Source organism: Streptomyces sp. NPDC006259 (assembly GCF_042870975.1).
In the GTDB taxonomy this organism is placed as follows: Bacteria; Actinomycetota; Actinomycetes; order Streptomycetales; family Streptomycetaceae; genus Streptomyces.
In genome coordinates this window covers 1,038,733-1,096,201 of the sequence record NZ_JBIAHY010000001.1, presented here as the reverse complement: position 1 = coordinate 1,096,201, position 57,469 = coordinate 1,038,733, and the positions used below count along the sequence as shown (strand labels likewise).

Below are 57,469 nucleotides of genomic sequence, written 5' to 3'. Positions count from 1 at the left end.
CGGGCCGCCGAGTCCTAGCACGCCCCGCACCTCCGCCCCGGTCATGGTGAGCGTCGGAGTGTCGTCCGGGCGTGCCGGCACGGCGGACAGGTCGTATCCGCACGCACCGCAGAACCGGTCACCCTCATCGAGCGGTTCCGTGCAGCTCGGACACGCGGGCAGGGCGGCCTGCCTGGGGATCTGGGACATCAACTACACCCACGTCCGGGGGCGGTAACGATTGGCACGTTCCACCAGGTCGATCCTCTCCTCGGCACCGGTCGCCAGCCGGGCCAGCGTGCGGTACGAACGCTCCAGTCCGAAGCGCAGCCCCCGCTCGTCCAGTTCGCTGCCGAGCAGCAGCCGCGGGGCACCGGGGCCGGTGCTGCCCCGGCCACCGGAGAGTACCCAGTCCAGCGCGCAGCCGAGGACTTCGGCGGACAGCTGCTCGCGGCGCGTCGGATCGAGCCCGTACGCGTCCAGCGCCTCGACCTGTGCCGCGGCCGCGGCGAGGTCCTCCTGGAAGGGTACGTCGGCGGCGGCCGCCGTCCGCTGCCGCAGCCGGGCGCGGACGGCCGCGACGCGGGCGGCGGTGTAGTGGATGGAGGACTCCGGCACCGACTCCAGCGTCCGTACGGCGCTGGTGCGGTCGCCCGCCGCGAGCTGGACGCGCGCCAGGCCGAACGCGGCGCTCACGAAGCTCGGGTCGGTCGACCACACCAGGCGGTAGTACTCGGCGGCGTTGTCCAACTGGCCCAGCACCTCCGCGCACAGGCCGAGCGCCAGCTTCGGCGTGGGCTCCCCGGGGAAGGCGTCGTAGATCGCGTCGAAGGCGAGGGCCGCGCCCTCCTGGTCCCCGGTGACCAGCGAGGTCACGCCCCGGTACCAGACGACCCGCCAGTCGTCGGGCCGTTCGCCCTCCAGCTTGGCCAGGGACATCAGGGCGGCATCGAAGTCGCCGTTCTCCAGCCAGGCGCGGATCTGCCGCAGCCGGGTCTCCACCGACGGGGCCGGGGCGGCCGCGAGGGCGGTGATCAGCTCGCTGGGCGCGGACGCCAGCAGACCGGCGAGGAAACCGGCATTGGGGTCGGACGGGTCGACGTGCGGGACCGGCAGGGCGAGCCCGGCGGCGGGCGCGGGGACGGGCTCGACCAGCCCCGCCGGAGGAACACCCGCACCGGCTCCCGCTCCGGCAGCGGTCGGCACGGCACCGGTCGGCACGGCACCGGGTACGCGGGGCGAGGGCACGAGGCCGGTCGAACCGGCCGCCCCCGGCAGGGCGTTGCCCGAGGGCGCCGCCGGGGACGAGGTCGCCGTCGCACCCGAGGCGCGCCGGGACGCGGTCACCCGGGACCCCAGCCGTGACACCTCCCCGTGCGCTCTGGGGAACAACGTCGTGTCCGTGACCCTCACTTCGGGTCCGAACAGGGTCGACAGCGCGGGCCGGGCGCGCCCGGACTGGAGGGAGACGACCTCGCGCAGCACACCGGTCAGCTGCTCGGCCATCTCCTGTGCGGAGGCGAACCGGCGGGCCGGGTCGGGGTCGGTGGCACGGACCAGCAGCCGGTAGAAGGACTCGTACCGGTGGAAGACGGCGATGGAGTCGGGGTCGGGCAGGGAGTCCGCGAAGACCGTGGTGTAACCCTGGAAGTCGAAGGTGAGCACGGCGAGGGTGCGGCCGACCGTGTAGAGGTCGCTCGCCACCGACGGGCCGACCTCCGCCACCTCCGGCGCCTGGTAGCCGACCGTGCCGTAGATGGCCGACTCGTCGTCGTCCATCCTGCGCACCGCGCCCATGTCGATGAGTTTGAGCTGGTCCTCGGTCTGGATGGCGTTGTCGACCTTGAAGTCGCAGTACAGCAGGTTGCGGCTGTGCAGATGACCGAGGGCTTCGAGGGCCTCGATGCCGAACGCGCAGGCCTGCTCCACCGGCAGCGGGTCGCGCTTGCCCTCGGGGGTGCGGCGGGCGTTGGCGATCTCCTTGAGGGACTTGCCGCCGACGTACTCCATGACGATGTACCCGTCCAGCGAACCGGTGCGCTGGTCGAGGTGCTCGACGAAGTTGTAGATCCGCACGATGTTGGCGTGCTCGATCTCGGCCAGGAAACGCCGCTCCGAGATCGCCGCCGCCATCGCGTCCTGGTCGCCGGTGTCCAGCAGGCCCTTGAGGACCACCCAGCGGTCGGAGACCGCCCGGTCGACGGCGAGGTAGACCCAGCCGAGACCGCCGTGCGCGAGGCAGCCCACGACCTCGTACTGGCCGTGCACGACGTCGCCGGTCTTCAGCTTGGGGACGAAGGAGTACGGGTGGCCGCACTTCGTGCAGAAGCCCTCGGTACGGCCCTCCCGCTCACCGCGGGCCCGGCCCACCGGCGCCCCGCAGTCGGAGCGCGAGCAGAACCGCTTGCGCTCGGGCACCTCCGGGTTGTCGAGGACCATCGCGCGCGGGTCCGGACGCGGCACCTGCGGCACCGTGACCAGGCCCACCCCGAGCCGGGCCCGCCCGGAGGAGGCGGCCGTGGAGCCGGAGCTGCGGACCGACACCGAGCGGCCGGTGGAGTTGCCCGACAGCGACCGCGAGAGCCGCCCGGACACCGAGCGGCGCGACTTCGACGACTGCGAGGAGGTGCGCGAGCTGCGCGCGCTGGAGGCCGAACCACGGCTGCCCGTGGACCCCCTGCCACCGCGGGTCACCCCGGTCGGGGGCGACCCGACCAGGCCTCCGCCGGAGGAGGGACCCCCCGACGCGACGACGGGGGCCAGGCCGCAGGTGTCGCAGTACAGCTCGCCGCCGCCCACGTCCTCGTACGAGCCCTCACAGCCCGGTCGCTGGCACGTCTGACCTGCCTGACTCATGACCTCTGCTCCCCCCTGTGGTCCTGAGGTCCGCCCTGCTCGGGCACGCGGGGCGCGGCGAGCAGTTCGGCGGCCGCCTGCTGGTAGCGCAGGACGGCCTGTTCGGCGACGCGCAGATCGCAGGGCGCGCTCCACAGCATCCGCCGGGCCGCGTCGTAGCGCTCGATGAGGAACGGGTCCTCGGCGAGCCCGTGCCGGGCGACCTTCGCCTTGTAGGCGTCGAGACGTCCGCGCAGTTCGGCGCGGACCGCGAGCGGCGCGGTGACCTCGGTCAACGACTCGCGGGCGCGCAGCAGTTCGTCCTCCGCCTTGCGCTCCAGCGACTCCAGGAGCGGGGACAGGCGGTGCCACTGGGCGTGCCGGCGGTACTCGGCGGCCGTCGCCAACTGCTCCTGGAGTGCGGTCGGCGGGCCGCTGACGACCGGCACCTCCGTGGCGGCGATCTTGGCGAGCACCTCGCCGCGCGCGGTGCGCGCCTCGGCGAGGGTCCGGTCGGCGCGGCCGAGTATGTCCCGCAGCCGCACCAGGCGCTGCTCCGCGTCCTGGCGGACGGTCAGCACGGCGTCGATCTCCCGGCGCACGTCCTCCAGGGCGCGCGCCTCACGGTCGTACACCGTGGTGTCGGGGCGGCCGCCGCCCGGTGCCGAACTGCCCTGCGCGGGCACCCAGAACGCCAGCGGGTCGGAGATCACCTGCTCGCGCAGCGAGGTCAGGGTGCGGGTGATCCGCTCCAGGTCGTCGCCGGACGGATGCTCGCCGGGGCGTACGCCCACGGAGTGCGCGAGCTGCCGGGTGCGCTGGAGTTCCGCGGCCAGCAGGTCGATCCGGGCGGGCAGCGCGGACCACACCGCGTCGGCGGCGACGACCATGTCCAGCGAGGACGCGTACAGCTCGTTCATCCGGTCGACGAGGGCGGTCAGCGAGAAGCTCTCGCTGAGCTTGCCGGTGCCGGTCAGGGTCGGCGCGTGCGCGGCGGCCGAGCCCGCGACCGTGACGGACTCGCCGCGCAGCAGCTCCGTCAGCTCCGTCAGGTCCTCACGGCTGGACCAGCGGCGCCGCGAGCGGATGTCCCGCGCGCGGCGCAACGTGTCGGTGTACGCGTCGAAGTACGTCCACAGCAGCGTGATCGACGCCTCCGCGGACGCCCAGCGCTCCTTGGTGACCCCGGTCAGCCCGGCGCCTTCGAGGAGTCTGCGGCCCGCGTGGTCCTGGAGGGCGAGGAGCGAGGTCTCGATCGCCTCGTGCTCCGCGCCGAGCCGCGCCAGCGCACGGTCGACCTCGTCCCGGTCCATCACCGGCCCGGGGGGTCCCGTGACGCCCATCGATCACCTCTCGTCGCTGTGTACGTCTCCTGCTCGGTCCGCCGTCCGCCGGCCGTCCCGTCAACTCGTGCGCAGATACTGCGGCGCGGGCGGCATCGACGTCGCCGAGTCCGCACCCAGTGTCGCCGACAGCCAGCCGGCGTACGACCGTTGCCAGCCGTCCGCCCGGTACGCCACCAGGATCTGGTTGACCCGGCGTACCAGGTCGTCCGCGTCCTGCTTCATCGCCACGCCGTAGTACTCGGCCGTGAACGCGGCGCCCTTCAGCTCCACCGTGGGGTCCTGCGCGGCCTGGCTCGCCGCCAGGGCGCCGTCGGTGACCACGGCGTCGACCTCGCCGAGCTGCAACCGCACCAGGCAGTCCAGCTGGTTGGGGACGGTGGTGGAGATGTCGGCGGTCGCGGGCAGCTTCCCGGCCTTCAGGTCCTCGGTCAGCTGGGTGTTGGCGGTCGAACCGGCCGCCGTGCAGATCCGCTTCTTCGCCAGCGTGTCGTCGTAGCCCGTGATCGTCGACGACTTGGGGGCCAGGACCTGCTGGCCCGTCTTGAAGTACGGCGCGGAGAACGCGACGTTTTTGATCCGGTCGCAGGTGATCGTCATCGTGCGGACCACCATGTCGACCCGGCCCTCCTCGATGGCCGGGATGCGCTGGTTGGTCGGGATCGCCTTGAACTGGACGGCGTCGCGGTCGCCCAGGATGTCCTCGGCGATCCGCCGCACCAGGTCGATGTCGAAACCCTCCAGCACGGCGCCCGTGTTGTTGGGGTCGCGGTAGCCCCACCGGTAGCTGTTCTGGTCGACGCCGACGATCAGCTTGCGCTTCTCACCCGTACGGGCCTTGATCGCGGCGATCGTCGGACCGTCGGCGGCCGACGGCGCCAGCGTCTGCTTCTCGGGGGACCGGCATGTCGTGTCGACCGCCTGAACGCCCTCGGCGGCGCCGGGCCCGCCGGTGCCGGTGCTGCCGTCGCCCTGCGACTGGGTCCACGGCAGCAGCAGCGCGAACCCGAGGGCGAGGACGCAGACGAGCGCCATCGCGCCCACCCCGCCCCAGCCCCGCAGACCGGCCCGCATCCGTCGAACTCGCATTGTCACGCCCCCTTTCACCGGTACTCCGACAGCCTGCGGCCGATGCCGAGGACCGCGCCCGCCGCCGCCAGGACGGCGAGGACGGCCGCGCCCAGCGGCAGCCCGCCCATCGCGTCCAGGCCGTCACCGGCCGCCTGCTTGAACTCGTACTGCTCGTGGTCGAGCGCGCTCGCCAGGCTGGCGTCGACGCCGTCGAAACACGCGCCGGTCGCACCCTTGGCGCCGATCACCAGGGCCAGTGCCTGCTCGTAGTTGCCGTTGTCGTCCTGGGCGCGGGCCGCGGTGTGGCGCTTCTTCCACTCCGCCATGTTGCCCTGCGCCGTCGCGACCGGCTTCCCGCCCGCCTGGTCGTCGGCGAGCCGCGCCGCCGCCGCGAGGCCCTTGCCGAGGGTCGCCATCTCCTCGGTGAAGTCGTGGTCGTACGCGTCGAGCGTCGTGTCGCCGACCTTCACGGTCTCGGCGCCGCGCGCGACCAGCGTGAGGTTCTCGTTGCCGCGTGCCTTCAGCGAGGCGATGCGCGCGTCGTGCAGGACGTTGAGGGAGCGGACGCCGTGGTCGTAGGAGTCGTCGAGCCCGGCCCGGGCCAGGCTGTGACCGACGACCAGCCACAGCAGGACGACGGCGGAGGCCGCGGACGCCGCGACCAACCCGTGGTTCAGGACCCGGTTCGTACGGCGGTAGTTGCGGTGCTGCGCCCAGCCGAGGGCGGCCAGCGCGAGGACACCGAGGGCGATCGCCGCCCACGGGTACGGTTTCGCGGCCGCGTAGTCGTCCTGGAGGCGCTGGTTCTCCTTCTTGTAGAGATCCTCGGCGGCCGGGAGCATCTCGTCCTGCATCTTCTGGTTGGCGTAGCGCAGGTACGCGCCGCCGACCGGGAAGCCCTGCCGGTTGTAGGTGCGGGCGCGCTCCACCAGGCCCTTGTACTCCGGGAGCAGCTTGTTCAGCTTCGTGATCGCCGCGGTGGAGGGGGAGCCGGCGTCGGAGTTGTTCGCCGCGGTGACGAGCTTCGCGGCGGCCGTGTCGATGTCGTCCTCGTAGCGGTTGCGCGACTCGGCCGTCTCCTGGCCGCCCGCCAGGAAGCCGCTGGACGCGGCGGTGTTGGCGTCGGCGAGCGAACGGTAGATGTCCGCGGCGGCCGTGCTGAGCGGCTGGCTCTTGTGCAGCACGTCGTCGGCGGCGGCCGTGCGGTCGCTCATCTGCCAGGCGGTGACGGCGCCGAACGCGACGACGAGGAGGGCGAGGACGGCGCCGATGATCCGGAGCCTGCCCGGCTCGGTGGTCGCGGCGGAGCGCAACTGGTCGACGCCCTCGGCGAATGCCGTCCGGCGGCCGGGCGGTGACGCCGTGATGGTTGTCGGCGGGTTTGCCACGTCTGTCTGACCTCCCCCATGGTCAACTGTCGCGCCAGTATCGCGGCTCGGCGCGATGTTGCGCACCGGGCTTAGCTGGATCTTGATCAGATCGCAGCAGGGCCCTGCGGGTGAACACGTCGCAGGCGCGGGTTCGGTTCCACCGGGGGAGGGGCCGTGGTCGCGCCGCGGGCGCGTCGTGGCTGATCACCCCCAGGCGGCGGAGCCGCGTGTCGGTACGGTCCCGCGTCCCCTCGGGCCGGTGCGGTCAGGGGCGGGCGGGAGCGGGGGGCTGCGCCCGGTGCGGGGTGCAGGCGTGGTGGGCGGCCCGGCCGTCCGGGGAGGCGCGCGGCAGGCAGGTCTGTTGAGCCGCGGGTGGGGCCCGGTGGCCATGTGCGGTCAGCCGTGCGCGCGTCGTGGCTGGGCACCCACGCGGCGGAGCCGCATGTCGTACGGTCCCCGCGCCCCTCGGGCCGGTGCGGTCAGGGGGGAGCGGCGGTGTCGCCCGGTGCGGGGTGCAGGCGTGGCGGGCGGCCCGGCCGTTCGGGGGCGCGCGGCAGGGATCACGCGATACGCGCGGCCCTGCCACCCGCAGACGCGTGCGGCAGGCAGGTCCGCCGGGCCGCGGGTGGGCCCGGTGGCCAGGTGCGGTCGGCGGGGGAGGGGCGGTCCGGTGGCCGGGTGTGTGGTCGGGGGACCTGCCTGCCGGCGGAAGGGACGGGTGGGCGGCGGTCCGTCGGCGCGGGGGTGTGTGGTGCGCCTGCGGTGGCACCCGTGCCGGTCACGCCCGGAAGTGGGAGCGGGCCTTCTCCTGTGCCTCCGGGCTCGCTCGCACCCGGTCCAGGCCCAGGAGCGCCGCTCCCAGGACGGGGGGTTGGCGTACCACCCTCGGGGTCGCCTTCGGGGCCCTCGCCGCGAGCGACTCGCCGATGGCGTCGTCCAGTTGGCGGTGGCCCGCCGTCAGGACCCCGCCGCCCAGGAGTACCGGGGTCTCCTCCGCCAGCAGGTCGAGGCGGGTCAGGGCGACCGTGGCCATGCCGACGACCTCCGCCGCCAGGCGGTCGACGACCGTGCGGGCCACCGTGTCGCCGGCGGAGGCCGTGGCGAAGAGGACCGGGGTCAGCTCGTGGCGGCGGGACGGGGGGACGCGCTCCAGGTGCAGGGACTCGATGAGGGCGTACATGGTGGGGAGACCGAAGTGGGCCGGGAGGGTGTGCGTCAGGGCGGTGGCGGGGCCCCGGCCGTCCTCGGCCCGTGCCGCGTGCCACATGGCCTCCTCGGCGAGGGCCCAGCCGCCGCCCCAGTCCCCGGAGATCCGCCCGAGCGCGGGGAAGCGGGCGGTGCGGCCGTCGGGGCGCATGCCGACGCAGTTGATGCCGGCGCCGCAGACGACGGCCACGCCCCGCGGCTCGGCGACGCCCGCCCGCAGGATTGCGAAGGTGTCGTTGCGGACCTCGACGGACTCGCCCCACGCGCGCGCGTGCAGCGCAGCCGCCAGCCGTTCCTCCTCCACGGGCAGGTCGGCATTGGCGAGGCAGGCCGAGACATGGGTCACCGAGGTGACCCCCGCGGCGGCGTACGCGCGCGTGACGGCGTCCGCGAGGGCGTCCACGGCCGGGCCCACGCCCACCGCGGGCGGCCGGAAGCCGCCGCCGCGGGCCGTGGCGAGAACCTCCCCGTCGGCCGCCACGACGGCGACGTCCGTCTTGCTGTTGCCCGCGTCGATGGCGAGGACACGTGCGGTCAGGCCCACGCGAGATGCTCCCGGTTGTGTGCGATCAGTTCGTCGGTCAGCGTCTCGGCGTACGCGTACTGGCCGATCAGGGGATGGGCGAGGAGCGCGCGGAGGACGCGGTCGCGGCCGCCGCGCAGGGCCGCGTCCAGGGCGAGGGCCTCGTAGGCGGTGACGTTCGCCGTCAGGCCCGCGTACAGCGGGTCCACCGCGGTGACCGGCAGGGGGGAGGGGCCCTTGGGGCCGACCGCGGCCTGCACCTCGATCACCGCGTCGTCGGGCAGGAAGGGCAGCGTGCCGTTGTTGTGGGTGTTCACCACCTGGTAGGGGCTGCCGGATCCGGTGAGCAGCGCGGCCGCCAGGTCAACGGCCGCCTCGGAGTAGTAGGCGCCGCCCCGCTTCGCCAGCAGCGCCGGCTTCTCGTCCAGGGCCGGGTCGCCGTACATCTCCAGCAGCTCCCGCTCCATGGCGGCCACTTCGGCGGCGCGCGAGGGTTTCGTGCGCAGTTCGCGCACGACCTCGTCGTGGGCGTAGTAGTAGCGCAGGTAGTAGGAGGGGACGACGCCCAGCCGGTTCAGCAGGGGACGCGGCAGGTGCAGGTCGGCGGCGATCGCGTCGCCGTGGTCGGCCAGCAGCGCGGGCAGGACGTCCGCTCCCTCGGGACCGCCGAGGCGCACCCCCGTCTCCCAGGTGAGGTGGTTGAGGCCCACGTGGTCGAGGTGGATCTCGGACGGGGAGGTCCCCAGCAGCGCGGCGAACCTGCGCTGGAAGCCGATGGCCACGTTGCACAGTCCGACCGCCTTGTGCCCGGCCTGGAGCAGGGCGCGGGTGACGATGCCGACCGGGTTGGTGAAGTCGATGATCCAGGCCTGGGGGTTGGCGCGGCGGACCCGGTCGGCGATGTCGAGGACCACGGGGACGGTGCGCAGTGCCTTGGCGAGGCCGCCGGCGCCGGTGGTCTCCTGGCCGACGCAGCCGCACTCCAGGGGCCAGGTCTCGTCCTGCTGCCGGGCGGCCTGGCCGCCGACGCGGAGCTGGAGCAGGACGGCGTCGGCGCCGTCGACCCCGGCGTCGAGGTCGGCGGTGGTGACGATCCGGCCGGGGTGGCCCTGCCGGGCGAAGATGCGCCGGGCGAGTCCGCCGACGAGTGCGAGCCGGTCGGCGGCCGGGTCGACGAGGACGAGTTCCTCGATCGGCAGGGTGTCCCGCAGACGGGCGAAGCCGTCGATCAGTTCGGGTGTGTAGGTCGAGCCTCCGCCGACCACGGTGAGTTTCATATCCGGGCTAACCCTTCACTCCGGTCAGGGTGACGCCCTCGACGAACGCCTTCTGCGCGAAGAAGAACACGAGGATCACGGGGGCCATGACCAGCAGGGTGGCGGCCATGGTGAGGTTCCAGTCGGTGTGGTGCGCTCCCTTGAAGGACTCCAGGCCGTAACTCAGTGTCCAGGCGCCGGGGTTCTCGGAGGCGTAGATCTGGGGGCCGAAGTAGTCGTTCCAGGCGTAGAAGAACTGGAAGAGGGCGACGGCCGCGATGCCCGGCTTGGCCATCGGGACCACCACCCGCAGCAGGGTGCGCAGTTCGCCGCAGCCGTCGACCTTGGCCGCGTCGACGTACTCGTTCGGGATGGTCGTCAGGAACTGGCGCAGCAGGAAGATGGAGAACGCGTCGCCGAACGCCATGGGGACGATCAGCGGCCACAGGGTGCCGGACAGGTCCAGCTGCCTGGCCCAGAACAGGTACATGGGGATCACGACGACCTGTGGCGGCAGCATCATCATCGAGACGACGAGCATCAGCGTGAGATGGCGGCCCCGGAAGCGGAACTTGGCGAGCGCGTACGCCACCGGGAGCGAGGACACGACCGTCAGCACGGTGCCGAGGCCGGCGTACAGGAGGGTGTTCCGCCACCAGGTGAGGAAGCCGGGGGTGTCGAACACGCGCCGGTAGTTGTCCCACTGCCAGGTGTCGGGGATCAGGTCCCGGCTGAGGGCCTGCGAGTCGCTCATCAGGGAGGTCAGCAGCACGAAGACGAAGGGCAGGGTGAAGAAGAGGGCGGCGGCCACGCCGAGGGAGTGGACGGCGATCCACTCCAGCAGGGCCCGGCGGCGGGCGGTGCGTTCCGCCGGGGTGGCGGCGGGCGACTCCACCGGTTCGTCGAGTACGCGGGACACGTGGGTCATGGGTCAGTCACCTGCCTGGATGAGCCCGCCCCGGCGCCGCATCAGCAACGCGGTGAACGCCATCGACAGGGCGAAGAGGACCAGGGCGACCACGCAGGCCGAGCCGTAGTCGAAGCGCTGGAAGCCGAGGTTGTAGACGAGCTGGGGGAGGGTGAGCGTCGACTTGTCCGGGTAGCCGGGCTCGAACAGGGTGCCGGCGCCCTGGATGACGCCCGAGGCGACCTTCCCGGCGACCAGCGGCTGTGTGTAGTACTGCATCGTCTGGATGACTCCGGTGACGACGGCGAACAGGAGGATCGGCGAGATGTTCGGCAGCGTCACGTACCGGAACCGCTGCCACGCCGACGCGCCGTCCAGCTCCGCCGCCTCGTACTGTTCCTTGGGCACGTCGAGCAGCGCGGCCATGAAGACGACCATCAGGTCGCCGACGCCCCAGAGGGCGAGCAGGGTGAGGGCGGGCTTGGACCAGGCGGGGTCGTTGAACCAGCCGGGCGCCGGGATGCCGACGCTCTCCAGGAGCGAGTTGACCGGGCCGGTGCCGGGGTTGAGCAGGAACGCGAAGGCCATGGTGGCCGCGACCGGCGGGGCGAGGTAGGGCAGGTAGAAGAGGGTGCGGAAGACGCCCGTGCCGGTCCTGATCCGGGTGATGAGCAGGCCGACGCCGAGTCCGAAGAGGACCCGGAGGGTGACCATCACCAGGACCAGCCAGAGGGTGTTGCGCAGGGCGGGCCAGAAGTAGGGGTAGTGCTCGAAGACGTACGTCCAGTTCCTCGTTCCGGCCCAGGTCGGCGGCTTGAAGCCGTCGTAGTGCATGAACGAGAAGTAGACCGTGGACAGCAGCGGGTAGGCGAAGAACACCGCGAAGCCGATCAGCCACGGCGACAGGAAGGCGGTGGTGCGAAGCGCCGCCCGGCGGCGCTTCGACCTCAGCGTGTGGGGCCTCGGCGTGTGGGGCCTCGGTGCGGGGGTGCTCACGGTCACTTCGCCTGCGCGATGTCCGTGTCGATCTGCGCGGCCGTCTTCTCGAGGCCCGCCTTCAGGTCCTTCAGCTTGCCGCTCTCGTAGTCGAAGCCGAGCTGCTGGAGCGTCGAGAGGTACACCCCGCCGTTGACCGAGGCGGGGGAGGTCGTCGAGTGGGGGTTGCCGGCGATGTCGAGGAAGGTCTTGAAGCGCGGGTCGTACGTCAGCTTCGGCGACTTGAGGGCGGCGAGCGTCGAGGGCACGTTGTGGATGGCGTTGGAGAAGGTCACGACGGCGTCCGTGTCGGTCGTCATGTACTTCACCAGTTCCCAGGCCGCGTTCTGCTTCTCGCTGGTGGCGGCGATGCCGGCGATGGTGCCGGTGATGTAGCCCTTGCCGTACTGGTCCGCCTGGTCGTCGGGGACGGGCAGCGGGGCGACGCCGATCTCGAACCCGGGCTTGGCCTCCAGGGCCATGCCGAGGCGCCATTCGCCGTCGAGCTGCATGGCGACCTGCCCGGTGTGGAAGGGGTGCTTGGGTCCCCACTCGTCGCCGAGGCCGGCCCGGTACCTCTCCAGCTTCCGGTAGCCGCCGAGGGAGTCGACGAGCTTCTTCTGGAGGACGAATCCGGCTTCCACGGCCGGGTCGGTGGCCACGGTGGACCTGCCGTCCCGGTCGAAGTAGGTGGGCGAGAACTGGCCGAGGTAGTGCTCGGTGGTGCTCTCCCAGCCGTGGTAGTTCGGCATGAACCCGAGCTGCCGGTAGCCGTCGCCCTCGGGGATCGTCAGCTTCTTCGCGACGGTCCCGAACTCGGACCAGGTCTTCGGCGGCCCGCTGATGCCGGCCTTCTCGAAGGCGGTCTTGTTGTAGTAGAGGCCGTACGCGTCACCGAGCAGGGGGACGGCGCAGCGGTCGCCCTCGAACTGGGTGTACTGGTTCATGGCCTTGGGGAACGTGGTCTCCGGGTCGATGCGCGCCTTCTCGAAGAAGGGGTTGAGGTCGACCAGGGCGCCCGACGAGCAGAACTTGCCGACGTTGTTGGTGGTGAACGACGAGATCACGTCGGGAGCCTTCGAACCGCCCGCCCGCAGCGCCTGGTTGATCTTGTCGTCGGTCATGTTGCCGACGACGTTCACGTGGATGGCGGGGTGCGTCTTCTCGAACCCGGCGACCAGGTCCCGCACCGCCTTCACCTCGCCGGGCGCGCTCCAGGCGTGCCAGAAGGTGAGGGTGGTCTCCTTCGAGGCGTCGTCGTCGGCGCCGGAGGAGGCCTGGCCGGTACAGGCGGTGCTGAGCAGGGCCAGGGACGCGGTCAGGGCGAAAGCCGCTTTCCGGGCCACTTCGGGAATGCGTGCGGGCATGACGGGGCCTCCCAGGGACGGGCGTGGCGATGAGGGGTGACGGCGTGGGTGCGGGGGTGGGTCAGCGCGAGGTGTCGAAGACCTCGTCGCGGGTGGCCGCGAGCGCGCTCTCCAGCGCGCCGCGCAGCACGGGCTGTTCGGTGACGCCCCCGACGACGAGCTTCGGCCGGGACGCGGCCAGCTCCGCCAGTTCGGCCTGGACGAGGGCGCGCAGCACCTCGCCGCCGGCGGTCAGGGAGGCCCCGCTGAGGACGACGAGTTCGGGGTCGAGGACGGAGACGAGGGAGGCGAGACCGGTCGCGAGCCGGGTGGCGTAGGTGGCGAGCAGCTCGCGCAGCGGGCCGTCCTCCTCGGCGGCGGCCCGCGCGACGAGGGCGGCGGCGGTCTCGGCGTACGGTCCCGAGGGGATGCCGGTGACGCCCAGTTCGCGGGCCAGTCTCGGCAGGGCCTGCGAACCGGCCAGTTCCTGGTAGCCGCCGCTGTTGGCCTTGGTGACCTGCCGGACCAGGGGGGCGCCCGGCACGGGCAGGAAGCCGACCTCGCCCGCGCCGCCGGTCCAGCCGCGGTGCAGCCGGCCGCCGAGGACGAGGGCGGCGCCGAGGCCCCCCTCGTTCCACAGCAGCACGAAGTCCTCGTGGCCGCGGGCCGCGCCGAGCCGTTGCTCGGCCACGGCCACGAGGTTGACGTCGTTCTCGTACTCGACCGGCATCGGCAGGACCGCCGCGAGGTCGTCGAGCAGTGCGGGGGAGTGCCAGCCGGGCAGGTGGGAGGCGTAGCGCAGCCGGCCGGTGGTGGGGTCGAAGGCGCCCGGCGTGGCGACGACCAGCCGCCGCACGTCGTCCCGGGCGAGCCCGGCGGCCTTGACGGCACCGTCCAGTGCCTCGGTGACCTGCCGTACGACGGTTCCCGCGCCCTTCCGGCCGGGTGTGGGCACCTCGTACGCGCCGATCGTGCGGCCCGTGATGTCGGCGACGGCGGCGAGGACGCGTTCGGGGGTGACGTCGAGGCCCGCGGCGTGACCGGCGGCCGGGTTCACCTCGTACAGCTGGGCGTTGGGTCCGGGCCGTCCCTCGGTGGTGCCGGTGGCCAGGACCAGTCCCGCCGCCTCCAGCCGGGACAGGAGCTGGGAGGCGGTCGGCTTGGACAGGCCGGTGAGCTTGCCGATCCGGGTGCGGGACAGGGGTCCGTGCGTTAGCAGCAGGTCCAGGGCGGCGCGGTCGTTCATGGCGCGCAGGACGCGCGGGGTGCCCGGCGTACCGGCGGTTCCTGCCATGGGTGTGCACCTGCCCTTCTCAGCCGCCCAGCTTCTCAGCGATCACGCGGGGAAGTCCATCAAGGGGGCGTCACCCCTCGCCGCCGATCATTGTTAGGAAAGTTTCCTATCCGGTGGAGGGAAGGTAAGCCCGGCGGCCCGGAGGCGTCAAGGGAGGCGCGGGAGCACGGAGGGGGGTGTGCGTGGCTCCGCCCGGACCCCCTCCTCCGCCTGGCGGCGCACGGCGCCGGACCCCGCTACCTGATCCGGCCTGATCCGACCTGATCCGAATTGGACCCGGGGCCCGGCTCCGCTACTTCCCGTCCCCGGCGGGGCCCGGCTCCGCTGCTTCGCCGTCCCCGGGGTGATCCGAACGGAAGACCCCGGGCCCGGCTCCCTACTTCGCCGCCCCCGGCGGGGTCACGGGGGTCAGCGGGGACGCCGCCGCCACCTGCGGGGAGGCCGCGTTGGAGTACACCGACGGGGCGGCGACGGCGGCCGTCGGGTCGTTGTCCGGGTCCTGCTCCGGCGGGACCGTGGCACCGCCGACGATGCGGATGTGCGCCGCGTCGAAGGCGCGCTTGATCCGCCAGCGCAGCTCACGCTCGACGGTCAGGGACTTGCCGGGCATCGTCTTCGCGGAGACGCGGACCACCATCGAGTCGATCAGGACGCTGTCCAGGCCGAGCACCTCGATCGGGCTCCAGAGAAGCTCGTTCCAGGGCTCCTCCTTGTTCATCTTCTCGGCGACGTCGACGAGGATGGCCTTGACGCGGTCCAGGTCCTCGGACACCTTGACCGTGACGTCCACCCCGGCCGTCGCCCAGCCCTGCGACAGGTTGCCGATCCGCTTGACCTCGCCGTTGCGGACGTACCAGATCTCGCCGTTGTCGCCGCGCAGCTTGGTCACGCGCAGGCCGACCTCGATGACCTCGCCGGAGGCGACGCCCGCGTCGATCTGGTCGCCGACGCCGTACTGGTCCTCAAGGATCATGAACACGCCGGACAGGAAGTCCGTGACCAGGTTGCGGGCGCCGAAACCGATGGCGACACCCGCGACACCCGCGGACGCCAGCAGCGGGGCCAGGTTGATCTCGAAGGTGCCGAGGATCATCAGTGCGGCGGTGCCGAGGATGAGGAAGCTCGCCACCGAGCGCAACACCGAGCCGATCGCCTGGGAGCGCTGGCGGCGCCGCTCGACGTTGACCAGCAGACCGCCCAGCGCCGTGCCGTCGACGGCCTGGACCGTGCGGTTCATCCGGTCGATGAGCTTGGTGATGGACCGGCGTACCACCACGCGCAGGATCGCCGCGATCACCAGGATCAGCAGGACGCGCAGGCCGATCGCGAGCCACGTCGACCAGTTCTCCTCGACCCAGCTGGCGGCGTTCGTCGCGCTCTCCTGGGCGTCCTGGAGGGTCGGGACGGTCACGGCGGTCGGCGACTCCGAGGGGGTCGGCGTCGGCGACGAACCGGCGGCCGTCAGGACGGCGGACAAGGACACGGCAGGTACCTCCAGGTGCGGCACTGCTCCCGTCGGCGTGGACGTCAAGGTGGTCCAGGTCACGAAAAGGTCACCGACAGGGCAGAGCAACCACACTAACGGGGCATCGTGGGTGCCTCGGCGCGATGGGTGAAGGAGAGGCCGTGCTCACCCGCGCTTGAACAGGCAGGGGTACTGGGGAGGTATGCAGATGTGGTCGAAAACACTCCCAGCCCGTTACCGGGACATGGTGGCGCGCCCACCAGGCAAGAGGGGAGACTGACCTCAGATCGTCCCGGCGCGAGCCACGCGCCGCCGACGCCCAAGGAGGCATCCGTGCCGCATGTCCTGGTCCTGAACGCGTCGTACGAGCCGCTCGGCGTCGTACCGCTCCGCCGCGCGCTCGTCCTCGTCCTGGAGAACAAGGCAGTCTCCCTGGAGGAGTCCGGCGCCTTCCTGCACAGCGCGACCGTCACCGTCCCCGCACCCAGCGTGGTCCGGCTCAAGCGATTCGTCCGGGTGCCCTACCGAGGACCCGTACCGCTCACCCGCCGGGCGCTCTTCGCTCGTGACGGGGGCCGGTGCATGTACTGCGGTGGCGTCGCCACCAGCGTCGACCACGTCATCCCGCGCAGCCGCGGCGGCAAGCACGTGTGGGACAACGTCGTGGCGTCCTGCCGTCGTTGCAACCACGTCAAGGCCGACCGTCACCTCGTCGAGATCGGCTGGCGGCTGCGGCACAAACCCGCCCCGCCCACCGGTCTGGCCTGGCGCATCATCGGCACCGGCCATCGGGACCCGCGCTGGCTGCCGTACCTGCAACCGTACGGCGCGGACGACGCCCTGGCCCGGATCGACGGCATCTCCGCCTGACCGTCCGGGCTTTCGTGTGCCCCGTGGCCGCGCCACGGGGCCCCGCGGCGCGGCTCAGCCGCGTGAGTGCTCCGGGCGGCCGCCTCGCACCGGATCGGGGGCCGAGTCCGCCCGCACCGCCGCCCACCCGGCGAGGGCGACCGTCCCGGCGACCGCGGCCTGCACCACCTCCCGCACCACCTCGGGATCGGCGCAGCGTCGGGTGAGCCGTGCGTGCAGCCAGCCGGCGTGCCGGTCGTACAGCGCGGCCAGGGCGCGGGCGTCCCCGTCGGCGACGGACCGCAGCAGCGCCGCGTCCGTGTCGCCTTCCCCGTGGCCCCTCATGGGGCGGAACAGTCTCACACCCACTCTGTCGGCCGGCCCGGCGCCGACGGTTCACTCCGGGAAGCGACCGGCGCGCGGTCTGCCCTATTCATCACTGCTTGGGCAGAATGTCAGGGTGAGGAATGTGACGAGATGCGTGTTGTCCGGTGCGGGGACGTCTGCGGTCGCGCCCGCTGGGTAGGGCTTTTGCGGTAACCGCCAGACACCGTCAGGCGCCGCCCGCGCGCCCTACGACGCCGCCGCGCATCCCCTGCGAAGGCGCCGTCCCCGACAAGGAGGCCACCGTGGTCGCACCGGCACAGCAGTTGCTCCCGGACCCTTCCAAACGTCCGGCGGCGCCGTCCGCCTACACCGAGGAACCCCACCTGTACGTGTGCAGCGCGGAGGGCGCCCGTGCCGAGGCGCCGCTGACCAGCGAACCCCCGCTGCCCGACGCCGAGCCCCTGACCAGCGAACCGCCGCTCGCCGCCGCGGACTCCGACTTCACGAGGCCGTAGATGACCGCACCCCTCGGAGAGGACCTCGTCCGGCTCGCCGGGCTGCACGGCGTCGACGTCTCCTACCGGCCCTCCCCCGACCGCACGGTCACCGCCTCGGCCGCCGCCGTCACCCGCGTCCTGGCCGCCCTCGGCGTGGACGCGGGCACCCCGGGGGCGACCCGTGCCGCGCTGGCCGACCGGGAACGCGAACTGGCCGCGCGGCTGCTGCCGCCGACGGTGGTGCACTGGAGCGGCGGCGCCGAGCCGGACGCCCTCGCCGCCCTCCCCGCCGGCACCCGCCTGCTCGTCGAGACCGAGCAGGGCGAGACCCGCGCCTCCCTCGACCAGCTCCCGCCGGGCGTCCACGCGCTGACCGCGACCGCGCCCGACGGCCGTACCGCCCGCGCCCACCTGGTGGTGGCCCCGCCCCGGCTGCCCACGCCCGCCAAGCGCTCGTACGGCCTCCTCGTCCAGCTCTACTCCCTGCTGTCCGGCCGCTCCTGGGGCATGGGCGACCTCGGGGACCTCGCCGAGCTGACCGGCTGGGCCGCGCGGACGCTGGGTGCCGGGTTCGTGCAGGTCAACCCGTTGCACGCGGCCGTGCCCGGCGCCCCCACCGATCCCTCCCCCTACCGGCCCTCCTCCCGCCGCTTCCCCGACCCGGTGCACCTGCGGATCGAGGACGTCCCCGAGTGGGCGTACGTCACCGACACCGAGCGGGCGCGGGAGCTGCGGGAGCGGGCCGCGGGGCTGCGCGGGACCGTCCTCGACAAGGGTGCGCTGATCGACCGGGACGCCGTCTGGGAACTGAAGCGGGAGGCGCTGGAGCTGATCGCCGCCGTGCCGCTCGGACCGGGGCGGCGCGCCGACTACTGCGACTTCCTCGCCCGCGAGGGGCAGTCCCTGGAGGACCACGCCACCTGGTGCGCGCTGGCCGAGGTGCACGGCTCCGACTGGCACCGGTGGCCGGAGGGGCTGCGCGACCCGCGCTCCGCCGACACCGCCCGCGCCCGCCTGGAGCTGATGGACCGCGTCGACTTCCACTCCCGCCTCGCCTGGCTCACCGACACCCAGCTCACCACCGCCCAGCGCGTCGCGCGCGAGGCCGGCATGCCCCTCGGGATCGTCCACGACCTCGCGGTCGGCGTGCACCCCGGCGGCGCCGACGCCTGGGCCCAGCAGGACCACCTCGCGTCCGGCATGTCCGTCGGCGCGCCGCCGGACGCCTTCAACGCCCGCGGCCAGGACTGGGGCCTGCCCCCCTGGCGCCCCGACCGGCTCGCCGAGTCCGGTTACGCCCCCTACCGCCGCCTCCTGCGCGCCCTCTTCCGCTACGCCGGTGCCCTGCGCATCGACCACGTGATGGGCCTGTTCCGGCTGTGGTGGGTCCCCCAGGGCGAGCCACCCACCGAGGGCGCCTACGTCCGCTACGACGCCGAGGCCATGCTCGCCGTCCTGGTCCTGGAGGCGTCCCGGGCCGGCGCGGTGGTGATCGGCGAGGATCTCGGCACCGTGGAGCCGGGTGTGCGCGAGTCCCTGCGCGAACGCGGGGTGCTCGGCACCTCCGTCCTGTGGTTCGAACGCGACTGGGCGGGCGACGGCCGCCCGCTGCCCCCCGACCACTGGCGCGCCGACTGCCTCGCCACCGCCACCACCCACGACCTGCCGTCCACCGCCGCCCGTCTCACCGGTGAACACGTGGAACTCCGCGACCGCCTCGGCCTGTTGACCCGACCGCTGGAGGAGGAACGCGCGGAGGCCGCCGCCGACACCGGCGAGTGGCTCGACGTCCTCTCCCGGCTCGATCTTCTGCGGGGCACCGGCGGCGGCGGTGACACCTCCTCGGAGGAGGCCGAGATCCAGGCCGTCCACCGGTTCCTGCTGAGCACTCCCGCCCGCATGATCGGCGTCTGGCTCCCGGACGCCGTCGGCGACCGCCGTCCGCAGAACCTCCCCGGCACCTGGGACCAGTATCCGAACTGGCGCCTGCCGATCGCGGACGCCCAGGGCCGGCCGGTGACGCTGGAGGAGCTGGCGGCGTCCCCGCGGCTGCACGCGCTGATGGAGGTGGTGCGGGAGGGCGACGGCGCGTGAGACCGGGCAGGGGGCGCGGGGGCGTCCGCGCCTCGTACGGCACCCCGGACGCGCGCACCCGAGGACCGTTCGCTAACTTGGCACCGTGGACAAGAAGAACGCCCTGCGCGCCGGCGCCCTGGCCGCCGGTACGACGCTGATGATGCTGCTCATGTCGTCCCCCGCCCTCGCGCTGACCCGCGACGACGGCGACGACCCCGGTCCGGGCCTCAGCGTCGTCGAGACGCTGGGCCTCTACGTCCTGGCGCCTCTCGCGCTGTTCGCCGCCATCACCGGCCTGGTGTGGGTGCTGGACCGCTCGAAGGACCGCGGCGACGTCACCAGTTCCAACATCACCGTGAAGGGCGAGGCCACCAAGGCCCACTGACCCCTTCGCCGGCACGCCTTCCGAGGGCGCCGTCCCCGACGTCCGTACGCGCACACCGCCGTACGGCGCCGGAGACGGCGCCCTCGCGCGTGTGCGCCCGCCGCGCCGGGAGTCCGGCCCCCCTACTGTTCCGTCGCCAGGAGCAGCTCGCGCAGCAGGCCCGCCAGCTGGCCGGCCCGTTCGGCGTCCAGGGCCGATGCCAGGGCCTCCGTCTGGACGGCGAGGCCCGCGCCGACCGCCTCCTCGACCACGGTCAGGCCCTGCTCGGTGAGGGTCACCCGCAGCCCCCGGCGGTCGTGCGGGTCGGGGGAGCGGCGCAGGAGCCCGGCCCGTTCCAGTTTGTCGAGGCGGCCGGTCATGCCGCCGGTGGTGAGCATCAGCGTCGCGGACAGCTGCCGGGGCGAGAGGGCGTACGGCTCGCCGGAGCGGCGCAGGGTGGCCAGCACGTCGAACTCGCCGCGTGAGATCCCGAGGCCCGCGTAGGCCTTCTCCATGCGGTCGCCCATCGCGCGGGCGAGCCGGGAGACGCGGCCGAAGACCTCCATGGCGGTGGTGTCGAGGTCGGGCCGTTCGGCCGCCCACTGCTCGACGATCGCGTCGACCGGGTCCTTGCGCTGTGCACTCATGCGGGGAGTATCCGCCCGCCTTCCGGTCGCCCGCAAGAAAGTAGCTTGACGGCAAGTTGCTTAGAGCTAAGCTAGTATCCGCAAAGCTAATCACCGCCGAGCCTTCGCCGAGTCGATCACCGCCAGAACCGATCACCGCCGGGCCGATCCCCGAGCCGATCACCACCAAGGCGACCACCGTCAAGCCAACCGCCTCCCGAGAGGGGTGCCGGTCATGAACCGGGCCGCGACCGTCCTGCTCACCGCCCTCGCCCCCGTCTCCTGGGGCACCACCTACGCCGTCACCACCGAGTTCCTGCCGGCCGACCGCCCGCTGTTCACCGCCCTCATGCGCGCCCTGCCCGCCGGCCTGCTGCTGCTCGCCCTCGTGCGGGTGCTGCCCCGCGGCGCCTGGTGGGGGAGGGCGACCGTGCTCGGCGCCCTCAACATCGGCGCCTTCTTCCCGCTGCTGTTCCTCGCCGCGTACCGGATGCCGGGCGGCATGGCGGCCGTCGTCGGCTCCGCCGGGCCGCTGTTCGTCATCGGGTTCTCGGCGCTGCTGCTCAGGCACCGGCCCGCCCTCCGCACCCTGCTCACCGGGGTCGTGGCCGTGTTCGGCGTCAGCCTCGTCGTACTGAAGGCGGCCGGGGGGCTGGACGCGGTCGGGCTCCTGGCGGCACTCGCCTCCACGGCGTCGATGTCGGCCGGTCTCGTCCTGGCCAAGAAGTGGGGCAGCCCCGACGGGGTGGGCCCGCTGGCGCTCGCCGGCTGGCAGCTGACCATCGGAGGCCTGCTCATCGCCCCCCTCGCCCTCCTCGTCGAGGGCGCCCCGCCCGCCCTGGACGGCGCGGCCGTCGGCGGCTACCTCTACCTGGCGCTGGCGGGCACGGCCGTCGCCTACTGGCTGTGGTTCCGCGGGATCGGCCGGCTCAGCGCCACCCAGGTCACCTTCCTCGCGCCGCTCTCCCCGCTGACCGCCGCCGTGGTCGGCTGGGCCGCCCTCGGCGAGGCGCTGACGGCCGTGCAACTGGCCGGTATGGCGCTGGCGTTCGGCGCGACGGTGGCCGGACAGCTCGGCTCGCGCCGTACCGGGGCCGCCCCGACCGTGGAAGGCCGACGGGAGGCGCCTCGGAAGGTCGTCGCCCGACGCGGCACCGCCGTGGAAGGATGACGCAACCGACACATCACGAGGAGATGACCGCGTGCCTGGCACAAACCTGACTCGCGAAGAGGCGCAGCAGCGGGCGAAGCTGCTCACCGTTGACTCGTACGAGATCGATCTCGACCTGTCCGGTGCGCAGGAGGGCGGGACCTACCGGTCCGTGACCACGGTGCGCTTCGACGTGGCGGGCGGGGGCACCTCCCGCTCGAGCGACGCCGGGAGCGGGGGAGGCGCCGAGTCCTTCATCGACCTGGTGGCGCCGACCGTCCACGAGGTGACGCTCAACGGGGACCCGCTCGACCCGGACGAGGTGTTCGCCGACTCCAGGATCGCCCTGCCCGGCCTCCTGGAGGGCCGTAACATCCTGCGCGTCGTCGCCGACTGCGCCTACACCAACACCGGTGAGGGACTGCACCGGTTCGTCGACCCGGTCGACGAGCAGGCGTACCTGTACACGCAGTTCGAGGTGCCGGACGCGCGCCGCGTCTTCGCCTCGTTCGAGCAGCCGGACCTCAAGGCGACCTTCCAGTTCACGGTCAAGGCGCCGAGCGGCTGGACCGTCATCTCCAACTCGCCGACGCCGGAGCCCAAGGACGACGTCTGGGTGTTCGAGCCGACCCCGCGCATCTCCACGTACATCACCGCGCTGATCGTCGGCCCGTACCACTCCGTGCACAGCGTGTACGAGAAGGACGGGCAGAGCGTGCCGCTCGGCATCTACTGCCGGCCCTCGCTCGCCGAGTACCTGGACTCGGACGCCATCTTCGAGGTCACCCGGCAGGGCTTCGACTGGTTCCAGGAGAAGTTCGACTACGCGTACCCGTTCAAGAAGTACGACCAGCTGTTCGTGCCGGAGTTCAACGCGGGCGCGATGGAGAACGCGGGCGCGGTCACCATCCGCGACCAGTACGTCTTCCGGTCCAAGGTGACCGACGCGGCGTACGAGGTGCGGGCCGAGACGATCCTGCACGAACTGGCCCACATGTGGTTCGGCGACCTCGTCACCATGGAGTGGTGGAACGACCTGTGGCTGAACGAGTCGTTCGCCACCTACACCTCCATCGCCTGCCAGGCGTACGCGCCGGACAGCCGGTGGCCGCACTCCTGGACGACGTTCGCCAACTCCATGAAGACCTGGGCGTACCGGCAGGACCAGCTGCCGTCGACCCACCCGATCATGGCCGAGATCCGCGACCTCGACGACGTCCTGGTCAACTTCGACGGCATCACCTACGCCAAGGGCGCCAGCGTCCTCAAGCAGCTCGTCGCGTACGTCGGCACGGACGCGTTCTTCGCGGGCGTGCAGGCCTACTTCAAGCGGCACGCGTTCGGCAACACCCGCCTGTCCGACCTGCTGGGCGCGCTGGAGGAGACCTCCGGCCGCGACCTGGGCGTCTGGTCGGAGAAGTGGCTCCGGACCGCCGGCATCAACATCCTGCGCCCCGAGATCGAGACCGACGCCGACGGCGTCGTCACCTCCTTCGCGATCCGCCAGGAGGCGCCCGCCCTGCCCGCCGGCGCCAAGGGCGAGCCGACGCTGCGCCCGCACCGCATCGCCGTCGGCCTGTACGACCTGGACGGGGCGAGCGGCAGGCTGGTGCGCGGCGAGCGCGTCGAGCTGGACGTGGACGGCGGACTGACGGCCGTACCGCAGCTGGTCGGCAAGCGGCGGCCGGACGTCGTCCTGCTCAACGACGACGACCTGTCGTACGCCAAGGTCCGTCTCGACGAGCGGTCCCTCGCCTTCGTCACCGAGCACCTCGGCGACTTCGAGGAGTCCCTGCCGCGCGCCCTGTGCTGGGCGTCCGCCTGGGACATGACCCGCGACGCCGAACTGCCCACCCGCGACTACCTGTCCCTGGTGCTGTCCGGCATCGGCAAGGAGTCCGACATCGGTGTCGTGCAGTCCCTGCACCGCCAGGTCAAGCTCGCGATCGACCTGTACGCCGACCCCGCCGCCCGCGAGGCGCTGCTGACCCGCTGGACGGACGCCACCCTGGCGCACCTGCGGACCGCCGAGGCGGGCAGCGACCACCAGCTGGCGTGGGCCAGGGCGTTCGCGGTCACGGCCCGCACGCCGGAGCAGCTGGACCTCCTGGAGGCGCTGCTGGAGGGCACGCAGACCATCGAGGGCCTCGCCGTCGACACCGAGCTGCGCTGGGCGTTCGTGGAGCGCCTCGCGGCGGTCGGCCGGTTCGACGAGACGGAGATCGCCGGCGAGTACGAGCGCGACAGGACCGCCGCCGGCGAGCGCCACGCGGCGACCGCCCGCGCCGCCCGTCCGACGGCGGAGGCCAAGGCGGAGGCGTGGGCGTCGGTCGTCGAGTCCGACAAGCTGCCCAACGCCGTCCAGGAGGCCGTCATCGGCGGCTTCGTGCAGACCGACCAGCGCGAGCTGCTGGCGCCGTACACGGACCGGTACTTCGACGTCGTCAAGGACGTCTGGGACTCCCGTTCGCACGAGATCGCCCAGCAGATCGCGGTCGGCCTCTACCCGGCCGTCCAGGTCTCCGAGGAGACCCTGCGCAGGACCGACGCCTGGCTGACCTCGGCCGAGCCGAACGCGGCCCTGCGCCGCCTCGTCTCCGAGGCCCGCTCGGGCGTGGAGCGCGCCCTGAGGGCCCAGGCGGCGGACGCGCGGTAGCGGCGGCCGCCCGCGGGGCTCGTACGGTGGTGAGGGGCGTCCGGTGTCCGGCCGGGCGCCCTTCGCCGCGCCGCGGGAGCGTTCACAGCCGCAGGGGGAGCCCGAAGGCCGGGAAGAGATGCGGCTCGAAGGACGTGATCTCCACGATCCGGCCACCCTCGGCCCACAGCACGTCGAGGGCCTCGGCGCGGTAGACGTTCGTACCGGGCCGGCGGAGGTAACCCCCCGCCGCCGGCTGCCCGTTGGCGCGGGCGGGCAGGTACCGCCAGTGGCCCGGGAAGGCCGCGGAGGCCGGGTCCCGGCTCGGCCGCAGGAAGGCCGGCACGGCGTCTCGGCCCCGGCACCAGTACGGGTTCGGCGGCGCCGTCAGCAGCACGTCGTCGGCGAGCAACCCGCCCAGCGCGGCCTGGCCGAGGGCCTCGCATGCGGCCATGTACCGGGCGAGCAGAGCCTCTTCGCGCTCGGCCGGCTCCCGTGGCCGCCGCTCCGGCAGCAGGGAGCGCAGGGCGGCACGGGCCCGCTCCAAGGAGCCCTCCACCGACACCGGCGTCAGGTCGAGCGTCTCGGCGGTCTCGGCTCCGCTCAGCCCGAGCACGTCCCGCAGGATCAGCGCGGCCCGCTGCCGGGGCGGAAGGTGCTGCAACGCCACGAGCAGGGGCAGCTCCACGGTGCCGTACGGCCCCGGGGCGTCCCCGGCCGTCTCCGGCAGCTCGGCGTCCGGGTAGGGCTGGAGCCAGGTGACCCGCGCGGGCGGCTCACCGGCGAGGTGGTCCGCGCCGGGGAGCGGCTCGTAGTCGTGGGGGCGCCGCGCGGTGCGGCGCAGCAGATCCAGGCAGGCGTTGGTGGCGATCCGGTACAGCCACGTCCGTACGCTCGCCCCGGCCCGGAAGGTGTCCCGGGCCCGCCAGGCCCGCAGGAACGTCTCCCGGACCAGGTCCTCGGCGTCGTCGTAGGAGCCGGTCATGCGGTAGCAGTGGACCAGGACCGCACGGCGGTGCGTCTCGGTGAGCGCGGCGAAACCGGCTGCCGGCAGGGCGAGTTCGGGCGGACCGGCGTCCGGTTCGCCGTACCCGTGATTGTCGTCCGCCGCCGTGTCCCGCGCCGTCCGGGCGACCCGCCGCAGGCGGTCCACGGAGGCCGTCAGCTCCACCACCCCGGCGTACAGAGCGGCCGGATCGCCGGGCGTCAGCTCCGCCGCCCCACGTCCGACGTCGGCGACGAGACCCTCCACGGTCACCTCGTCGCAGGGGCGGGACTCCGCGTCGGTCGAGGCCACGCTCACCTCCTGTTGGTTGAGAACGTGACGACCGTACGCCGGATCACGTCCGCGCCAGACCGGGAAGGTGAGATGTGCGCGATGTCCGAAACCCGCCGGTGGGGCGGCCGGCGACGCGTCAGCCTGGAACGCATGACGACCACCACCGCGACCACGATCCACACGGCGCGCCCCATCGCCCCCGCCGCCCTGGCGGAACTCCGCGTCACCGACGACGCCGGGCGCCCCACGACGGCCTTCACCGACGGCGAGGGCGGCGCCCCGCTGCGCTGCTGCCTGCGCCGCGCCACGCCGGGAGAGCGGATCGCCCTCGTCTCGTACGCGCCCCTGCGCCGCCGGGCCGCCGCGACGGGCACCGACCCCGGGGCGTACGACGAACAGGGCCCCGTCTTCGTCCACGCCGACCCGTGCGCGGGCCCGGACCCGGACGACGGCACCCTGCCCTTCCCCGGCGCGCACCGCACGGTCCGCCGCTACTCGGCGGACGGCCGCATCCTGGGCGGCCGGCTCGTCGGGGACCCCTCGCCTGAGGCGTTCGCGCGGGCCTTCCGGGAAGCGTTCGACGACCCGGCCGTGGCGTTCGTCCACGTCCGGGCCGTCGAGTACGGCTGCTACCTCTACGAGGTGGTCGCGGAGACCACCCGTGACCACTAGCGCCCCGCCCTCGCCCTCGTCCTCGCCTCCGCCGGGCGCCGCCCGGCGGGCGGGCGACGGCCGGCCTACCGGGCCTTCAGCTCCTTCGCCACCAGCTCCGCGATCTGCACCGCGTTCAGGGCGGCACCCTTGCGCAGGTTGTCGTTGGACACGAACAGGGCGAGACCGTTGTCCACGGTCTCGTCCCGGCGGACGCGGCCCACGTACGACGGGTCCTTGCCGGCCGCCTGGAGCGGGGTCGGGATGTCGGTGAGGACGACGCCCTCGGCGTCCGCGAGCAGCTCGGTGGCGCGCTCGGCGCTGATCGGGCGGGCGAAACGGGCGTTGATCTGGAGGGAGTGGCCGGAGAACACCGGGACACGCACACAGGTGCCGGAGACCTTCAGCTCGGGGATCTCCAGGATCTTGCGGGACTCGTTGCGGAGCTTCTGCTCCTCGTCCGTCTCGTTCAGACCGTCGTCCACGACCGAGCCGGCCAGCGGGATGACGTTGAAGGCGATGGGCCGCTTGTACACCTGCGGCTGCGGGAAGTCGACGGCCTCGCCGTCGTGGGTCAGCCGGTCGGCGTCGGCGACGACCTTGTGCACCTGCCCGTGCAGCTCCGCCACGCCCGCGAGACCGGAGCCCGACACCGCCTGGTAGGTGGCGACCACGAGGGCCTCCAGGCCCGCCTCCGCGTGCAGCGGCTTGAGAACCGGCATCGCGGCCATCGTGGTGCAGTTCGGGTTGGCGATGATGCCCTTGGGGCGGTCCGCGATCGCGTGCGGGTTCACCTCGGAGACGACCAGCGGCACGTCGGGGTCCCGGCGCCAGGCCGAGGAGTTGTCGATCACGACGGCGCCCTGCGAGGCGACCTTCTCGGCCAGCGCCTTCGAGGTCGCGCCACCGGCGGAGAACAGCACGATGTCGAGCCCGGAGTAGTCGGCGGTCGCCGCGTCCTCGACCGTCACGCCGTCCAGCTCCGTCCCCGCGGAACGAGCCGAGGCGAACAGGCGCAGCTCGCTGACGGGGAAGTTCCGCTCCTTGAGGATCCTGCGCATGACCGTGCCGACCTGACCGGTGGCTCCGACGATTCCGACCCTCACGACGACTCCCTCTGTCCGTGCTTCCGCGTGCCTGTCGCCCGCGTGCGTATTGCCTGGCCGAGACTTTTCCATGATGCGGCCGACATGGGCGTGCCTGTCCAATTCTTTGGCCGCCATGCCCGAGGACTGGGACACCCCGCACCCCCGAACGGTTCCGGAACTCCCGTCCGCACCCCCGCTGAGCTGGAGGAATTCGCCCCGTGGGGGCTCCCTGCCGCAAGCTGTGCGGTCGCGCGCGGCGGTGTGACGTACGCCTCCGGACGATTTCCCGGGCGCCGCGCCGAACCTTTCCGCGCGCGGCGGCGTCGTAGAGGTGACGCGGGGAGGGGAGGGGTGTCCGTGCTGCGCAGAACGGCCCGCCGCGGACCGGGGGAGGGCACCGCGCACGGTGATCCCCTGGACGCGGCGCAGGAACGCCGGGTGCGGGCGGTGCTCGCGCTCGGCGGGGTACCGCAGGCGGACCTGCCGGACGGGGTGCAGCAGGTCCGCCTGCGGTTGCTGGAGCGTGCCGCCAAGGGGGACGAGGCGCCGCGGGACGTCTCGGCGTGGGCGGCCGTCGTCGCCTCCAACCTCGCCATGGACTGGCACCGGGCCAAGCGCCGCCAGGAGCGCCTCGGAGAGCGACTGGCCTCCCTGCGCCAGCACGAGCACCCCTCGGGCGAGGACACCAGCGTGCTCTCCCTCGCCGTCGCCCAGGGCCTGGACGACCTGCCCGACGCCCAGCGACAGGTGGTCGTCCTGCGTTTCTACGCCGACCTCCCGGTGCGCTCGATAGCCGAGGAGCTGGGCGTCCCCGAGGGCACGGTCAAGAGCCGCCTGCACACGGCGGTCCGCGCCCTGCGCGCCCGCCTGCACGAGGACGAGGTGGTGTGACATGCCCGCCGAACACGAGCCCCGCCGGGACGGTCACGATGACCGCGACGGCCCGGACGTCACGGACCCCCTGATGGCGGCCATCCTGGGCGTGCCGCCGGCCGGGGACGCCTCGGCCGACCCCGGCTCGGTGGCCGGCTACCGAGCCGCGGCGGCCGACGTGGCCGTCCTGCGTGAGCAGTTGGGTGTCCTCGCCGACGCCCTGACCCGGCCGCCGGAGGCGGAGTCCGCGCGGTGGCCCGCGCCCGTCGCCCTGCGGCCGTCCCGGCGCCGTCTGTTCCCCCTGGCCCTCAAGACGGTCGGGGTGGCCGCCGCCGGCGCGCTGGTCGTCGGGGGCGGATGGCTGCTCGGCCAGGTGGACGGGGACGCCTACGACATCGGCTCGTCCAGCGGCGCAGACAAGGCGGCCGACGACGAGAGGTCCGCCGCGTCCGGCGCCCCGGACAGCCCTCTCGGCGACCCCGGCTACCTGGCCTGCGCCCGGCTGGTGGTCGAGGGAGACGTCACGGAGGTCGCTCCGGTGAGCGGTACGTCCCGCGAGCGCGTCACCCTGCGCGTGACCCGCTCGTACAAGCCGCAGGCGTCGACGCAGGACGGGGCGGGGGACGGGGCGGGGGGCAAGGTGGGGGACGAGGTGGAGTTCGTGAGGGAGCGGGACCTGGACCCGCTGCTCGCGGAGGGCGACCACGTCCTGGTCGGCTTCGCGCGGGGGTCGGAGGCCCCCGACGTCTGGGCCGTCGGCGAGGACGACATCGCCGCCGAGCGCTCGGCGCTGGACAACGCGCTGCCCGGGGCGGGCGCCACGGCCTGCGAATGAGCGAGGGGCGGGCGCCCGACCGGACGCCCGCCCCCCTTACCGCTCACCGTGGTGCTACGGCGTGACCTTCAGGATGGAGACGCTGCCGAGGCCCGCGACGGTGCCGCGCGCGTTCACCAGCTGGACCTGGCCGAAGAAGGACCGGCCCTCCGGCGCGGGAGCCGCGGCGGTGACCGTCGCGGAGACCGTCGCCGAGGCGCCCGTGGCGAGCTTCACCGGCGTCGACTCGTCGACGCCGACCGTGCCGAGCGAGGACGAGAAGAACACGTCGAGGTAGTCGTACGCGGTCGTGCCGGCCGGCACCGAGTAACCCGCGACCTCGACGGTGTACGTCCCGGCGGCGGGCGACGGGATGGACACCGCCTCGTTGGAGTCGCCGTCGGCCTGCTGCGCGACCTGGTTGCCGGCCGCGTCGTACACGGTCAGGTCGAGGTCGGCGGAGGCGTCGGAGACACCGCCGATGGAGACGTCCAGCGACTTGGCGCCCGCGGGCACCTCGACCGTGGTCGTCTGGTTCTCGTGGTCCGCGATGGTCGGACGGGCCTTCTTGGACGAGCCGAGCGGGCCGCCCACCAGCTTGCCGTCGACGGCGGCGAAGTTGTTCGTCACCTTCCAGGAGACGGCGGCCGGGGTGCCGACCTTCGCCTCGGGCACGGTCACGGTCTCCGGGTCGAAGGCCGCGCCGTAGACGGTGACGTCCAGCTTGTACGGGTTGTCGAGCAGCGGCGACGTGCGGCGCGACTCGACCTCGATCTCCCAGACGCCCGGCTGCGGGTCGGCGTACGACCGCGCGTCGGGCCGGCAGCCGTTGCCGTCGAGGTAGTTGTTGTAGCAGTAGATGGTGGCGCTGTCCTCGACGGCGACACCGTACGGGTGGATCGAGATGAACCGGGTCTGGCTCTTGTCCTTCAGCCCGCCCAGCGCGACCTCCAGCGACGACGCGCCCTCGGGCACGGTCAGGAAGTAGTGCTGCGAGCTGTTGCGCTGCACGGTGCTCTTGGCGGAGAACGTGTGCGCCACCGGCGTCGAGACGACGACCGTGTTCAGGACGAGCTTGTCGGTGCCCTCGGTCTTCGGGTCGTCGACCTCGAGGATCGCGCTCTTGATGCCCGCGGACCTCGGAGCCGCCTGGATCTTGACGGTCACCGGCTGGTTCAGCGGCAGCCTCACCTCGTCCGAGCCGACGATCCGGAAGGTGCCGGCCGCGTTGTTCCCGAGGTGCAGCTCGTGCCGGACCGCCTTGTCGGCGCCGGTCGTACGGGTGATGGTGACGTCGTACGTCTTCTTCTGACCGGCCTTCAGACCGCCCTCGCGGTCGTAGACGCCGGTGCCGAAGCCCGGCGTCTTCAGCGCGGCGTCGAGCGCGGTGTCGACCGGGGCCTTGACCGTGTACTCGTGGGCGGTGGCGCCGTCCTTGATGGCGTCCCAGGCGTCCACGATGTTGATGGCGCCCGCGCCCTCCTCGTAGGCCTGGAGGCCCTTGATGTGGTCGGCGGTCGAGGTGAGCGCCGTGCGCAGGTCGGCGGGCGTCAGCTCGATGTGCTTCTGCTTGGCGGCGCTCAGCAGCAGCGCCGAGGCGCCCGCGGCCTGCGGGGACGCCATCGACGTGCCCTGGAGCATCGAGTAGCCGGCCGGCAGGGTGTACCCCGCGTCGGCGACCGGGGCGCCCGGCAGCCAGGTCTGCGTGGTGTTGATGGAGGCACCCGGGGCGACCAGGGTCGGCGTGAAGCCGCCGTCCTCACGCGGGCCGCGCGAGGAGAAGGGCAGCAGCGCGTACTTCTTCGTCACCTGCGAGCCGTAGTTGGCGGCCCAGGTCTCCTTGGAGATGGCCGCGCCGACCGAGACGACCTTGTCGGCCAGGCCGGGGTCGCCGATGGTGTTGGCGCCGGGGCCCTCGTTGCCCGCGGAGATCACCAGCTGGACGCCGTAGGTGTCGATCAGGCGCGTGTACAGCTCGGCGCGCGCGTTGTTGCCGTCGTTCAGCGCCGGGAGCCCGCCGATCGACATGTTGACGATGTCGACGCCGCGGTTCACGACCAGGTCGATCATGCCCTCGGTGAGTGCCACGTTGGTGCAGCCGGGGCCGAAGACGCAGGCGCGCGAGGAGACGATCTTCGCGCCGGGGGCCGCGCCGTTCATCCTGCCGCCGAACAGGCCGTTCGCGGCGGTGATGCCGGCGACGTGCGTGCCGTGCTCGCTGGCGATGAGACCGATGTTGGCGAAGTCGGCCTTCTTGCCGACCCAGTCGCCGCCGAACGGGTCCATCGGGACGTCCTTGCGGACCTCGACGACGAACGGCTGCCGCTCGGCGACGTCGGTCGCCGGGTCGTCGGTGCCGAAGTACCCGATCTGGTAGCCGTCCTTGTACGGCTTCATCGCGGTGTCGTCGGTGAAGTCGCCGTTGGCGTTGACATCGACGGTGACCGTGCCCGCCGCGGCGTCGTACAGCACGCCCCAGGAGTCGGTGGTGTCGCCGTCGCGGTTGACGTCGCCCTTGGCGTCGCCGCCCGCGGTGGCCGACTCGCGGAACAGGTTGACGGAGTGGGCGCCCGCGGGCGCCGTCCAGGTGCGGCCGCCGTAGGTGAAGGTGGGCCCGGAGACCGCGTTCACCATGGGGCGCCAGCTCGCGTCGCTGTCCAGGATCGGGTCGGTGGCGGTGACCCAGTCGACGATCTTGCGCTCACCCGTGGTGGTCTTCTGCAGCGCGGGGTGGGCGAGGTCCACGCCGGAGTCCAGCACACCGATGGTGATGCCGCGGCCGTCCGCCTTCGGGTGGTCGTCCACGAAGTCGACGGCGCCCGTCTCGAAGGACGGGTTGTACGGGTTCTCGGCGGGCGTCTTCCTGCCCGGCGCGGGGTAGGTCTTCGCGCTCGTGGTGGTGCCGGCGCTCCTGGCGGAGTCCGCGGTCGGCGTCGGGTCGTCGAGGACGATCTCCTGGCGCAGGTCGATGGCGCGCACCGAGGACAGCTTGGTCGCGGCGGCGATGGCCGAGTCCGCCCGGCCGGTGGGGACGGTGGCGCGGACGTAGCCGAGCTTGTCGTAGGACAGGCCCACGGAACCGCCCTTGACCGCGTCCAGCTCGTCGGCGACCTGCTCGGTCTGGCCGGGTGCCGTGGCGACCATCAGCGTCACGTTCTTGTCGCCCGCGGCCTTGGCCTCGGCGAGGACGCCGGCGTCGTCCGAGCCGAGCTTGTCGGCGGCGGACTTCACGCCCGGGTCGGCGGCGGCCGGGCTCTGGTCGGCGGAGAAGGCCAGAGGTATCGGCCCGGCCGCGGACAGCGCGGCCACCAGGCCGGCGGCCACGGCTATCTGGGCCACGCGTCTCGCGCCGGGTATCGATTCGCGCTGGGGGGTGTGGGTCATCGGCATCCCTTGTAGGTAAAGGAACGAGCGTGACGCGACCGGGCCGTTCCTGCCTGATCGCGATCGTCCGGAATGTGATCCCGGTCGATCGCACAGCTTTATCCAAGGGGCAGTTGTTTGGGGACTGTTGACCGAATCGATATGGATGTGTGGGGAAAACCCTCTACGAACCACCTGTGCAAGGGCTTTCGGCCATCTGTGTGACACCGGTCGGGCGCCGCGGTCCTCCTGTGCCCCCGCCGGCGCCGCCGTCCTCCCGCGCTCCGTCGGTCGGGCGCCGCGGTCCTCCCGCGCTCCGCCGGTGTCGCCGTGCTCCCGCGCCCCGCCGGTCGGGCGCCGCCGTCATCCCCGCGACGCCGGTCCGGGCGCCGCCGTCTTTCTCGCGCGTGACGCCGGTCAGGCGTCCTTCGTGCGGGCGTAGTGGCGGGACGCCTTCGCCCGGTTGCCGCAGGCCGCCATCGAACACCAGCGGCGGGTGCCGTTGCGCGAGGTGTCGAAGAAGTGCAGGACGCACGCCTCGTGCGCGCAGCCGCGGATCCGGTCGGGCGCGGTGCTGAGCAGCTCCAGGTAGTTGCGGGCGGCCAGCCAGGCGGGACCCCACGCGTCGTCCGCGAACTCGGCGCGCTCGCCGGGCCCTTCGGGGCCGAGGGTGGGGCGGATACGCCCGTGCTCCAGCACAGCGTCCACCTCGCCCGTGGACGCCGGGTCCGCTGCCGCGCGGTCCGCTACCGCCGGGTCCGCTGCCGCCCGGTCCATTGCCGTCGCGTCCACGCCCTCCGCGTCCACGCCCGCGTCCACGCCCCCTGCGTCCACGCCCGCGTCCGAGGCCGCTCCGTCCACGGCCGCCTTCAACGCTTCGCGCGCCCGCAGGACGTGCCGCAGGGTGGCCGCGTCCGCGGCGAACCGCTCGTCCAGCCCGTTCGCGGCGAGCCACACCGCCAGGCCGTCCGTGTCGGTCAGCAGGTCCTGGAGTGCGCCCTCCCGCATCCAGCGCGTGTTGAGCAGGTCGAGCGCGAGGGGCTCGCCGGTGAGGGGGCGCGGGTCGGGGGTGGAGGTGGGCATCGGGGGACTCCTTCCGTACTAACCAGTAAAGGGTACGTGACCGGTTGACGCGCCCCTCTCTAACCCCTAACCTCATGAACACAGGTTAGAACCGTTGAGCTGTTTCCACCGAAGGGACACCCGTCATGACGCTGCGCACCGGCCACGTCGGCCTGAACGTCACCGACCTCGACCGCTCTCTCGCCTTCTACCGGGAGGTCCTGGGCTTCGCCGTCGTCGGCGAGGGCAAGGAGGAGGGCCGCCGGTTCGCCTTCCTCGGTGACGGCGACCGGCTCGTGCTCACCCTCTGGCAGCAGGCGGACGGGCCGTACGACGGAGCCCGCGCCGGGCTGCACCACCTCGCCTTCGAGGTCGACTCGGTCGAGCGGGTCCGCGAGTACGAGGCGGCGCTGCGGGCGTACGGCGCCGACTTCGCCCACGACGGCGTCGTCGCCCACCACGAGGGCGCCGCCTCGGGCGGCGTCTTCTTCCACGACCCCGACGGCACCCGCCTGGAGATCTCGGTGACCGACGGGGTGGAGGGAGCCCCGGCCCCCGGCGGCGCGTCCGCTCCGACCTGCGGCTTCTTCTAGGCCGGGGCAGGCCGTGGACCTCTATCACGCCGGTTCGCGCACCCTCCAGGACCGGCTCGGGGTGCGCGATCTCGCCGACCACGTCGGCCGGTCCGTCGGCGAGGGCGTCCGGTCCGTCGCCGCCGCCTTCCTGCGACTCCAGCCGCAACTGGTCCTGGGTGCCGCCGACCCCGCGAGCGGCGCGGTGTGGGCCTCGGTGATCACGGGTACCCCCGGCTTCGTCCGGGCCACCGGGCCCCGGCGGATCTCCGTCGCGGGAGGGCCACCCCCGACCGACCCTCTCGCGACGGCCCTCGCCACCCCGCACGCCCCCGTCGGCACCATCGCCCTCGACCCGCGCAGCCGCCGCCGTATGCGCCTCAACGGCCGGCTGCGGCCCACCCCGCACGGTTTCGCCGTCGAGGCCGACCAGGTGTTCGCCAACTGCCCCAAGTACCTCCAGAAGCGGGAGACGTACGAGACGGTGTCCGACCGCCCTCCCGGTCCGCCCCGGCACGGCGGCGAACTCACGGCCGAGCAGGCCGGGTTCGTCGCCGCCGCCGACACCTTCTTCCTGGCCAGCGTGCGCGAGGGCGGCGCCGACGCCAGTCACCGCGGCGGCAACCCCGGCTTCGTACGGGTCCTCTCGCCGGGCGAACTGGCCTGGCGCGACTACCCGGGCAACTCCATGTTCCTCAGCCTCGGCAACCTCGCGGCCGACCCGCGCGCCGGACTGCTGTTCCTCGACTGGGCCACGGGCCGCACCCTCCAGCTCACCGGGGAGGCCCGCACCGAGTTCGGCGCCGGCGGCGAGCGCACGGTCCGCTTCACCGTGACGCACGCCCTCGACACCCCCGCCGCGCTCCCCCTGCGCTGGTCCGCGCCCGCATACTCGCCTGCCAACCCGGACCGGGACCGCTAACGTCTCGGTGTGCGAAAGACGTTGAGGGTGGCGGCCTACGCCGTGTGCGTCCGGGACGGACAACTGCTGCTGGCCCGTTCGCCCGCGCCCGACGGCACCCGGGAGTGGGTGCTGCCCGGCGGCGGCATGGAGCACGGCGAGGACCCCCACGACACCGTCGTACGGGAACTGGAGGAGGAGACCGGCTACCACATCGAGGTGACCGGTCTGCTCGGCGTGGACTCCTCCCGCCGCGCCTTCGGCCGCGCCCGCCTGCGCGGCCCCGTCGACCACCACGGCGTGCGGATCGTCTACGAGGGCCGGGTGACCGGGGGCGAACTCCGTAACGAGATCGGCGGTTCGACCGACCTGGCCGCCTGGCACGACCTCACGGCCGTGCCGGAACTGGCCCGGGTGCGACTGGTCGACGTGGCGCTGGCGCTGTGGCGCGAGCGGCCCGCGAACGGCCGGGTGCCGGGAGCCGTCCACCCAAGCGGAACATGACAGGTGCGGCCGGCGACACGAGGAGGGGCCGCCGGATCGCGCCGGTGGCCCCTCCTCTCCCCTCCTGGTACCGCCCCGGTCCGTCACTACCTGGGCAGCACCACGACATACGCCGCCGGATCACGGTCACCCGACGCCATCAGGGCCGTCCGCACCACGGTCGCCTGCTGTTCCATGCCGTCCCGGAGCTTCTTCGGCGTGATGTGGACGACCGTGATGCCCAGCCGCTCCAGGTGCTCCCGCTTGCGGGCGTACTCCGACCACAGCGCGTCCTCGTCCTGACGCGGGGCCCGCGTGTCCAGCTCCACCGCCACCGCCTGCTCCGGCCAGTACGCGTCCAGGCCTCCCAGGTGCGGGCCGCCCGGCAGCCGCAGGTCCACGTTCCACACCGGGTCCGGCAGGGCGAACTCCCGCACCATCGTGTAGAGGCGGTCCTCGGCGATCGCCCGCCCCTCGGCCAGCAGCGAGTCCACCGCGTCCACCACGTGCGGCAGACCCAGCAGCTTGGCCTGGTCCAACTCCCGTACGATGGCGGCCGGTTCGCAGTGCCCGCCGCGCACCGCCTCCGACAGCAGCAGCCGTACCGTGGCGGCGTCCGTCAGCTGGGACGTCGCGTCCGCCAGGGCGCGCGGCACCGGCGCCACCGGCACCCCGGTCGCCTCCTGCGGAGCCGGCAGGGCCGCGGTGCGCAGGACGTGCGCGCAGCCCGTCGAACGCAGCCGGCGCAGTCGGGGCACCAGGACGTCGATGCGGTCCAGGGAGGACAGCGGGGGCGCGGAGGTGAAACCGTGCAGGGTCAGCGCGGCCAGCCCCGTGATCATGGCCTCGCGGTACACGGGCCGGTGCGGCTGCCCCGCCTCGGGCTGGACCGGCACCCCGGGCGCCGGCACCTCGCGGGCCGCGTACAGCAGCACCGCGTGCAGCCGCTCCTCGCTGGTCGGCGGCCCCGGGTGCAGCAGGTACACGCCCGGCAGGAGCTGCTGCCAGGGGCCGCCCGACCGGCACTGCTCGTTCGTCTCGGCGGGTGACACGCCGTGCGAGCGGAGCTGGGCCGTGGTGAGCACGAGCCGCTGCGCCTGCGAGAGGTGGCGCAGGGGGCGGGCGGAGGCCTGGGGCAGGGGGGTGTTGTGGTTCATGACCCGGAGGTTCCCGTGTCCGATCCCTCCTGTAACCCCTGTTACACGCCCGTCGACAAATCCGGACAAGCTCGCACTAAAGGACGGGTGTTCGGATGCCGAGTAGGCGCCGAAAACCCCTGGTCCATTCGGTGGAGGCCAGGGGTTACGGTTCCGATTGACTGAATTGCGTAACGGTCACCGTCCGCCGGAGTTCAGGCCAAGGATCAAGGTGGACGTGAGCCGCGCCCGGCCGCTGCCGCTTGGTGTCGGCGCTGCCGCCGGGATCCGCTGGGACAGTGCGGGTTCGCCGTCAACCCGCACTGTCCCAGCCCGCCGTCATTCCGTGTCGGCGCCGCCCCTCGCGTCGCAGGCCTGGCCGCGCAGACCTCGTGCCAGGTCGTCCCGTGCCTCCAGCACCAGGCGGCGCAGGGCCGGCGGTGCCGACTCGTGCGCGGTGAGCCACGCGTCCGTCGCCGCCAGCGTCCCCGGCGAGTCCAGCAGGGCCGGGAACAGGCCCTTGACCACGTTCATCGCGATCTGGATGGACCGCTGCTCCCAGATCCGCCCGATCACCGCGAAGTACTTCTCCGCGTAGGGGGCGAGCAGCTCGCGCTGCGACGGCTGCTGGAACCCCGCGATGGTCGCCTCGGCCAGCGCGTTGGACAGCGCGTCCGACTCGACGAGCTGCACCCAGGCCTGCGCCTTGACCTCAGCCGACGGGCGGGCGGCGAGGCAGCGCACCTGGTGCCGCTTGCCCGACGCGGTGTCGTCGCGGGCCAGCTCCGCCGCGAGGACGCCCTCGCCGGCGCGGCCCTGCGCGGCCAGCGGCTCCAGGAACGCCCACCGCAGCTCCTGGTCCACCTCCAGGCCGTCGACCTTGGCGGAGCCCTCCAGCAGCTCCTGGAGCAGGTCGAGGTCGGCGGGACCGGACGCCACCGACGCGAAGAACCGCGCCCACGCGAGCTGGTGCTCGCTCCCCGGCGCCGCCGCCCGCAGCTCCGCCCGCGCGCCCTCCGCGAGCAGCCGCTCGCCGACCGGCCGCCAGTCCGGCGCCGCGTAGTGCGCCAGCGCCGAGCCGGCCCACGCGTGCAGCATCTGGAGCACGCCGATGTCGGTCTCGCGCCCCGCGAACCGCAGCACCAGGTCCACGAAGTCCCGCGCGGGCAGCAGCGCGTCCCGCGTCATGTTCCACAGCGCCGACCAGCACAGCGCGCGGGCCAGCGGGTCGGTGACGTCGCCCAGGGACTCCCGGAGCGCCGCCAGCGAGGTCTCGTCGAACCGGATCTTGCAGTACGTCAGGTCCTCGTCGTTGACCAGGACCAGCTCCGGCGCCTCCGCGCCCGCCAGCTCCGCCACGACCGTCCGCGGCCCGTCGACGTCCGCCTCAGCGCGCGCATAGCGCACGAGACGCCCGTCGACCCGCCGGTACAGGCCGATCGCCACCCGGTGCGGCCGCAGCTCCGGATGCGACTCGGCCGCCTCCTGGAGCACCGCCAGCTCGTCGATCCGGCCCCCCGCGTCCAGCAGCACCTGCGGGGTCAGCGAGTTCACCCCGGCCGTCTGGAGCCAGGACCGCGCCCATCCGGCCATGTCCCGGCCGCTGGTCTCGCCGAGCACCGACAGCAGGTCGCCCAGGCGCGTGTTGCCGTAGGCGTGCCTCTTGAAGTAGCGGCGGGCGCCCTCCAGGAACGCGTCCTGGCCGACGTAGGCCACCAGCTGCTTCAGCACCGAGGCGCCCTTGGCGTAGGTGATGCCGTCGAAGTTGAGCTTGGCGTCCTGGAGGTCGCGGATGTCGGCGGTGACCGGGTGGGTGGAGGGCAACTGATCGGCCCGGTAGGCCCACGCCTTGCGACGGTTGGCGAAGGTGATCCAGCCGTCGGTGAAGCGGGTCGCGCCGACGAGCGCGAAGGAGCCCATGAAGTCGGCGAAGGACTCCTTCAGCCACAGGTCGTCCCACCACTCCATGGTGACCAGGTCGCCGAACCACATGTGCGCCATCTCGTGCAGGACGACGTTGGCCCGCGCCTCGTACGACGCCTGTGTCACCTTGCCCCGGAAGATGTACTCCTCCCGGAAGGTCACCAGACCGGGGTTCTCCATCGCCCCCAGGTTGTACTCGGGCACGAACGCCTGGTCGTACTTGCCGAAGGGGTACGGGTAGTCGAAGTGGTCGTGGAAGAAGTCCAGGCCCTGCTTGGTCACCAGGAACACGTCGTCGGCGTCGAAGTAGGGCGCCAGCCCCTTGCGGCACAGCGCGCCGAGCGGGATCTCCAGCGTCGTACCGTCGCCCAGGTCACGCGTGTAGGAGTCCGTCACGTGGTGGTACGGGCCCGCCACCACACAGGTGATGTACGTCGAGATCGGCTTGGTCTCCGCGAACCGCCACACACCGTCGGCGCGCTCGCCGACGCCGTTGCTCCACACCACCCATTCCTCGGGCGCCCGCACCTCGAAGCGGAACGGGGCCTTGAGGTCGGGCTGCTCGAAGTTGGCGAAGACGCGCCGCGCGTCGGCGGGCTCGTACTGCGTGTAGAGGTAGACCTCGCCGTCCTCGGGGTCGACGAAGCGGTGCAGGCCCTCGCCGGTGCGCGAGTAGGCGCACCGGGCGTCGACGACCAGCTCGTTCTCGGCGGCGAGGTCGTCCAGCCGGATCCGGGAGCCGTCGAAGACCTCGCCGGGGTCCAGATCGCGGCCGTTGAGCGAGACGGCGGTCACGCTCGGCGCGACCAGGTCCGCGAAACTGGAGGCGCCGGGCTCGTTGCAGCGGAAGCGGATCGTGGTGACCGAGCGGAAGGTGCGCGGCTCACCGCGGCCGTCACCGGCCGTCCCGCCGCCCGCGTCACCGGCCGTCCCACCGCCCGCGCCGCCGGTCGCCTCGCCGATCGCGGAGCGCACGTCGAGCGACACGTCGTACCCGTCGACGGACAGCAGGGCGGCCCGCTCCCGGGCCTCGTCACGGGACAGGTTCTCACCGGGCACGGGCGGTACTCCCTCGATGCGTCTGCGCAATGGCTGTGGACAGCACCGATCCTGCCATGCGCCCCTGACGGCCGTCAGCGGGGAATGCCCCGCGGGGGCGGTGGCGTTCACCGGGGAAACGCTTCCTCCTGAGGAGAGACATGTCGCAGAAGACCCCCGTCGACTTCTGGTTCGATCCGCTGTGCCCCTGGGCCTGGATGACCTCCCGATGGGTGCTGGAAGTGGAGAAGGTCCGTGACATAGAGGTCCACTGGCATGTGATGAGCCTGGCGGTGCTCAACGAGGACAAGCTCGACGAGCTGCCCGAGGAGTACCGGGAGATGCTCACCACCAAGGCCTGGAAGCCCGTCCGGGTCGTGACGGCCGCCTGGCAGAAGCACGGCGCCGAGGTCCTCGGCCCGCTCTACACCGCCCTCGGCACCCGCTTCCACAACAACGGCGAGGGCCCGACCCTCGAGGCCGTCGCCGGCGCTCTGGAGGACGTCGGACTCCCCGCCGACCTGATCGAGTACGCCGATCAGGAGAACTTCGAGTTCGACGCGGAGCTGCGCGCCTCCCACAAGGAGGGCATCGACAAGGTCGGCCAGGAGGTCGGCACCCCGGTCATCGCCGTGCCCGGCGCGGACGGCGAGCAGATCGCCTTCTTCGGCCCGGTCGTCACCCCCGCGCCCAAGGGCGAGGACGCCGCCCGGCTGTGGGACGGCACCCTCGCGGTCGCCTCGGTGCCCGGCTTCTACGAGATCAAGCGGACCCGCACGAAGGGCCCCGACTTCAGCAACCTGTGACCCCCGGGGCCACCCGGCGTGAGTGCCCCCGCGAGCCGTGCTCGCGGGGGCACCCTGGTCTACGGCCGTCGCACCCTGCTACGGCCGCCGCACCCTGGTCTACAGCCGCACCCTGTCTACGGCCGTCGCAGCAGCCCCCGGTCCAGCGTCACCACCGCCCGGGTCCGGTCGTTGACGTCCAGCCTGGCGAACAGCCGCAGCAGATGCGTCTTCACGGTGGCCTCCGTGATGACCAGGCGGCGGCCGATCTCTGCGTTGGTCAGCCCGTCGGCCACCGCGTTCAGCACTTCCGTCTCCCGCGCGGTCAGCGGGTCCTGCACCGGCCGCCGCAGCCGGGCGACCAGCCTCTCCGCCACCCGCGGCGCCAGCACCGTCTCCCCGCGCGCCGCCGCCCGGATCGCGTCGGCCAGCTGCTCGCGCGTGGTGTCCTTCAGCAGATAGCCGACGGCCCCGGCCTCCACCCGCCATCGGCCGCCGCCTGGTCATCACGGAGGCCACCCAGCAGCAGCGGTACGGCGGCCATGGTGAGCGAGCCGAACACGACCAGCAGGGTGAGCAGGGTGACCGGCAGTGTGATCTTCTCGGAGAGCGCCAGGTCGGCGCCGCGCTGCGCGTCGACCCCCTTGCTAATGGAGGGGCTGCCGGTCTCCTCCAGGAGCAGGCCGGGATGGGCCTCGCGGACGGCGGCCGTCTGTGCGGTCAGCGCGTCGACCTTGTCCTTGGCGTCCCGTTCCTCGCCCTTCAGCGCCACCTCGACCAGCAGGGTCCGGCCGTCGCCCGAGCGGACGGGCGCGGCGACGCCGTCGACCTCGGGGAGCCGCTCCATCCGGTCGGTGAGGTCCCGTACGGCCGCCGCGGCGGCCCGCTCGTCGAGCGTGCCCGACCGGGCCGAGATCAGCACCTGCTCGGTGGATCGGCGTTCCAGCCCGCCCTCGGCGGCCAGGGCCTCCGCCCGGCCGGCCTCGCCGACCCGGTAGTCGGCGGTGCGGGCGCTGTGGGTGCCGACGGCGCCGCCGACGCCCAGGCACAGGGCCACGAACACCAGCCAGCCGACGATCGCCCGCCAGGGGTGCCGGGCACTGCTCCGTGCCATGCGCACAGTGAGTGAGTTCATGCCCGAAAGCCTGGTCGGCGGGGCGGGTCGCCCTACAGAGGCGACCGGTGGAACCTGCCGTCCACCGATCGGCTGACCGGTGGGACGGGGAAAACCCCCGCGAGTCACGTCCTCGCGGGGGTTCCCCTCCTTCCGCCCGCCGCCGTGAAGGGTGAGAAGACGATCACGAGGCGGGACGATGCGCGGCGCCCTACGACACGAACGGCAGCACGTGCGGCAGGTCGGGCCATGTGCAGACGGGCATGACGGGGTTCCCCCTCAGACCTTGTTGCGTATAGGTCGCAAGTGCAGATTAGCAACAATAAGGCGCTCGCGGGCAAGAGGAAGGCCCCCGCACGTCGGTCGCGCGGGGGCCTCGTGCCGGGCCGTCTCAGAGCTTGGCGCGCGTCCGCTGCCAGGCGTAGCCGCCCAGTGCCAGGGCCGCCGTCATGGCACCCGTCGAGTACAGCTGCACCCGCGTGCCGGGCTCCCGCGCCATCAGGACGAAGATCGCCGCCATGCCGGCCAGCGCCACCCAGGTCAGCACCGGGAACGCCCACATCCGCACCACCAGCCGCTGCGACGCCTCGCGCTCCAGCCGCCGGCGCAGCCGCAGTTGCGACACCGCGATGAAGACCCACACGACGAGGATCACCGCGCCGATCATGTTCAGCAGCCAGGAGAAGACGTCGTCGGGCCGCCAGTAGCTGAGCAGGACGCAGCCGAAGCCGAACACGCACGACACCAGCACCGCCGTGCGCGGCACCCCGCCGGACACCCGGCCCAGCGCCTTCGGGCCCTGCCCCCGCGCCACCAGCGAGTAGGCGATCCGCGAGGAGCCGTAGACGTTGGCGTTCATGGCGCTCAGCAGCGCGGCCAGCACGACGACGTTCATGAGCTGACCGGCGCCCGGAATGCCCAGCCGGTCGAGCGCGGCCACGTACGGGCCCTTGTCCACGACGGCCTTCGCGTCCCAGGGGACGAGGGTCACGATCACCGCCATCGAGCCGATGTAGAACAGCGCGATGCGCCACATCGCCGTACGGACCGCGCTCGCCACACCCCTGACCGGGTCCTGCGACTCGGCCGCCGCGATGGTGACGGTCTCCAGACCGCCGTACGCGAACACCGAGGCGAGCAGACCGACGACCAGGCCCTCGCCGCCGTGGGGCAGGAAGTCCCTCAGATGCGAGGCGCCGGGGGAGTCCGTGCAGGGCAGGACGCCGGCGATCGCCAGCACGCCCAGCACCAGGAACAGGCTGATCGCGCCGACCTTCAGCGCCGCGAACCAGAACTCGAACTCGCCGAAGTTCTTCACGGCGGCCAGGTTCGCCGCGCAGAACACCACCATGAACAGCGCCACCCACGCCCACTCGGGGGTGCCCGGCACCCAGCCGGTGACGATCTTCGCCGCGCCGATGCCCTCCAGGCCGACGGCCGTGCACAGCAGGACCCAGAAGGACCAGCCCGCCGTGAAGCCCGCCCACGGGCCCATCGCGCGCTCGGCGTGCGCCGAGAAGGAGCCCGACGAGGGATACGCGGCCGACATCTCGCCCAGCATCCGCATCACCAGCATCACCAGGAGACCGGAGAGGGCGTAGGCGAGGACGATCGACGGCCCCGCGGCGGCGATGCCCGCCCCGGATCCGACGAAGAGGCCGGCGCCGATGACCCCGCCGAGGGCGATCATCGACAGGTGGCGCTGTTTGAGGCCGTGCGAGAGGGAGACGTCGTCCGACTCCGGCGGAGTCCCGACTTGGGTGCTGGGCATGGGCGCGGCTCGTCCAATGCGTGAGAGGGCAAAAACGCCCACATAATGGGCAGCACGTCCGCCGGGACGAACGCGCTGCCCACTATCCGGACACCTCCGGCACCCGCTGTGCCTACGCCGCTACGGAGGTGTAGTGCGCGGCGTCGCCCTCCACGGCCCAGCTCTCCTTGCCGTCGATGCCCACCGGGACGTCCCCGGCCACGGTCACCCGGTGCAGCCGGCGCGGCCGCCTGTCGTAGTTGTCGACCGCGTAGTGCTGGGTGATGCGGTTGTCGAACAGGACGAGCTGGTTCGGCGACCAGCGGTGGCGCAGGATGTTCTCCGGCCGGGTGACATAGGACTGGAGCAGGTCCAGGACCGTGCGGGACTCGCCCACCGACAGGCCGACGATCCGCTGGGCGAACCCGCCGATGAACAGCCCGCGTTCACCGGTCAGCGGGTGGACGCGGACCACCGGGTGCGCGGTGCGGTACTTGATGGACGTGAACCGGGCACGCTGGGCGGCCCGCTCCTCGTCGATCTCCTCGGCGGGCACCGCGTAGTCGTAGTCGTTGGTGTGCTCCGCCCACAGCCCGTCCGCCAGCCGCCGCAGCGGCTCCGGCAGCTGCCGGTAGGCCGCCGCCGAACTGGCGATCAGCGTCTCGCCCCCGTACGGCGGGACGGTGAGGCTGCGCAGGGTGCTGGCCTGCGGCGGGTTGAGCACGAAGGTGACGTCGGTGTGCCAGTGGTTGGCGCTGCCCTGCTCGCTGTCGACGGGCAGCACGTGGGGCGCGCCGTCGACGGCGGCCACGGTCGGGTGGGCGGTGGTGAGGTCGCCGAAGTGGCGGGCGAAGGCCTGCTGGCCCTCGTCGTCGAGGTGGACGTCGTCGAAGACCAGGGCCTTGTGGGCGTTGAGCGCCTCGCGGAGGGAGGCGACCGTCTCGCCGTCCAGCGGCTTGGAGATGTCGACGCCGAAGACGTGGGCGCCGATGTGCGCGGTCACCTTGCGGAGGTCGAGGGTCATGGCGGGACCTTCCTTTCAGACGAGGGCGGGGGCCGGGGCGGAGTGCGGGGCGTACTGGTTGGCCGGGCGCGGGAGGCCGTACCTCTCGCGCAGGGTCCGGCGGGGGCCGTACTCGGTGCGGAGCAGGCCGCGGGCGCGCAGCAGCGGGACGACGTGGTCGACGAAGGCGTCCAGGCCGGAGGGGAGCAGCGCGGGCATGATGTTGAAGCCGTCGGCGGCACCGCTGGTGAACCAGGTCTCGATCGCGTCGGCGACCTGCTCGGGCGTCCCGGCGAAGGTGAGGTGCCCGCGTCCGCCGCCCAGCCGGCCGATCAGCTGCCGCACGGTGAGCCGCTCGCGCCGGGCCAGCTCCACCACGAGCGTGTAGCGGCTCTTGGCGCCCTCGACGGCGTCCTCGGACGGCAGGTCGGCGGGGAGTTCCGCGTCCAGGGCGAGGGCGCCCGGCTCCAGCTGGAGGAGCTGCTCCAGCCGCTGGACACCGTGCGCGTGCACGATGTGCTCCTCCAGTTCCCGCTCGTGCGCTCGCGCCTCGGCCTCCGTGGAGCCGATCACCGGCACGATCCCGGGCAGCACCTTGAGGTGTTCGGGGTTCCGGCCCGCCCGGACCGTCCGTGCCTTGAGGTCGGCGTAGAAGGCCTGCGCGTCGGCCAGGGTCTGCTGCGCGGTGAACACCGCCTCCGCGTACCGGGCGGCGAACGCCTTGCCGTCCTCCGAGGAGCCCGCCTGCACGAGCAGCGGGTAACCCTGCGGCGTGCGGGGCACGTTGAGGGCCCCCTCGACACTGAAGTACGTCCCCTTGTGCCGGGGCGGGTGGATCTTCGCGTCGTCGCCCCAGACGCCGGCCGCCTTGTCGGCGACGATCGCGTCGTCCTCCCAGCTGTCCCACAGCTTCAGCGCCACGTCGAGGAACTCGGCGGCGCGCGCGTACCGTTCGGCGTGCGCGGGCTCCGCGTCGAGCCCGAAGTTGCGGGCCGCCTCGGCGCCGGCGGTGGTGACGATGTTCCAGCCGGCCCGGCCGCCGCTGATGATGTCCAGCGACGCGAACTTGCGGGCCAGGTTGTAGGGCGAGTTGTAGGACGTGGACGCGGTGGCGATCAGACCGATGTGCTCGGTCGCCGTGGCCAGCGCGGTCAGCAGCGTGAGCGGCTCCAGCGCCCCGGCCGGCCGCTGGGCGACCGTCCCCCACAGCTGCGGCCCGTCGGCGAGGAACAGCGAGTCGAAGGTGCCGCGTTCGGCGATCCGCGCCAGGTGCACGTAGTGCGCCAGCTCCACATGGGCGTACGGGTCGCTCTCCGGCAGCCGCCACGACGCCTCGTGGTGGCCGGTGTTCATCAGGAACGCGTTGAGGTGGAGTCTTCTCGTGGTCACTGGTGGTCCTCCGTGACGCCCAGGGCGGCGAGCAGCCGCTCGCGGAACTCGCCGAGCAGCGGGTCCCGGTACGAGCGCGGGTGCGGTCGGTCGATGGTCAGGTCGAGGCCGATACGGCCCCGGTCCAGGACGAGGACCCGGTCGGCGAGCACGATCGCCTCGTCCACGTCGTGGGTGACGAGCAGCACCGACGGCCGGTGCCGCTCCCACAGTTCCCGCAGCAGGGCGTGCATCCTGATCCGGGTGAGGGCGTCGAGCGCGCCGAACGGCTCGTCGGCCAGCAGCAGTTCGGGTTCGCGCACCAGGGAGCGGGCCAGCGCCGCCCGCTGGGCCTCGCCGCCGGACAGTTCGTTGGGCCAGGCCCGCTCCCGGCCGGCGAGACCCACCTCGGCGAGCGCCTCCCGGCCGCGCTCCTCGGACTGCTTGCCGTCGAGCCCGAGCAGGACGTTGGCCAGCACCCGCCGCCAGGGCAGCAGCCGGGAGTCCTGGAAGACGACCGACACCCTCTCCGGAGCAGTCAGCCGCCCGCTCCCGGTGACCTCGTGGTCGAGCCCGGCGACCGCCCGCAGCAGGGTGCTCTTGCCGGATCCGCTGTGCCCGAGGAGGGCCACGAACTGGCCGGCCGGGATGTCCAGGTCGACGCCGTCGAGGACCGTGCGTCCGGCGAAGGAGCGGGTGAGGCCCTCCAGCCGTACGGCGGGACGGGTCAGCTGCTCAGTGTGCGGCGCCATGACAGCACCCTCCGTTCGATGAGACGGACCACGCTGTCGGAGGCCAGGCCGAAGACGCCGTAGACGACCAGGCCCACGAGGATGACGTCCGACTGGCCGTAGTTCTGGGCCTGGAACATCAGGTAGCCGAGGCCGCTGGTGGCGTTGATCTGCTCCAGGACCACCAGACCGAGCCACGACCCGGTCACCCCGAGGCGCAGCCCCACGAAGAAGCCGGGCAGCGCGCCCGGAATGACGATCTCCCGGATGAAGGCGAGCTTCGACAGGCCCTGGACCTCCGCGAGTTCGACGAAGCGGTGGTCGATGCCGGACAGCGCGGAGTGCGTGTTCAGATAGATCGGGACGTAGACGACGATGGCGATGATCGCGATCTTGAAGGTCTCGCCGATGCCCAGCCAGAGGATGAACAGCGGGATCAGGCCGAGCGTCGGGATGGCCCGGTTGAGGTTGACCGTCCCGTCGATCAGCGCCTCCCCGGTGCGGGTCAGCCCCGAGGCGAGTGCGAGGAGCACGCCGGCGGTCAGGCCGATCGCGAAGCCGGACCCGGCCCGCTGCAACGAGGTGAGGACGTCGTCGCTCAGCGTCCCGTCGGTCCACAGCCGGACGCCGGTCTCCAGCACCGTCCAGGGCGCGGGCACCGCACCGGGGTCGAGGCGCCCGGCGGCCGAGGCGCCGGCCCACAGGGCGAGCAGCAGCAGCGGCCCGGTGAGCCGGGCGGCGGGCAGGCGCCTGCCGGGGGAGAGCCCGCGCCGTCGGGTGCGGGGCCGCTCGTCGGCGACGGCACCGGGGGCGGGCTTCTCCACGGCGGCGGCGGTGGTCACGGTGGTCGTGGTCATGGCGGTCACTTCCGGTATTCGGCCGGTACGGACGCGGCGGCGATGCCCTCGAAGCGGTGGTCGAAGAGCGTGCCGACGTCGAACTCCTTCACGAAGCCGCCCTCGGCGAGCAGATCGGCGGTCTCCTGCTCCCAGGCGATCGCCTCCGTCCAACTCGGCGGGAACAGCGGCTTGTTGGCGAGTGCGGTGATGGACCGCGCCTGGGGGAGGGTGAGGTTCTGCGTCTTGACGTAGAACTCCTCGTTCCAGACGTCCGGGTGTTCGTACTGCCAGACCTGGCCCTGCGCCCACCGCGGGACGTACGCGGCGACCGCGGCGGCCTTGGCCCGGTCGTTCAGTACGGAGACCGGCGCCCACAGCAGGTTGAGCAGGTCGACGACGTCGGTGGCGATCGTGCGGGCGCCCTTGCCCCCGTACTGCGCCAGGTACGCGGGCGCCTGGGTGTTGCCGAGCGGGGCGACGTCGACCTGGCCCGACTGGAGGGCGGTCAGGAACTGGTTGCTGGTCAGCGGGACGAGGTCGACGTCGTCGTACTTCAGGCCCGCCTCCTTCAGCGCCCGCAGCAGCACCACGCCCTGCGCCTGCCCCTGCGAGAAGGCGAGTTTGCGCCCCTCGAAATCCTGGACGGTGCGGATGTCGCTGCCGGGCTTGGTGGCGAAGAGATAGTTCGGCTTGCGCGTGATGTTGATCGCGACGATCTTCGCGTCGAAACCCTGATAGTGCGCCTGGATCGGCGGAATCCCCGCGTTGTTGGCGACGTCGAGCGACTTTGCCCGGAACGCGTTGATGACATCGGGACCGGCCCCGATGTTCAGCCAGCTCGACACCTTGAACGGCAGTTCGGGCACTTTCGCCAGCTTGAACTGGAGTTGCTGGACGTTCTGGTAGGAGGCGATCTTCAGGCTGGTGCCGGCGGGCACCTTGCCGGCGAGCGGGGCCGTGGACGCCCCCTCGGATCCGTTGGCCGCACTGCTCTCGGCGCAGCCGCTCAGCCCGGCGGCAGCCGCGGTGACCCCGAGCAGCGAGGTGAGGAAGAGGCGCCGGTCGACACCGGGCACACGGGAAACGGACATGGCTGGACTCCCTGAGGAAAAGGCAGGACAAAGCGCCGTACGGCGGCGGGAAAGCGTGCGTGATTCCGGGAGGAACGGGCCCGTGCGGAGAATGCGAAAGGGCCGCGAAGGAAATCTCACGCAGGAGAAGATGAGCGCCCGGGGCGCGTCAACGCGTCAGCAACAGAGGGTGCGACAGCTCATGAGGATGATGTTCCTGTTCTCGGGCGGTGCCTGTCAACATTCGGAGTTTCTGAATTAACTGCGTTCAGGTGAGGCGGCCGACGGACCCCCGTGCGGCAGGCCCAGCGGGTCCCGGTACAGCACGTCCAGGGCCACCGCCCCGCCCGCCACCGCGAGCACGGCGTCCGGAAAGCTGGTCGGCGACACCGACGCCGCCCGCTCCGCCCCCACCTCCGCCCGCAGCGCGGCCAGGCAGTCCTCGCGGAACATGGCCCCCACCTCCGTCACGACCACGCTCTCCGGATTGAGCACGTCCAGCAGCAGCCCGGCGGCCCGCCCCGTCATCCGCGCCCGCTCCAGCAGCAGCCGTACGGCCACCGGGTGGCCGTCGGCGGCGGCGGCGACCACGTGCATCGGGTTCGTCCCGTCGATCAGCCCGGCCGCGCGGGCCCGCCGGCACAACGTCCGCTCGCTCAGCTCCACCTGGAGGCAGCCGGTCCGCCCGCAGTCGCACGCCTCGGTACCGCCGGCCAGCGGCAGATGGGCGATGGCACCCGCCTGCGAACGCGGTCCGTGGTGCACCTCGTCATGGGTGGCGAACGCCGCGTCCACCACGTTGCCCACGAACAGATGCAGCACACTGCGGCTGCCGCGCGCCCGCCCGAACAACCGCTCCGCGTTGACCAGGGCCCGCGCGTGCCCGTCCACATGGACCGGCAGCCCCGTGCGGTCACCGACCAGCTCCCGCACCGGCACGTCACGCCAGCCCAGCAGCGGATGCTCGACCACGGTGCCCGAATCCCGGTCCACCCAGCCGCCCACGGCCACCCCCACCCCCAGCGGTCGCCGGCCGGGCTCCTCGGCGAGCAGCGCGGCCAGCCCCTCGGCGGCCCGAGCGAGCACCCCGGCCGGTTCCACGCCCCGATGCCTCAACTCCCGCCTCGCCACCACCCGTCCGCGCAGATCGAGCAGCGCGACCGTGGTGTACGGCACGGCCACATGCACCCCGCCCACCACGAACCGGGTGTCGTCCAGGTCCACGGGGACGTGCGGCCGGCCGACGCCGTTGCTGCGCCGCGGCAGGTCGGCCTCCCTGACCAGTCCGAGCCCGGCCAGGCGCGCGCAGTGGTCGGTGACCGAGGCCGGGGACAGCCCGGTCAGCCGGGCGATGGTGCTGCGCGCCACCGGCCCGTGCTCCAGGACGGACCGCAGGATCACACTGGCGCTCGTACGCCGCCGGTCAGGGTCGGCGACACGGGGAACGGGGTTGAAGGCAAGGGGAGCTGTCGCGGTACGGGGCATGGAGATTCCTCACGGGCCGGTCCGACACTGCGCCGTCGACGTACGAGGCGCCACGGATCGGCTCCGCCCGCCTCAGACCGGAGGGCGACAGGCGGCCGCGCCCACGCGTCGCAGATCGACGTGGCGACGCGACGAGAAGTTCAGGGCCTGAGCAACCATGCGCCCGAAGCTAACAAAGGCGCCGACCGCTGCCCAGACGGCGACCGACGGGTGAGACGGCGCCGGCCGAAACCTGGACGCCCCGCCGGCCGCCGCCGATTGGCGAGACCCGACAGACGCCCGTCACACGCCCCGCGTCGCCGTCGCCACGGCACCTCAGTGACCAGGGTCACGCCGTACCGCGTGTAACCGCCAACCTTTGTCCGGAGCCCACCAAGCCGCCGCTCGCCCGTTTGTCGACCGCTGACGGTGATCGCGGCGAGTCCCCTGGGATAGCGTCACGGTGTCCCCAACGCACCTATCTCCGCGGAGACCCCATGAGCACCGCCGCCGCCACCCCCGTCAGCCCCGGACGGGTCCTCGCCGACCTGATCCCGGCCTCCCGTGTCCGGGACGTCGCGCTCGTGCTCGGCGGCGCCGCGCTCACCGGCCTCGCCGCCCAGATCGCCGTGCCCGTGCCCGGTTCCCCGGTGCCGGTGACCGGCCAGACGTTCGCCGCCCTGCTGGTCGGCACCACCCTCGGCGCCCGGCGCGGCTTCCTCTCCCTCGCCCTCTACGCCCTGGTCGGTGTGGCGGGCGTGCCGTGGTTCGCGGAGGGCGGCTCCGGCGCCGCCGCGGTCTCCTTCGGTTACGTCCTCGGCATGATCCTCGCCTCCACGGTGGTCGGCGCCCTGGCCCGCCGCGGCGCCGACCGCTCGGTCCTGCGCATGGCCGGCGCGATGCTGGTGGGCGAGGCGGTCGTGTACGCGATCGGCGTGCCCTACCTCGCCTACGCCGCCGACCTCTCCGCCTCCGCCGCCATCGCGGCCGGCCTCACCCCGTTCCTGGTCGGCGACGCCCTCAAGGCCGCCCTGGCGATGGGTCTGCTGCCCACCGCCTGGAAGCTCGTCAAGCGCTGAACCGAGGTTCCGCCGAGGGAAGGTCTCCGCAGGAGGCGCGCCGGGTCGCACGGTGATGCGACCACGGGGCGCCTCCTCCGCGTTTCCGTGAGGTACGACGTCAGCCCTGCCGTGGGCCGGGCCGTCGCCGGGACCACCACAGCCCGGCGGCGCCCGCCGCGAGCAGGGCGGCTCCGGCGGCGCCGAGCGGCAGGACGTCCCGTCCGGGAGCGCCGGTGCGGGGCAGCTCGCCGCCGTCCGGGGCCACGGGGGCGTTGTCGGTGCCGAGGAGCAGCGGGGTGGCGGGCGCGTTCGGCGAGGGGTTCGTCGTACCGAACGGCACCGGTCCCTGCTGCCAGAACGTCTTGGACCCGTCCGAGGCCTGGACGGGCAGACAGATCTTTCCGGTCCTGTCGAGAGCGAAGACCGCGTCGGCGGTGTACGACTTCGAGGCCCCGGCCGCCAGATTGTCGATGGGGCAGGAGAAACCACTGTGGGAACCCTCCGGCAGATCTCCTTCCGCGATCCGTGAACACCCCGGAACGTTCTTGACCGTCAGCCCGCCGAAACCGACGAGCAAAAGCCGGATGCCACCGCTTTCCCTGGTCCCGTCATTCTTCACGGTGGCGGTGATCGTCGTTTTGCCCGACCCGTTGTCGACCGAGATCCTCTCCGGCAGCAGCGTGGTGAGCCGCACGCCCGCGGGCGCCTGGTCGACGGCCTTTCCCCCCTTGTCGCTGCCGGGTTCCGGGCCCTGTGCCGCGGCGGGAGGGCCAAGGGCCACCACTGCGGAGAAAGATGCCGCGACCAGCGATCCGGCGACGGCCGCCATACGATGAGAACTCATGTTCGTCCCCCTTTGGTGCGCCTGAATTCGCACTATCCGAAGAGGTACCACAAGATTTCCCCGCACTATGCTGGCACGGCATCAAGTGTGACCATTGTGTTCCACAGGAAGGGCAATGGAGGGGGTGTGGAGAGTTGCCGGGAAACAGGGGAGAAGCGGGAGATCCGGGAGGCCCGGGAAATTGGGGGGACCCGAGGACCGCGGGGCACGTGGGAAATGCGAGGGCTTCGGGGAATTCGGGTGCGGCGAGGGGCGAGGGGATTCCCGGGCTGCTGGTGGCGGGGCGCTACCGGCTGGTCGAGGCCATCGGGCAGGGAGGCATGGGGCGGGTGTGGCGGGCCGTCGACGAGATGCTGGACCGGCTCGTCGCCGTGAAGGAGATGCGCATGGACGGCATCGACGCGGAGGACTCCCGCACCCGCCGCGAGCGCACCCTGCGCGAGGCCCGGGCCACCGCCCGCATCGACCACCCCCACGTCGTGCGTGTCTACGACGTCGTCGACGAGGGCGAACGCCTGTGGATCGTCATGGAGTTGGTGGCCGGCCGCAGCCTGGAGCGGAGCACGGCCGAGACGGGCCCCCTCGGCCCGCGCGAGACGGCCCGGATCGGCCTCGGGCTGATCGCGGCACTGCGTCAGGTGCACGCGCGGGGCGTCCTGCACCGCGACATCAAACCGGGCAACGTCCTGGTGGAGGACGCCGGACAGCGCGTCGTCCTCACCGACTTCGGCATCGCCGCCATCCAGGACGCGAAGGCGCTGACGATGGTCGGCATGCTGGTCGGCTCCCCCGACTACATGGCACCCGAGCGCATCGCCGGCCGCCCCCAGGGCCCGCCCTCCGACGTCTGGTCCCTGGGCGCCACCCTGTGCGCGGCCCTGTCCGGACACTCCCCCTTCTCCCGCTCCACGACCCTGGCCACCCTGCACGCCGTCCTCTACGAGGAGCCGCTCCTCCCCTCCGCGGCAGGACCGCTGCGGGAGATCCTCGCCGCCGCCCTGGAGAAGGAGCCCACGCGCCGGGCCGGCCTGACGGACCTCGAAGCGGCCCTGCTCCCGGTGGCACACCCGCCACCGCCACCGGCGGCGGTTCACGGGGAGGAGCGACCGGCCCCCACCCTGCTGAACGCCCCTGCCACCCCCACCACCCCGTCCCGTGCGCGCCCGCGCCGCCGTACGACGTCGACGGCGGCCGGGGGCGTGGTCGCCGTCGCCGCGGTCGTCGGCATCGTGCTGGCGTCGGCGTGGGCCGCGGACCACGACGGCGACCGGGCGGGCGCCTCACCCGGAACCTCCGCACAGCCCTCCGCCGGGGCAACCGCCGGCCACTCCGCCTCTCCCTCCCCCTCCCCTTCTCTCTCTTCCTCTTCCTCTTCCTCTCCCACGGTCGAGGGCACGGCCAGGCAGCCCAGCCCGCCGCCGGGGGCGCACCGGGAGGCGGGCGGGTACGCGTGGGCGACACCGAAGGGGTGGCAGCGGGACGTGCGGACCGGCTCCGAGGTGCACTACACCTCTCCCGACGGCAGGCAGGAACTCGCCGCCAAGTCCTCGCTGTCCGGCGGCGACCTGATGGAGACCTGGCGGACCTCGGAGCGCAACGCCCACCAAGGGGAGGACTACCGCAAGATCCGGCTGGAGGAGACGACGTTCGACGGCCGCCCGGCGGTGGTCTGGGAGTACACCTTCACCCTGCGGGGCACCCCCTGGCACGCCCGCCTTCTCGGCTTCGACGAGGGCGGGAGGTCGTACCAGATCAACACCTGGTACCGGCCGGACATCGAGACGTCGGCCGCACGGACGTACGAGAAGGTGAGGGACAGCTTCACGGTGCTGTGACCGACGGGCCGGCGGCGCCACGGGCACGGCAGAGGGGCCCGCGGAAACGGGCCCCTCCAACGATGCGCACCACGGCCCCAAGGGGGCGCGGCCGGACGCAACTACACCTCGGCCCGCACCTCGTCCCGCGCCCTCAGCCGCTGCTTGAGGAAGGCGATGGCGATGACGATCGCGGCGACGAGCAGCGACAGCAGCACGGTCTCCCGGCCGTCGTGCTCGGTGTCGGTCAGCATGTAGCCGAGGACGAAGACGATGAGCGCGGCCGTGGCCCAGGTCAGGTACGGGTACAGCCACATCCGCACGACCAGCTTCTCCGGCGCCTCGGCCTCGATGATCTTCCGCATCCGCAGCTGCGAGAAGCAGATCACCAGCCACACGAACAGGGCGACGGCACCACTGGAGTTGACGAGGAAGAGGAAGACGGAGTCGGGGAACTTGTAGTTGAAGAAGACGGCGACGAACCCGAACACCACGGAGGCGATGATCGCTGTCATCGGCACGCCGCGCGAGGTGGTCCGTGCGAACGCCTTCGGCGCGTCCCCGCGCTCACCGAGCGAGAACGCCATGCGGGAGGCGGTGTAGAGCCCGGAGTTCAGGCAGGACAGCACCGAGGTCAGCACGATGAAGTTCATGATCTGGCCGGCGTGCGCGATGCCGAGCGAGTCCAGGGCGGCGACGTAGGAGCCCTGCTCCTTGATGGAGGGGTCGTTCCACGGCAGCAGGGTGACCACGATGAAGATCGACCCCAGGTAGAAGACGGCGATCCGCCAGATGATGCTGTTGGTGGACTTCGTGACGGCCTGCTGCGGGTTCTCCGACTCACCGGCGGCCAGCGTCGCGATCTCGCTGCCCATGAAGGAGAAGACGACGAGGAGTACGCCGGTCAGGATGGCGCCCGGCCCGTGGGGCAGGAAGCCGCCGTGGTCCACGAGGTTGCCGACCCCCGCCTTGTCGCTGTCGACGCCGGGCAGCACGCCGAACACGGCGAGCCCGCCGATGACGATGAAGGCACCGATGGCGACGACCTTGATACCGGCGAACCAGAACTCGAACTCGCCGTAGGAGCCGACGGAGACAAGGTTGGTGGCGGTCAGGACCACCATCACGATGAGCGCCCACCCCCACTGCGGAACGGCGGGGATCCAGGACTCGAGGATGGCGGCGCCGGCGGTGGCCTCGACGGCCAGCACGACGACCCAGAAGAACCAGTAGAGCCAGCCGATGGAGAACCCGGCCCAAGGGCCGAGCGCGCGGTCGGCGTGCGCGGAGAACGAACCCGAGGTCGGGTTGGCGGCGGACATCTCACCCAGCATCCGCATCACCAGCACCACGAGCGTGCCGACGAGGGCGTAGGAGAGGAGGATGCCGGGCCCGGCGGTGGCGATGCCGGAGCTGGATCCGACGAACAACCCCGCCCCGATGACGCCACCGATGGCGATCATCGAGAGGTGGCGGTTCTTGAGGCCCGCCTGGAGACCGGAGCGGGGTTCTCCGGAGTCTTCGGGGCCGTTTCCGGCCTTCGTCAGGGTCGGCTGCGAAGTCATGGGACGGATTTCCTTTGCGCCGCGTGAGGGGGTCTCCCGTACGAGCGGTGTACGGGCCGTACAGGGGGCGTACGAGCCGCACCAGTGAATCCGAGGCGAACAGATTCGGGAACCTTTGATTCCGGATTGTTACTTGAGGTTTTCCTGAGCTTCCATTGCGTTGCTCACACTTTTCCGGCGCGACACCCGGCGCTGCTACCCGGCAACACCCGTGTCACACTCATCCCATGCGCGTGTATCTCGGCTCGGACCATGCCGGCTTCGAACTCAAGAACCACCTCGTCGAATGGCTGAAGGAGGCGGGTCACGACCCGGTCGACTGCGGCCCGCACATCTACGACGCCCAGGATGACTACCCGCCCTTCTGCCTGCGTGCGGCCGAGCGGACCGCCGCGGACCCCGAGTCCCTCGGCATCGTCATCGGCGGCTCCGGCAACGGCGAGCAGATCGCGGCGAACAAGGTGAAGGGCGTCCGTGCCGCCCTGGCCTGGAGCGAGGAGACCGCGTCCCTCGGCCGCCAGCACAACAACGCCAACGTCGTCGCGGTCGGCTCCCGCATGCACACCCAGGACGAGGCCACGAAGTTCGTCGAGACCTTCCTCGCCACCCCCTTCTCGGGCGACGAGCGCCACATCCGCCGCATCGACATGCTGACGGCCTACGAGACGACCTCGGAACTCCCGCCGATCCCGGCACACCACCCGCAGGGCTGAACCCGCGGCGGTACCTCACGACAGGCTGACCCGGCCGGAGCCCGCGCCCGGCGGAGTCCACGCCCGGTCGGAGTCCACGCCCGGTCGAGTCGGAGTCCGCGCCCGGTCGGAGTCCGCGCCCGGCCGGGTCGGAGTCCGCGCCCGGCGGAGCCCGCAACCGGTCCGGTCGGAGCCCGCTCCCGGTCCGGTCGGAACCCGGCACGAGTCTCACCGCTCGTCCGGGCGAGGCGCCGGGGGCGGCCGTCGACCGAGCGAGCGGGATGGGGGCGGCGCGCTCCCAGGCCCCCGGGGCCACGCGCTCCCAGGCCCCCGGGGCCACGCGCACGTCTCATCCACCCGAGTCGGGCGGATCGGTCGGTGAGCGGGTCGGTCGGTCAGGGTTTCCAAGGGTGTGGGGGCGGAGCCCCTCGGGAGTCCTGGGCACAGCCCCGACATGAGGCGCGCCCCCCTCCACCCTGGTGGGGCGGGGGCGCGGACGTGACGCGACGACCGAAAGGACCCCCGCCGTGCCGGAAGGGCACACGATCCACCGCCTCGCGCGGGACTACGCCCGTTTCTCCGCGAGCCCACCGCGGGTGACCAGCCCCCAGGGCAAGTTCTCCGACGCCGCCGCCCTCCTCACCGGCACGGAACTCACCCACACCGAGGCCCACGGCAAGCACCTCTTCCTCGGCTTCGCCGGCGACGCCTGGGTCCACATCCACCTGGGTCTCTTCGGCAAGGTCACCTTCGGCGAGGTCGGCCCGGACACCCCCGCGCCCCCGCCCACGGACACCGTCCGTCTCCGCCTGGCCGGCCCCACCGGCTACGTGGACCTCCGCGGCCCCACCACCTGCGCCCTGATCACCGCCGCCGAGAAGCAGGCGATACACGACCGCCTCGGCCCGGACCCCCTCCGCGAGGACGCCGACCCGCAGCGGGCGTACCGCCGTGTCTCCCGCAGCCGTACGACGATCGCCGCGCTCCTCATGGACCAGAAGGTCATCGCGGGCGTGGGCAACGTCTACCGCGCCGAGGTCCTCTTCCGGCACGGCATCGACCCGTACCGCGCGGGCAAGGACATCACCCCCGCCGAGTGGACGGCGATCTGGTCGGACCTGGTCGCCCTGATGCGCGAGGGCGTCCGCCTCAACCGCATCGACACGGTCCGCCCGGAGCACACCCCGGAGGCGATGGGCCGTCCACCGCGCGTGGACGACCACGGCGGCGAGGTGTACGTCTACCGCCGCACCCACCAGCCGTGTCACCTCTGCGGCGACGCGATCCGCACCGCACCCCTCGCCGCCCGCAACCTCTTCTGGTGCCCCACCTGCCAAAAGCCCTGACCGGGCTTCCCGCGGAGCCCTCCACGAACCCCCCGAACCCCTCCGCGAGCCGCTAGAACCCGTGCGGCAGCCAGGGCTCCCCGCCGGACGCCCCGAACCCCACCGAGGCCTCCGTCAACGCCCCCGGCCGCGCCTCCCGCACCCGCCCGGCGCGAGCCAGCGAGCCCAGGGACACACCGCCCAGATACGCCGCCCCCAACTCCCGCACCGACAGGGACAGGTCCGCCGCGTCCGTGGTACGCGAGCAGGTGGCCCCCTTCGCGTCCCCGGAAAGCCGCCAACGCCCGGCGTTCCAGGGGCAGAAGGCGTCTTCGACCTCCAACACCACGTCCACGGGCGCCTGGTAGGTCCGCGCCTCCAGCGCGGCTCCGACGTCCACCAGGCGTACGTACAACGCGTCCCGCACCCGCAGATCGCACCGCCGGACGTCGGAGACGAGATGCCGCCAGGCCTCGTCCAGCGGCCGGCCCCGCACCTTCAGCGAGGTCGTGAGGTCGATCCCGAACAGGAACCGCCACAGGGCCGCCTCCGACACCTCGTCGACCGCGCTCAGGTCGGCGAGCTGCACCTCACCGTTGTGTCCGGACTCCGTCCACCTCGGCCTCACCCGGAAGCGGACGTACCCGGTGACCTTCCCGCCCCGCTCGGCGAGCACGCACTGCAACGGCGACGCCCCGCCCCGGTCGCTCTCCGGGTCGAGCACGCCCAGCCGCTCCCAGCCGGGCCGCCGCGCCAGCATCCCGGCC

46 protein-coding genes and 3 pseudogenes (2 of these 49 running past the window's edge) are annotated in these 57,469 nt (G+C 72.6%); 17 read left to right on the top strand and 32 right to left on the bottom strand.

Annotation, left to right across the window (positions count from 1 at the left end):
• The 12 genes from ACFYO5_RS04550 to ACFYO5_RS04495 all read right to left on the bottom strand — a co-directional run.
• Window positions 1-189 carry the 5' portion of a PP2C family serine/threonine-protein phosphatase gene (locus tag ACFYO5_RS04550; protein WP_388704089.1) on the bottom strand. Its footprint begins 1,338 nt before the window's first position, so the window shows 189 of its 1,527 coding nt (coding positions 1-189); the start codon lies at window positions 187-189; its stop codon lies off the left edge, out of view.
• 3 nt (window positions 190-192) lie between these two features.
• A complete protein-coding gene (locus ACFYO5_RS04545) occupies window positions 193-2,835 on the bottom strand; it encodes a tetratricopeptide repeat protein (RefSeq protein WP_388704086.1) in 2,643 nt (880 codons plus the stop codon).
• On the bottom strand, window positions 2,832-4,157 hold the full coding sequence (locus tag ACFYO5_RS04540) for a hypothetical protein (RefSeq protein ID WP_388704083.1): 1,326 nt from the start codon (window positions 4,155-4,157) through the stop codon (window positions 2,832-2,834). The genes ACFYO5_RS04545 and ACFYO5_RS04540 overlap by 4 nt, the downstream gene beginning before the upstream one ends.
• 60 nt (window positions 4,158-4,217) lie before the next feature.
• Complete coding sequence (locus ACFYO5_RS04535) at window positions 4,218-5,246, bottom strand: glutamate ABC transporter substrate-binding protein (RefSeq protein WP_388704081.1); 1,029 nt, start codon at window positions 5,244-5,246, stop codon at window positions 4,218-4,220.
• 14 nt (window positions 5,247-5,260) lie between these two features.
• Complete coding sequence (locus tag ACFYO5_RS04530; RefSeq protein ID WP_356559809.1) at window positions 5,261-6,616, bottom strand: hypothetical protein; 1,356 nt, start codon at window positions 6,614-6,616, stop codon at window positions 5,261-5,263.
• A gap of 760 nt (window positions 6,617-7,376) precedes the next feature.
• Complete coding sequence (locus ACFYO5_RS04525; protein ID WP_388704078.1) at window positions 7,377-8,348, bottom strand: N-acetylglucosamine kinase; 972 nt, start codon at window positions 8,346-8,348, stop codon at window positions 7,377-7,379.
• Window positions 8,339-9,604 carry a 6-phospho-beta-glucosidase gene (locus ACFYO5_RS04520; protein ID WP_388704075.1) on the bottom strand — a complete coding sequence of 422 codons (1,266 nt, stop codon included), beginning with the start codon at window positions 9,602-9,604 and terminating at the stop codon, window positions 8,339-8,341. Before ACFYO5_RS04520 ends, ACFYO5_RS04525 begins: the two co-directional genes overlap by 10 nt.
• A 7-nt stretch (window positions 9,605-9,611) precedes the next feature.
• Window positions 9,612-10,511 carry a carbohydrate ABC transporter permease gene (locus ACFYO5_RS04515; protein ID WP_388704073.1) on the bottom strand — a complete coding sequence of 300 codons (900 nt, stop codon included), beginning with the start codon at window positions 10,509-10,511 and terminating at the stop codon, window positions 9,612-9,614.
• Window positions 10,512-10,514: 3 nt separating this feature from the next.
• A complete protein-coding gene (locus ACFYO5_RS04510; protein ID WP_388704070.1) occupies window positions 10,515-11,486 on the bottom strand; it encodes a carbohydrate ABC transporter permease in 972 nt (323 codons plus the stop codon).
• Between the two features lie 2 nt (window positions 11,487-11,488).
• Window positions 11,489-12,832 carry an ABC transporter substrate-binding protein gene (locus ACFYO5_RS04505; protein WP_388704068.1) on the bottom strand — a complete coding sequence of 448 codons (1,344 nt, stop codon included), beginning with the start codon at window positions 12,830-12,832 and terminating at the stop codon, window positions 11,489-11,491.
• A gap of 61 nt (window positions 12,833-12,893) precedes the next feature.
• Window positions 12,894-14,105, bottom strand: coding sequence for an ROK family protein (locus ACFYO5_RS04500; protein ID WP_388704065.1), 1,212 nt, complete (start codon window positions 14,103-14,105; stop codon window positions 12,894-12,896).
• Window positions 14,106-14,481: 376 nt separating this feature from the next.
• The gene (locus tag ACFYO5_RS04495) at window positions 14,482-15,588 is read right to left on the bottom strand and encodes a mechanosensitive ion channel family protein (protein ID WP_356559803.1); all 1,107 of its coding nucleotides are present in this window, start codon (window positions 15,586-15,588) and stop codon (window positions 14,482-14,484) included.
• Window positions 15,589-15,903: 315 nt separating this feature from the next.
• Between ACFYO5_RS04495 and ACFYO5_RS04490 the strand changes: the two genes are divergently transcribed.
• Window positions 15,904-16,440 (top strand): HNH endonuclease, encoded by a 537-nt coding sequence (locus ACFYO5_RS04490; protein ID WP_067244152.1) that lies wholly within the window; start codon window positions 15,904-15,906, stop codon window positions 16,438-16,440.
• 159 nt (window positions 16,441-16,599) lie between these two features.
• Here the strand turns inward: ACFYO5_RS04490 and ACFYO5_RS04485 are convergent.
• Window positions 16,600-16,764, bottom strand: a pseudogene (locus tag ACFYO5_RS04485) (RNA polymerase sigma factor); the annotation flags it as partial.
• A gap of 284 nt (window positions 16,765-17,048) precedes the next feature.
• Here ACFYO5_RS04485 and ACFYO5_RS04480 point away from each other — a divergent pair.
• The 3 genes from ACFYO5_RS04480 to ACFYO5_RS04470 all read left to right on the top strand — a co-directional run bounded on the left by ACFYO5_RS04480 (window position 17,049) and on the right by ACFYO5_RS04470 (window position 19,704).
• Entirely contained in the window at window positions 17,049-17,261 is a 213-nt protein-coding gene (locus ACFYO5_RS04480; RefSeq protein WP_388704062.1) for a hypothetical protein, read from the top strand.
• Complete coding sequence (gene malQ, locus ACFYO5_RS04475) at window positions 17,262-19,337, top strand: 4-alpha-glucanotransferase (RefSeq protein ID WP_388704060.1); 2,076 nt, start codon at window positions 17,262-17,264, stop codon at window positions 19,335-19,337.
• A gap of 85 nt (window positions 19,338-19,422) precedes the next feature.
• On the top strand, window positions 19,423-19,704 hold the full coding sequence (locus ACFYO5_RS04470) for a hypothetical protein (protein ID WP_388704058.1): 282 nt from the start codon (window positions 19,423-19,425) through the stop codon (window positions 19,702-19,704).
• 122 nt (window positions 19,705-19,826) lie between these two features.
• On the opposite strand, the gene ACFYO5_RS04465 is transcribed toward ACFYO5_RS04470, so the two are convergent.
• A complete protein-coding gene (locus tag ACFYO5_RS04465; RefSeq protein WP_388704056.1) occupies window positions 19,827-20,330 on the bottom strand; it encodes a MarR family winged helix-turn-helix transcriptional regulator in 504 nt (167 codons plus the stop codon).
• A gap of 214 nt (window positions 20,331-20,544) precedes the next feature.
• Here ACFYO5_RS04465 and ACFYO5_RS04460 point away from each other — a divergent pair, with 214 nt between their 5' ends.
• Entirely contained in the window at window positions 20,545-21,480 is a 936-nt protein-coding gene (locus ACFYO5_RS04460) for an EamA family transporter (protein ID WP_388704054.1), read from the top strand.
• 31 nt (window positions 21,481-21,511) lie between these two features.
• Complete coding sequence (gene pepN, locus ACFYO5_RS04455) at window positions 21,512-24,115, top strand: aminopeptidase N (RefSeq protein WP_388704051.1); 2,604 nt, start codon at window positions 21,512-21,514, stop codon at window positions 24,113-24,115.
• Between the two features lie 82 nt (window positions 24,116-24,197).
• On the opposite strand, the gene ACFYO5_RS04450 is transcribed toward pepN (ACFYO5_RS04455), so the two are convergent.
• Entirely contained in the window at window positions 24,198-25,391 is a 1,194-nt protein-coding gene (locus ACFYO5_RS04450) for an RNA polymerase subunit sigma-70 (RefSeq protein ID WP_388704049.1), read from the bottom strand.
• 132 nt (window positions 25,392-25,523) lie between these two features.
• Between ACFYO5_RS04450 and ACFYO5_RS04445 the strand changes: the two genes are divergently transcribed.
• On the top strand, window positions 25,524-26,045 hold the full coding sequence (locus ACFYO5_RS04445) for a DUF1203 domain-containing protein (RefSeq protein WP_388704046.1): 522 nt from the start codon (window positions 25,524-25,526) through the stop codon (window positions 26,043-26,045).
• A 65-nt stretch (window positions 26,046-26,110) separates the two neighbouring features.
• On the opposite strand, the gene ACFYO5_RS04440 is transcribed toward ACFYO5_RS04445, so the two are convergent.
• Window positions 26,111-27,130 carry an aspartate-semialdehyde dehydrogenase gene (locus ACFYO5_RS04440; RefSeq protein ID WP_356559794.1) on the bottom strand — a complete coding sequence of 340 codons (1,020 nt, stop codon included), beginning with the start codon at window positions 27,128-27,130 and terminating at the stop codon, window positions 26,111-26,113.
• Window positions 27,131-27,469: 339 nt separating this feature from the next.
• Here ACFYO5_RS04440 and ACFYO5_RS04435 point away from each other — a divergent pair, with 339 nt between their 5' ends.
• A complete protein-coding gene (locus ACFYO5_RS04435) occupies window positions 27,470-28,003 on the top strand; it encodes a sigma-70 family RNA polymerase sigma factor (RefSeq protein WP_388704043.1) in 534 nt (177 codons plus the stop codon).
• A gap of 1 nt (window position 28,004) precedes the next feature.
• Window positions 28,005-28,820 carry a hypothetical protein gene (locus tag ACFYO5_RS04430; protein ID WP_388704040.1) on the top strand — a complete coding sequence of 272 codons (816 nt, stop codon included), beginning with the start codon at window positions 28,005-28,007 and terminating at the stop codon, window positions 28,818-28,820.
• Window positions 28,821-28,874: 54 nt separating this feature from the next.
• Here ACFYO5_RS04430 and ACFYO5_RS04425 read toward each other — a convergent pair whose 3' ends face one another.
• Both ACFYO5_RS04425 and ACFYO5_RS04420 read right to left on the bottom strand, forming a co-directional pair.
• Entirely contained in the window at window positions 28,875-32,183 is a 3,309-nt protein-coding gene (locus tag ACFYO5_RS04425; RefSeq protein WP_388704037.1) for a S8 family serine peptidase, read from the bottom strand.
• 396 nt (window positions 32,184-32,579) lie between these two features.
• Window positions 32,580-33,245 (bottom strand): CGNR zinc finger domain-containing protein, encoded by a 666-nt coding sequence (locus ACFYO5_RS04420; RefSeq protein WP_388704036.1) that lies wholly within the window; start codon window positions 33,243-33,245, stop codon window positions 32,580-32,582.
• 125 nt (window positions 33,246-33,370) lie between these two features.
• Between ACFYO5_RS04420 and ACFYO5_RS04415 the strand changes: the two genes are divergently transcribed.
• The 3 genes from ACFYO5_RS04415 to ACFYO5_RS04405 are packed head-to-tail and all read left to right on the top strand — an operon-like array spanning window position 33,371 to window position 35,201.
• Complete coding sequence (locus ACFYO5_RS04415) at window positions 33,371-33,817, top strand: VOC family protein (RefSeq protein WP_388704033.1); 447 nt, start codon at window positions 33,371-33,373, stop codon at window positions 33,815-33,817.
• A 13-nt stretch (window positions 33,818-33,830) separates the two neighbouring features.
• A complete protein-coding gene (locus tag ACFYO5_RS04410; RefSeq protein WP_388704030.1) occupies window positions 33,831-34,718 on the top strand; it encodes a pyridoxamine 5'-phosphate oxidase family protein in 888 nt (295 codons plus the stop codon).
• A 9-nt stretch (window positions 34,719-34,727) separates the two neighbouring features.
• Window positions 34,728-35,201 carry an NUDIX hydrolase gene (locus ACFYO5_RS04405; protein ID WP_356559787.1) on the top strand — a complete coding sequence of 158 codons (474 nt, stop codon included), beginning with the start codon at window positions 34,728-34,730 and terminating at the stop codon, window positions 35,199-35,201.
• An 86-nt stretch (window positions 35,202-35,287) separates the two neighbouring features.
• Here ACFYO5_RS04405 and ACFYO5_RS04400 read toward each other — a convergent pair whose 3' ends face one another.
• Both ACFYO5_RS04400 and pepN (ACFYO5_RS04395) read right to left on the bottom strand, forming a co-directional pair.
• A complete protein-coding gene (locus tag ACFYO5_RS04400) occupies window positions 35,288-36,337 on the bottom strand; it encodes a hypothetical protein (RefSeq protein WP_388704028.1) in 1,050 nt (349 codons plus the stop codon).
• A gap of 318 nt (window positions 36,338-36,655) precedes the next feature.
• Window positions 36,656-39,298 carry an aminopeptidase N gene (gene pepN / locus ACFYO5_RS04395; RefSeq protein ID WP_388704024.1) on the bottom strand — a complete coding sequence of 881 codons (2,643 nt, stop codon included), beginning with the start codon at window positions 39,296-39,298 and terminating at the stop codon, window positions 36,656-36,658.
• 140 nt (window positions 39,299-39,438) lie between these two features.
• Here pepN (ACFYO5_RS04395) and ACFYO5_RS04390 point away from each other — a divergent pair, with 140 nt between their 5' ends.
• Complete coding sequence (locus ACFYO5_RS04390) at window positions 39,439-40,083, top strand: DsbA family protein (RefSeq protein ID WP_388704021.1); 645 nt, start codon at window positions 39,439-39,441, stop codon at window positions 40,081-40,083.
• A gap of 116 nt (window positions 40,084-40,199) precedes the next feature.
• Here the strand turns inward: ACFYO5_RS04390 and ACFYO5_RS04385 are convergent.
• From ACFYO5_RS04385 to ACFYO5_RS04345, 9 genes and pseudogenes are all read right to left on the bottom strand, one after another.
• Window positions 40,200-40,544, bottom strand: a pseudogene (locus tag ACFYO5_RS04385) (LuxR C-terminal-related transcriptional regulator); the annotation flags it as partial.
• 38 nt (window positions 40,545-40,582) lie between these two features.
• Window positions 40,583-41,197: pseudogene (locus ACFYO5_RS04380) on the bottom strand (MMPL family transporter); the annotation flags it as partial.
• Between the two features lie 370 nt (window positions 41,198-41,567).
• The gene (locus ACFYO5_RS04375) at window positions 41,568-42,947 is read right to left on the bottom strand and encodes an amino acid permease (RefSeq protein WP_388704018.1); all 1,380 of its coding nucleotides are present in this window, start codon (window positions 42,945-42,947) and stop codon (window positions 41,568-41,570) included.
• 112 nt (window positions 42,948-43,059) lie between these two features.
• Window positions 43,060-43,950: a TauD/TfdA family dioxygenase gene (locus ACFYO5_RS04370; RefSeq protein WP_356559779.1), complete on the bottom strand. Its 891-nt coding sequence runs from the start codon at window positions 43,948-43,950 to the stop codon at window positions 43,060-43,062.
• A gap of 15 nt (window positions 43,951-43,965) precedes the next feature.
• Complete coding sequence (locus ACFYO5_RS04365; RefSeq protein ID WP_356559778.1) at window positions 43,966-45,318, bottom strand: LLM class flavin-dependent oxidoreductase; 1,353 nt, start codon at window positions 45,316-45,318, stop codon at window positions 43,966-43,968.
• Window positions 45,315-46,049, bottom strand: a complete 735-nt coding sequence (locus ACFYO5_RS04360; RefSeq protein ID WP_356559777.1) for an ABC transporter ATP-binding protein — start codon at window positions 46,047-46,049, stop codon at window positions 45,315-45,317. Before ACFYO5_RS04360 ends, ACFYO5_RS04365 begins: the two co-directional genes overlap by 4 nt.
• A complete protein-coding gene (locus tag ACFYO5_RS04355) occupies window positions 46,025-46,885 on the bottom strand; it encodes an ABC transporter permease (protein ID WP_388704013.1) in 861 nt (286 codons plus the stop codon). Before ACFYO5_RS04355 ends, ACFYO5_RS04360 begins: the two co-directional genes overlap by 25 nt.
• Before the next feature lie 5 nt (window positions 46,886-46,890).
• The gene (locus tag ACFYO5_RS04350; protein ID WP_388704010.1) at window positions 46,891-47,958 is read right to left on the bottom strand and encodes an ABC transporter substrate-binding protein; all 1,068 of its coding nucleotides are present in this window, start codon (window positions 47,956-47,958) and stop codon (window positions 46,891-46,893) included.
• 237 nt (window positions 47,959-48,195) lie between these two features.
• Entirely contained in the window at window positions 48,196-49,422 is a 1,227-nt protein-coding gene (locus ACFYO5_RS04345) for an ROK family protein (RefSeq protein ID WP_388704007.1), read from the bottom strand.
• 476 nt (window positions 49,423-49,898) lie between these two features.
• On the opposite strand from ACFYO5_RS04345, the gene ACFYO5_RS04340 reads away from it, so the two are divergent.
• A complete protein-coding gene (locus ACFYO5_RS04340; protein WP_356559773.1) occupies window positions 49,899-50,480 on the top strand; it encodes a biotin transporter BioY in 582 nt (193 codons plus the stop codon).
• Between the two features lie 100 nt (window positions 50,481-50,580).
• Here ACFYO5_RS04340 and ACFYO5_RS04335 read toward each other — a convergent pair whose 3' ends face one another.
• On the bottom strand, window positions 50,581-51,306 hold the full coding sequence (locus tag ACFYO5_RS04335) for a hypothetical protein (protein WP_388704004.1): 726 nt from the start codon (window positions 51,304-51,306) through the stop codon (window positions 50,581-50,583).
• A gap of 275 nt (window positions 51,307-51,581) precedes the next feature.
• Here ACFYO5_RS04335 and ACFYO5_RS04330 point away from each other — a divergent pair, with 275 nt between their 5' ends.
• A complete protein-coding gene (locus ACFYO5_RS04330) occupies window positions 51,582-53,141 on the top strand; it encodes a serine/threonine-protein kinase (protein ID WP_388704723.1) in 1,560 nt (519 codons plus the stop codon).
• Between the two features lie 101 nt (window positions 53,142-53,242).
• Here the strand turns inward: ACFYO5_RS04330 and ACFYO5_RS04325 are convergent, their stop codons facing one another.
• Window positions 53,243-54,685, bottom strand: coding sequence for an amino acid permease (locus tag ACFYO5_RS04325; RefSeq protein ID WP_388704001.1), 1,443 nt, complete (start codon window positions 54,683-54,685; stop codon window positions 53,243-53,245).
• 227 nt (window positions 54,686-54,912) lie between these two features.
• On the opposite strand from ACFYO5_RS04325, the gene ACFYO5_RS04320 reads away from it, so the two are divergent.
• Both ACFYO5_RS04320 and ACFYO5_RS04315 read left to right on the top strand, forming a co-directional pair.
• The gene (locus ACFYO5_RS04320) at window positions 54,913-55,398 is read left to right on the top strand and encodes a ribose-5-phosphate isomerase (protein ID WP_356559770.1); all 486 of its coding nucleotides are present in this window, start codon (window positions 54,913-54,915) and stop codon (window positions 55,396-55,398) included.
• A 506-nt stretch (window positions 55,399-55,904) separates the two neighbouring features.
• Entirely contained in the window at window positions 55,905-56,723 is an 819-nt protein-coding gene (locus tag ACFYO5_RS04315) for an Fpg/Nei family DNA glycosylase (RefSeq protein WP_388703998.1), read from the top strand.
• Between the two features lie 52 nt (window positions 56,724-56,775).
• On the opposite strand, the gene ACFYO5_RS04310 is transcribed toward ACFYO5_RS04315, so the two are convergent.
• Window positions 56,776-57,469: the 3' portion of a GNAT family N-acetyltransferase gene (locus ACFYO5_RS04310; RefSeq protein ID WP_388703995.1), read on the bottom strand. Its footprint extends 563 nt past the window's final position; 694 of the gene's 1,257 nt are visible here — the last part of the coding sequence; its start codon lies beyond the right edge, outside the window; it ends in the stop codon at window positions 56,776-56,778.

Bases quoted from the DNA above. Each gene is read 5' to 3' on its own strand.
- ACFYO5_RS04420 (WP_388704036.1), bottom strand. From the start codon at position 33,245: ATGCCCACCTCCACCCCCGACCCGCGCCCCCTCACCGGCGAGCCCCTC.
- ACFYO5_RS04325 (WP_388704001.1), bottom strand. From the start codon at position 54,685: ATGACTTCGCAGCCGACCCTGACGAAGGCCGGAAACGGCCCCGAAGAC.
- ACFYO5_RS04375 (WP_388704018.1), bottom strand. From the start codon at position 42,947: ATGCCCAGCACCCAAGTCGGGACTCCGCCGGAGTCGGACGACGTCTCC.
- ACFYO5_RS04465 (WP_388704056.1), bottom strand. From the start codon at position 20,330: ATGAGTGCACAGCGCAAGGACCCGGTCGACGCGATCGTCGAGCAGTGG.
- ACFYO5_RS04540 (WP_388704083.1), bottom strand. From the start codon at position 4,157: ATGGGCGTCACGGGACCCCCCGGGCCGGTGATGGACCGGGACGAGGTC.
- ACFYO5_RS04320 (WP_356559770.1), top strand. From the start codon at position 54,913: ATGCGCGTGTATCTCGGCTCGGACCATGCCGGCTTCGAACTCAAGAAC.
- ACFYO5_RS04545 (WP_388704086.1), bottom strand. From the start codon at position 2,835: ATGAGTCAGGCAGGTCAGACGTGCCAGCGACCGGGCTGTGAGGGCTCG.
- ACFYO5_RS04350 (WP_388704010.1), bottom strand. From the start codon at position 47,958: ATGTCCGTTTCCCGTGTGCCCGGTGTCGACCGGCGCCTCTTCCTCACC.
- ACFYO5_RS04400 (WP_388704028.1), bottom strand. From the start codon at position 36,337: ATGAACCACAACACCCCCCTGCCCCAGGCCTCCGCCCGCCCCCTGCGC.
- ACFYO5_RS04430 (WP_388704040.1), top strand. From the start codon at position 28,005: ATGCCCGCCGAACACGAGCCCCGCCGGGACGGTCACGATGACCGCGAC.
- ACFYO5_RS04340 (WP_356559773.1), top strand. From the start codon at position 49,899: ATGAGCACCGCCGCCGCCACCCCCGTCAGCCCCGGACGGGTCCTCGCC.
- ACFYO5_RS04370 (WP_356559779.1), bottom strand. From the start codon at position 43,950: ATGACCCTCGACCTCCGCAAGGTGACCGCGCACATCGGCGCCCACGTC.
- ACFYO5_RS04515 (WP_388704073.1), bottom strand. From the start codon at position 10,511: ATGACCCACGTGTCCCGCGTACTCGACGAACCGGTGGAGTCGCCCGCC.
- ACFYO5_RS04355 (WP_388704013.1), bottom strand. From the start codon at position 46,885: ATGACCACGACCACCGTGACCACCGCCGCCGCCGTGGAGAAGCCCGCC.
- ACFYO5_RS04535 (WP_388704081.1), bottom strand. From the start codon at position 5,246: ATGCGAGTTCGACGGATGCGGGCCGGTCTGCGGGGCTGGGGCGGGGTG.
- ACFYO5_RS04360 (WP_356559777.1), bottom strand. From the start codon at position 46,049: ATGGCGCCGCACACTGAGCAGCTGACCCGTCCCGCCGTACGGCTGGAG.
- ACFYO5_RS04345 (WP_388704007.1), bottom strand. From the start codon at position 49,422: ATGCCCCGTACCGCGACAGCTCCCCTTGCCTTCAACCCCGTTCCCCGT.
- ACFYO5_RS04425 (WP_388704037.1), bottom strand. From the start codon at position 32,183: ATGACCCACACCCCCCAGCGCGAATCGATACCCGGCGCGAGACGCGTG.
- ACFYO5_RS04505 (WP_388704068.1), bottom strand. From the start codon at position 12,832: ATGCCCGCACGCATTCCCGAAGTGGCCCGGAAAGCGGCTTTCGCCCTG.
- ACFYO5_RS04520 (WP_388704075.1), bottom strand. From the start codon at position 9,604: ATGAAACTCACCGTGGTCGGCGGAGGCTCGACCTACACACCCGAACTG.
- malQ (WP_388704060.1), top strand. From the start codon at position 17,262: ATGACCGCACCCCTCGGAGAGGACCTCGTCCGGCTCGCCGGGCTGCAC.
- ACFYO5_RS04460 (WP_388704054.1), top strand. From the start codon at position 20,545: ATGAACCGGGCCGCGACCGTCCTGCTCACCGCCCTCGCCCCCGTCTCC.
- ACFYO5_RS04390 (WP_388704021.1), top strand. From the start codon at position 39,439: ATGTCGCAGAAGACCCCCGTCGACTTCTGGTTCGATCCGCTGTGCCCC.
- ACFYO5_RS04335 (WP_388704004.1), bottom strand. From the start codon at position 51,306: ATGAGTTCTCATCGTATGGCGGCCGTCGCCGGATCGCTGGTCGCGGCA.
- ACFYO5_RS04445 (WP_388704046.1), top strand. From the start codon at position 25,524: ATGACGACCACCACCGCGACCACGATCCACACGGCGCGCCCCATCGCC.
- ACFYO5_RS04500 (WP_388704065.1), bottom strand. From the start codon at position 14,105: ATGGCAGGAACCGCCGGTACGCCGGGCACCCCGCGCGTCCTGCGCGCC.
- ACFYO5_RS04415 (WP_388704033.1), top strand. From the start codon at position 33,371: ATGACGCTGCGCACCGGCCACGTCGGCCTGAACGTCACCGACCTCGAC.